Here is a 57,671-nt window from a genome sequence, read left to right on the forward strand (position 1 = left end):
TAACGGGAGGTAGTATTTTAATAGTAACTTGTTGTATTCCACTTTTAAGTATTCCATAATTAATAGGTGCATAACCTCCATTAATCACAGAACCTATTTTATTTTTTCTAACAGAAAAAACTTTTTTGTCATTGATCAATATCTCAAAATTACAATTTGCAGATTTGATTCTTATCCCATAGTGCGTTTCTTCTTCATAGTGCTTTACGGTTTTATATAATTCTAAGATGTCTTGCTGGGTGTATTGTGTTGCTGTCATTTCTTTATTTTGTTGTGTTTGACCACAAGATGCTATTGTAATCAATACTATACTATAAACTATCTTTTTGATATTCATTTTTTGCAATTTTATTGCTAATTTACAAGAGGAATTTTAAAATCCAAAGCTGCTTCATAGGGATCCATTACAACAAATTCGCTACTAACTTCTTTTTCGATTTCGGCAATAGCTTCTTCACTATCTTCTTTTTTAAATTCTCCTTTACCTTTTGCTGCAACAGTAACTGTTAATCCATGAAATGTAAGTTTAGGATTAAGATATACACCATCAGGATATTTAGGGTCATCTTTTACCCATTCAACAAATCCAGATAAGGTAATCCCAGTAACTACAGTAGCGTATGCATTTAGTTCTATAGCAGCTTCATAGCTCCATACATCATATTTAGTTTCATATTTAATTCCTGCATATACTTCCATTTCAATTCTTCCTCCTACTTCAAGAGGAGAGTCATCTTCCGGATCTTTTAAGTCTTTAATATCTCCTGGAGTAATATTGCTTTTTCCAGAAGTAGTATTGTATTGTAAAAAACCTTTAGCAAAGACAGATCCTGTAACAGTAAGGTCTAATCGAATTTCAAAACCTCCCATTTCCATCATTCCTAGCGCGAAATATACTACTGGATGAGATTTTTGAACTAATGCCATAAAATTAAGTACGATTTCAGCTCCTATGATAGGATCAAGAATAGCAGTAAATTCTATATTGGTACCTATTTCATTTTGCTGCTGACTTTTAGGGTTTTCTGCATACCAACTACCCGCCAATGCTACGGAAGGAGGGATAATATTTACTGAAGCTAAAGGTTTGGGAGCAAAAGCTTTTTTTATAGCTGCCAATTTATCAGCAATTTCGGCCTTTGTACTATTAGGTTTCTTTTTCTTTCCTTTAGTCTTTCCTTTAATGTTTCCTTTCTTTTTTCCCGCAAAAATGTCATCAACTATTTTTTTAAAACGTAAAATAGTCTTAAGCATTTCTACATATTTTTGATAACCAACTGTTACCTCAAATCGTTCAGCAGGACGATCCCAATCTGCCCATAAGGATAACACAATGTCAGATAATCCATCTTCTAAATTATCCTCGAAATCATATAAATCAGGTCTGGACTTGCTTAATTCAGGATCCTTATTGGCTTTTTTTACTCCTTTCTTTTTGTATTTCTTTCTTTTTTCATCTAGTTTTTCTACTTTTTCCTCGTATTTCTCCTTCTTTTTCTTATATTTTTCTTGTTGCTTATTGAGGCTTTTTTGTCTTTTCTTTATTACATTTAATTTTGTTTTTGCTTTGGCTTTATCTTTTCCTTTTAGGTTTTCTATCTTTTTTTCCTGCTTCTTTATTTTTTTTTCGTTCTTTTTTTTATTTTCATTAGTCTCATCTATGAGACTTTCATATTTATTTGCCAAATCTTCATTCCTGTCAATCTTATCATCATATGTCTCTTTTGCATCTTTTTCAACTTCTTCTATTCGTACCTGATAATCTTTATATTTTTCGCGAACATCATTAAAAGATTCTGGATCAGTGTTATAGCAAAACTGTAATGTCCACTTGATGTCAGGATATACATCTATATTGATTAAAGTATCTGGTTGTCTACATGTGTGTATTTTGATAGGATATTGTTGTATATTAGATTTACTTGCAGGCCAAATATATTTAAGTACTTCTCCTAATGTTTCTTTGTCAGTAGTTGCTCCATATTGATATGGTACTTCTATAATTACCTCTGTATCTGATAAAGCTTTGTTACTGTACGATTTTTTAGGACGATTCCAAGCTTTGCCAGATTTTCGGTCGAATCCTCCTATAATAGAATTAATATTAAGACTTGATGAAGTATGATCTTCATTAAATTCACCATTATCGTTATTATCCATATGATCACCATCTTCTTGTCCGAATTCTAAACCGGCAACGGTAATATCTTTTTTATCAGTAATACGATATCCTTTATCTTTTTTAGAAGATTCTACAACAATATAATCATCTATTTCCTTAAGATCAATAACTTTATCTTTGTGATGTAAATTTTCATTTCCTTCAAAAAGACAATTCTCAATATCAGTATCTAATTTAATAGTTACTTCTTTTCTTCCATGTCTAGGACCGGCAACAGCGGCAAAGGACATTGTTTTTGGCTTTAATCCTTGACTAGAATCATAAATAATAGCGGTGGTATCCTCATCACCTTTACTATAAATGGCTTCTATTTTAGTATAAAAGCAAGGTTTAAACTCAGCTACATCTGTTACAATATCACCAATAATTACAGGTTTATTCCCTGATTTAGTAGCATTATTTACTGTTTTTGCTTCTTTTTCAGTAGGCTTTTCTACTGTGATTGCATTGTCTTCAAAAGCCGTTTTTTTCTTACCATCTATATTAAACTCTATAATTGGCATAATATTAAGTGTATCTCCTGCATATTCCCATCTTTTTTCTAAACGGACATCAATTACTACTTTTTGTACTTTACTTGTAGTATCATCAGCATCTTGCAATACTTTTACTTCTCTACTAAAATATTGAGCGAACGTATTATCTGGGTTATTTACATCTTCATCCAAATCTAGATTATAGTCATAGTATTTTGTATCTTTTAACCAGACTTTTATTTCATGACCATATAATCCAGTAGTATAAATATGCAATTGTACGGCTTCAGTAAAGAATTTAGAACCGCTAATTTCATTTCCATGAATGTCTGTCCATTCTATTCTGTCAATTTTGCGTTCTCCAATAGCATTGATAAAATATCCATTTCCAGGCTTAAACGTAGGTTCTTGTCCAGGCAATACTGGTTCTACCCAGCCCAATCCACCACCAGAATATACAGAAGGAACTTTAAAACTTGCTTTAGGACCTTTTAAACCACTATGAAACTTAGAGTTTTTAGGGCTGTTATGAAACATATTGGCAATCCATTGGATGTTTTTTATTTCTTCGTCTGTATGCCCTTCTGTATCCGTAAATTCTAAAGAAACGCTAACGCCCGGATCTAACGTTATTAAATGTTCTGAATCATTAACTACTGCTTCTGTAGCCGGAGTGAGTATTTTTATATTGTTTTTACTTGCCATAATTCATCTGCTATTTAATCTCTTTCTCTTTATTTACTATAAAACCACGCTAATAGGAGCATACCTAGTGAAATTATAAATGGTATTTTCCATAATAAACCAGTAGGCTTATAGATAAAATATAAAATGGTTGCTATTACCAATAATACTAATGCAATTCCTCCAAAAATTATCATCCTAATGAACCCTCCAGGAACATGGGCATGACTGACAGATGGTAATAGATACCATATACAGCTTATGATTTGTAATACTATGATTATTATAGGTGCAAATTTTTGAATCATCTTATATTTTTTAATTATTCGTAGTGCGTTTCTACAGAACCTGCTTTATGAGTTCCATAACTTTTACCATTCTCATCCTTTGCAAATTTATAAACAGTATTTCGTAAATAATTTTCTAAGCTCTTCTCTGTGTCATTTAGCTTGAAGAACATTAAAATTTTGTACGAGGCATTGATAGCATCTTTCGCTCCTTTTATTTTTACTACCTGGTTATCATTGGCATCATAAATAGATACTCCGTCCTTTTTGGGACCATATTTTTGAGCCTTTGTCCAATCTTTAGGATCTATAGCGTCAGATTCACCGTGCTTATGTGCGTCTTGATTGTTATAAGATTGTATGTTTTTTATAGCTTTGTTACTATCTCTTATAATATGTGCATCTGAAAAAGAATCCTGAACCATATGCAAAATTTTACCCATATGAAATAACCCGTGATAATTTTTTTCTTTAGCGTCTGGGTTTGCTTTCTTTACAGATATTGCCTTTTTGTACCACTTTGTTGCTTGTTCTACAATTTTATCTACAACTTGCTGATTTGTAAAATCTCCAGTCGGTGCCATAGAGTGCCAAAACTGGAGATCTCCATGATGCGTTCTGTAAGCCATGGTTCCTTCCTTATGCTCATCTCTAAAGGTCCTATAATAACAAGTCTCTACTGAGTTTTCGTCACCGCAAGGTACATCTGGCCAAGCGCAACCTTCATCTAATCGATAATCATACTTTAGTCCGGCTTTTTTTGCCGCTTGTTTTGTGATATTTTCGTGAACAGCTCCCTGTCCTCGGATTTTAAAAAACTCTACAGTTATTTTTTCTCCAGATTTAAGTGTAACGATTCCGTGGTCATCACTGTCATCTTCTACAAATAGTAAATCTTTTGCTTTTTCTTCTCTATTAGGTTGATTTTGTTTTACAGAGGCTTTAAATTCTCTAATACTACCATCTTCTCCTTTTATATTAAAAGATGCATATTCAAAATCTTTACTAAGTAACTGATTGTATCGTATGAAGTCTGCGGCAAATAGTGTTCCTTCATCTCCAGAAGCATCACCACCAATACTATCATATTCGTTTCTTATAAGATCCTCTATATAGTGACCTGTTTCTTCAATCATTGCTCGAAATAGCATCCAATTGGCAGCTGGTTCTTTTTCTGCTTTTAATACCCATTTTTCATTAAGGTGTATTGTTTTATCCTTATAATAAGCTACTTGAGTTTCAGAAAGAGATTTTTCAATTTGCCATTGGGGAGGTGGCACAGCACCTTTTGTGAGGTCATCTTTAAATTCTTTAATAGCAGTGTGTTTTATTCCTTTTCCAAAAATTCCTCTTAGTCCTGCTATAAATGGTTTAGAAGAATCATGTTCCATAGTTTCTGTACTATCCAGAAACGGAGTTTTTAAATCCCCCGTACTTTTTATGTATAAGTCTGTAGTTACAGATACTACTCTTTCTTCTTCTTTTCGTACCCAATCTTCTTTTTCTGTCTCCAAATCATTATCCTGAGACTCGACCATTTTTTTTACATTCACCAATGGATTTAATTGGCTCTGTACTTCTTCATCTGCTTGTTCTACACTGCTACTACCTGCGGCAGCCGTTTGTCCATGCCAAGTAAACTCTACACTTGGTGATCCAGAAATAGCACACATAGCCTTACTCTTTTCAGTAAGTATTTGTCCTTGATTAGATAATATCACTTTATCATAGAAATCCTGCCATTGGGTTATTGCAGGAACGCAAGGTAAGAAACCACTAGAACTAGGCTGTAATTTACACTGCCCAAATGTTTTGGCTTTAAGCGGCATACCAATATCCATAGTGTTGGCGATTAGCTTTTTACTACCTCCAGAATCATTTATATATTCCTTCTGTTGAGTTAGTACAACCAATGTGTCAGGTGTAGTACCAAATTGACACTTACACATTGCTCCATCTACTACCACATGTCCTGTACTCATATTTCTTAGTCTATATTAGTGATATTGTTGTTTTATTTTCCAAAGAAAAAGAAACGTTTTTTCTTCTTTTTTGATATGTTTTTTTCTTCTTCCTCGCTTATTTCAAAAAGAGCAGCTCTCTTAGATGAAGATAGTGGAGTTTTGTTTTTTAAATTATACATCTCCACAGTCATCTTTTTTACTTTTCCCGAAGGGAACTCCAAATTACAAACACCAGTAATAGCATCTGCAATTAATGAATCTTTATAGATTTGATACTTTAGATCCATTTTTCCTTTAACTGGTTTTTTAATTTTATCAATAGAAATGAGATTTCCTCTCAATATATCTCGTTCACTTCTTGGATCAATACACTTTCCTTTTTGTTTGATGACAACATCGTTTTTTTTATGTGAATGTGTACTTATTTTGTTTTTTGTTTCAAAGATTACTCCAGGAGAGTATGGGATAAACGGCAATGATATTTTATTCTTTTTTTTGTCGGTCAAATTGATGTTGTACAACGGAGAAAAAAACATGGTTATAAACCAGTCTCGTTGTAGTATAAGATCGGTTAATTGATTTGTATTATTAATCACAGTATCCATGTTTTTTAATAATAGTTCGATTTCTTTACCTTTATAAGATTGGTTAATACTAGCTTTTTCTGTTTCCCATCTTTTTCTAATATCTTTTTGATTCAGTATGGCAACTACTTGCCCTTGTCTGTTCACCTTAAGCAATAATGGATATAATACCTTGCCACATCGCTCCGATAATTCGTCTATGAGGATGTCCGGAGCTTTTTCGTTTATATAAACCTGATGTTTTAAAATCTCAAATTCGAAATGATTATCCTCTGTTTCATCTAAACACATTACGTCAATTTCATAATGAATCTGAAGTTTTTTTTGTTTCTCATCTTCTGAAATTAAAACTACTCCATAGGTATTTGCTACCCCTACAGGATTATAGGAAAAGTGATCAAGCTTATTATCCTCTGTTTCCTCTATAATACTAGTTCCAATATCCAGTCGAGCCATTATCCGTAATTACTACTATTAAAATAGTTTTATTTTATCGTCCGCCTGAATGTCAACTTGTTTGGAGCTAACCAGTTCCATGTTTTGCTTAGAGCTTTCTATTCTTACTTTTTCACCATTGTCCAGAATTTCCTTAGCAACCAGTGTTTTATTCTCTTCAATAGTTTCTGTAGAGTTCTTTGCTGATATTGCAGAGTCTTCAGTAACACGTGTAATCATGTTAGTACCTGCATTAACTTTAATCTCTTCGGTAGCGTTGATTTCAATATTTTTAGCATTAAAAGTCATTGTTTCTCCTGCGGAAATCGTGATATTATTATTAGCAGTATCTATATTTATTATATTTTGATTTTTATCTGTAATAGTGATGAATTCTGCACCATCGGCATCGTTTAGTTCTACTGTATGACCGCTTCTTGTTCGTAAAGCTTTTACGTCATTATTCTGCGTATTCCAGCCAGCAGGATTTGCTCCTCCAGTATACAGTGTGCCTAATACATATGGTCTTTCTGCGTTACCGCCTTCAAAACCAATTAATACTTCTTCATCCAGCTCTGGAATGAAATGAAAACCTTTATCTCCACCCGCATGAGGTGTTACGATTCTTAACCAAGGAGTTAATTCGCCAGTTACTCTTTGCCAAGGGAATTGGACACGAATTCTTCCAATTCCATCCGGGTCATTATTTTCTTTTACGATAGCTACCTGAGTTTCGCTTTTCGGAAAAGCCATCAGGTCTGTATTTGGATATACATCTAGATCGGCAGTTACTCCTTCAAATTTATTTTGGTATCTTCCGTTCTCCGTATTTGTATGAGTAACACGGGTAATTCTATAATTTCCATAATCCGCACCATCTCCCTTAATCCCTACAATTTGACCGATTTTGATACCTGGATTATCACTAGCTCCTTTAAATACCACTTGTTTCATTTCTTCAGCCTTTTTCTGCTGTTCCACATGCATGTCTAACCTTTGTTTCAGAGAAGGGTCATTATAGGAATTTAAATAGACATTAGTTTCATTAGGGAAGAGTTCATCGCCCTTATTGCTGGTGAAACCATTATATCCATTAACTCCAGAGCTCACTTCACCAGTGGTTTTTTCGTGGTGACTATCTGTTAAATAATCATTTGTAAAGTATTTATAGCTGTTTGAAGTAGGTTTTAAATCCAATGAGAACTCTTGTAAATCATGACCATAAGTCAGCGTAACTTCTTCTTGATCTTCCGGTTTTCCGAATATTAAAGCACTTCCGTCATAATAAAACCATTCGCTATATTGTGCTGCTAATCTACTAGCATATTGAAAGGCACTTTCTTTATTTTGTACGCTATAGTGAATGTTGTCACTACTAGAAGGACTGAAAATCGTTTCTAACTTGGATTGATCATATCCTTGGAAGGTGTTATCTAATATGGTTGTTAAATCTACATCATTAAAAGAGTTGTAATGTGGTCCATCATCCGCTATGATACTACAGCTGTGTGCTTTTATGGTAACAAGGTCACCATTTTGTTGATGGAATCCCATAGTGCTATTTACAGAGGTTACTACGCCTTTAAATTCAAACTCTTTATAACCAGATAAAGTTCCAATCGATGATATCTGAACTGTAATGATTTGTCCAAGGTAATTTTTAGTTTGGGATGCAATGTCTCCTGTGATGTCTTCCAGAACATCCATTCTGCAAACTAACTCTAATATATGGTGCGCATCAATTTCTTGATGTAGCATTAATCGTTTGTAAGCATTTATTGAAGCACCTCCAATAAATATTTGTGTTGTAGATTGTAATGCCATATGTTTTATTTTTTGTGATTTATCCACTTGCCATAAGCAGATAAATAATTTTCACTCAGTTTTTATAAAGTTACCATTTTTATATTGGTAACTAATACTACGACCTATTTTTTCATTTAGGTAGTAAACATTTTTTTTGTCTATATAGAGATAACGTATTAGTTATGGATTAAGTCTTAAAAAGAGAAAATGTTTTATCTGCAAAAGTATTTTGAATCTTACTTTTTAAAACAGGCTTTAGACACACCTCAGTTCTAGAAACCATAATACACCCCAAGAAAGAACTTAAAGTAATTCGAGATATTCTCTTATAACTAAAATCATATATCTATTTGTAACGATAAGTACTACAGTCCAAAAGTTGAATTGTCTACAGGTCATAACCATCCAAACTTTATGGATGCTGAAATTATTGTGAAGATTAAAGATGATCTTCACAATTGTTTATCTAAGCTTAATTACTGCGCTTAAGTTTTAGATGGCCAATTGTTGATAAATGTAGTTCCCTTAATTGAAATTTCTTTGGCGGAAAGTACTAAATGTATCTGCAAAGGCTTTGCGCTTTCGGCATTAAAATGTTCTGTGTATTCTATACAATAAGCGTCTTTAATTTCTACATTTTTTAGGCTTGACATATTGTCTCTTCTAAAAAAAGTAACTTTACAACTTTTAGTAATTGTGGGAGAAATAGTCCATTCAAGAAAATCTGTTTTTGATGTGGATTCTATTAATAAGCTAACTTGTCCTCCTTGAGGTTTTGCACAAGGTCTCCCTGTATAATCGGTATCTTGTCTGAAGGTGAAAGAGCAATCCAAAATATTAATCTCTTCCCCATCAAGATCTAGTTTTGCTAAAAATGACATAAGTAATAATTTTAGTATTAATAACTACTTTATCAGTTCCATTATTGTTTACAAGAATGTAAATAGAGGAAATGATGACTTAAGATAGAAAAGGGAGTGAAAAAAAAACACTCCCTTTATCTAAATCTTATATAAAACGATTAGGATTATACCCAGTCATTTACATGTTCACCGTTTCCGATACCTATTTCTCTAGCAGAAATATTAATTGTTTCTGTCATAGGATTTTTTCCTGTAGCATCAAAATTCTCTCTATATTTTACAGCGTATGCATCGGTAAAATTTAATTCTTTAGAAGTTGCTTCAGTATCTCTTTTTAGAAATACAATAGAACCAGTTCTCATTTCGAAGTTGTTAAACATCCAATCCGATAAGCTAGTGTCAGAAGTAGACTCTACTTCAATAGTAATCAAACCTCCACGTGTAATTGAAGAAGGACGACCAGTTGCGTCTGTTTCTTGGTGTAAGCCATAACTGCAATTTAATACGTTATACTCTTTTCCACCTACTTTTAATTTTGCTTTAAAAGACATAATAAATAATTTTTAAATTAATAATAATAAATAAATAAGTATATAATAAATGTAACTTGTACATCGTAAAGATACTGAAATATATCTAAGTGCTACTGTTGTGTTATCGTTAAGTATTGTTAAATCAATATGTTAAGAAAGAAAAGGACTACACTGTTTTCAGGGAATTTGCACTTTATCGTGAAGTTTGTCCAATAAAAAAAAGATCTCAACGAACAATTTGAGATCTTTTTTTAACAATATTTTAACAGAATTCTTTTATGCTCTTTTACAGATAATTATGTCATTTTCTTTGATATTGTTTCCTTCAATCGTTCTTGTAAAGTCTATATGACTTTGTGTTCCTATCCAGTTAGGTTTGGTGTAAAAGATCCATCCGTAAGGATTGTTTTTGTCATCAAGAAATTCAATTTCTCCTTCAGGATGCCTATCATTATAATCATTAATAAAGAAGTAGAAAAGTTTGCCAAATTCCATTTTTTCCGGAGCTTTTAACCTGAAATTACTTAGTTCATTTATATTTTCACCTTTATTAAATTCAAAAGAAATAACAAGTGGATTTATTAATTCATCATCTTTAGGGTCTTTCATCTTTTTGTCAATAGGGTAGAACCATTTCTTATATATGGGTACTGGAACAGAAACTGCAAATTCATATAATTTGACAACCATAATAGGGATAAGAAAGCATATGGAAGATGCAGCGAATATGTATTTATATTCTGGTTTGTAAATGCCTACTACAAAAAGAAATGTTATTAAACCTACAAATATAGTTACTATAGTGTATAAGAACTCTGGCCAAAATTTAGTAGGATTGTCATCGAGTAAATTTGGAAAAAATTTACGCATTGCAAAAACATGCAAAGATCCAAGACATAGAAATATAATCTGAAATCCTATGAAGCTATTCAAAGGAATATCGTTAAGAACTTTTTCATTACTTAACAGGGCGGTACCAGCAAATAGCAGCAGCACTACTAGCATATATAGAAAGAATTTTTTTTTGTTTTTTACAAAAAGTTTCTTTAGTCCAGCAACGACTCCCATTAGTATAACACTAACGGCCAATAATAAAATTCCTACTTTAAAAAAATCAGCGTTTAATGCTGTAGATTGTAATATCAAATTCATATCATAGTTGTTAGCCCCATTCTAGGACTGTTAGTCTCATGTAATACAAATGTTTCCTGTTTACTCGAATATGTTACGTTTATTTTTGTGTCTATTTCCATAGGGATAAAATAGTCACAAAAGATAGTAATAAATTTTTTAGTAGCACCACTCACTATATATTTATCAATATTTTTTTCATTCACGGGTCCTATAGTAATTTCCCAACAAGGGTAAGAGATAATCGTTTCTTTTAACTCTAAAACAAGATCCACGCCAAGTTGATGCTCCGTAGATATATCATTTATATTTTCATCAACGGTTTTGTATTTTTTTTCAATAGATACCTTTTCTCCGATAATTTTTTCGAGACTTAAAGCGGTTAGTTCAATTTCTCCAGATATTTTATGTACATATGGTAGTAATTGTAATAATTTAATGCTGTAATTTACAGGGATATCAGGATCTAAATTCCAAAACTTTAAAAGAAAATCAGTCTTTAGATTAGCAAATTCATTGATTAGTTTTCTTTCGTTTCTTTCTATATTCACTTTTTGAGTAAAAAACTCGTTTTCAAGTGGAGAGAAAAAAGATCGAGCATCTTTTTCTTGTTTTTTCTGCTTCTGATGTAATTCGGTAAATGAAAGGTTACTTTTTGAGGTAACAGGTTCGTGAAATACGCCTTCAGGAAGTGTGTCATAAAGACCATTTCTTGCTAAATTGAATTGTAGTTTATCAGTATCTGCTGAATAAGAATCTACCTTGAAATCAATCACATCTCTTCTGTATGATCTGGAGAATGTACTTTGATTGAATACATCAATATCCGTGAGATCTAGATCAGAATTCTCTAAAATCTCAGTTACGAAAATTTCTGCTTTTAGATTTTGATAAGTACTTATTAACTCTGTATAAACTTCTTGTACCTCTTTTTCGTTCATTCGTTTAGTTGGTGTAAAGAATGCTACTTTGTTTAGTTTTCTATTGGTTCGTTATTTTCGAGTTTAGGTTTTTTTCCTCCGGCAACGAACATCCTCTTCCAAGGTTGCTTCGTTAAGTTGCTGATTTGCACGCCATTTCCTCCTGAGTTTCCTTTTCTTGAGGTAGAGTGAACAAATTTGTTATTTCCTAAGTAAAATCCTACGTGGGTAATTTCTCGAAATTCAGAACCTTTGTTATTGAAAAATATTAAATCCCCTTGTTTTAGGTTATGCAGTCCTTTAAATTTATTTGTATCTGGTGCGTCAAATTGTTTTTGAGCCGTTCGTTCAATTAAATTACCATAAACATCATGGAAAATATATTGAGTAAAATAAGAGCAATCAATTCCTTCTTTAGTGTTCCCACCAAGTTTGTATGGAGCATTCATCCAGTCGTCAATAAACTCAAATAGGGGAACATTGCTTATTTCTTTTGGAGAAACACCCAATATGGCTCCATATTTTTTTTGAATTGGTAATACTGCATTTTTTTGAGCTAATGCAATGGAATCCCTCCTTGCTTGAGCTAAGGCTTCCTGCTCTGCTTTTTTAGATCCTCCGCAACTCATTGCCCCAACAATAATGATAAATAAAAATAGCGTTTTATAAAGTGTATTCATGTGAAAAATAAAAATTTACACAAATATAAAAAACTTATAGTTATTTTCTATAGTCTATGTATTGATAACGCTAAAATAAAATAAGAAAATTATAGATTGTTGTTTTTTTAGTTAGATTATTGAATTATGAAGTGCTGATAAATAAAATCTTTATTAAATTGCATTTGCTTACAAAGTAAATTAAGGCACACAAATTATCATTTATGATTACTTCGTATTATAAGTTACCATTGGACACTTTTGGGATTGTAAAAAATAAGGAAATTGAGAATTGTGATCTCAAACAATCTATAGTGGGGTATATTCATCTAATTACAACCTCATATTTCGGGGAATGTACTTTTGATGAAACTTTTGGGTGTTCTATCTGGAATGTTGATTTTGATAACTTAACAAGTACTAATAAATTACGAAACACGATTTCCGAATCTTTGGTAGAAAGTATTGTTTCTCAAGAAAAAAGACTTAAAAAAGTTACAATAGAAGTAACAATTAAGCAAGAGGAGTTTAAAAACAGGGGGAGTTTGAATAGGATTAAGAAACGTGTAGAAATAAAGGTAAATGGTGTTGTTAGTAGGACTAATGAGCAATTCTCTTGTTTGGAAAGATTTTATATCGCTCCACTTTCATTTTAAAAGGGTTTATGAGTACAGAAAATAAAGTTCAGATAAAAAATAGAATGATCAAAAAGGCAGCTTCACTTTGGGGAGTTTCCCCAAATGAAATTGAAAGCTCTTTTGATCCTGTGGTATCGTTGTTAATAGGTGCATGTGCGTCGGAAATAGAAAAAATTTCTAGCGAAATTGATAATTCTCAAACCCGAATAACGGAGCGTTTGATACAATTGATGACACCGGAAACCTTGTATGGATCACGTCCAGCTCATGGTATTGTTTATGCTGAACCAATTGAAAAAAGAACGACCATTACTCCAGAACATTTGTTGTATTTCAAAAAAAAGATAAAAACAAAGAATGCTAGTACAGAATTAAAAAATATATACTTTTCTCCAATCCAAAAAAATGAACTTATTGATGCTTCTATAAGTCGGATGATATGCGGAAATAAAATTTTTGAACTAGAGGGTAAGAGAAAAAACACAAGTGCCTTATCATTAAACAAAGGTGGTTCACTGCCTCCTTCTACATTGTACTTAGGGGTTAAGACTGATCAAGATGAAATTTCCCTGAAAAATGTTTCGTTTTATTTCGAATTATTAGATGTTCAAGAAAATGAACTTTTTTATCACCACTTAAAAAATGCAAGCTTTTATTTTGATGGTAAAGAGTTTGAGTGTTTTCCAGGGTACTATAATAGTGACATTTCAAGACGTATTAGTTTAGAATCTATATTTAATTATAAGCCCAATAAAACAAAAAATATAGAAGATCAGGTAAAGAAGTTGTACAGAAAACACTTTATTTCTATAAAATCAGACATTTCATTAAACTCCAAGGCTAAAATACCAGAAGAATTTTCTAACTTTATAAATCAGAAAGATCATGATGATCTAGATGATTTTAATTGGATTAAAATAGAATTTCCGAGGATTATTGATGATGTAATTTTGGAGAGTGTTTATAGTACTTTTAATGCTTTTCCTGCGTTGAATAGAAAATGGGAGAGTATTTCTTATCAATTAAAGGATTATATAGATATTGTACCTATTAGTACTCAGGAATTATTTTTGGATATAAAATCTATTTCTAATACTTCAGGAAAGGAGTATAGATTAAGAGAAAATGATTCTGCTCTTGACGATAAAGGTACTTACGTAATCAGAAGAGATAATGTAAGTAAACTAGATTATAGAAAGGCACGAGAGTATTTGATACATTTAATAGAATTATTAAAAGATGAAAGTGCTTCTTTTTCGTTTTTTGGAAATGACTTTCTGCAGTCTAATATCAATGAACTGAATCAGAATATATCGTTATTAGAAAAGAAGGTGTCCGATATGAAGAAGACTTCAGAAGAGACCAATTACATTTCGGTTAAGCCTTATAAGAAGAAGGATACACTTTTAGTAGAGTACTGGGTTACTAATGGAGAAGATGCTAATTATATTAAATCCGGTAATAGTTTAAGTATTTATCAAGGAAGTGATCTGAAACAAAAGGGTAGTATGTTTTTGACTTCTACGTTCCAAGGAAAGAATAACTTAGGAATGGAGGAGAGACTAAATGCATATAGGAGAGCATTGTTATCTAGAAATAGAATTGTTACTAGAGAAGATGTGAAGGCACTTTGTTACGAGTTATGTAGTAGCAAGGTTGAAGAAGTTAAAGTGTCTAAGGGTTTTAAGACTGATATTCATATATCCAAAGGTCTTATCCCTTGTATAGAAGTTACGCTTATAGAAAACAAAAAAGAAACTACTTCTTCTGTGGAGTGGGATTCTTTAAAAAGTAATATTTTATCTATTTTGGAGCAACAATCTTTAAATGTTTTTCCATACAAGATAACAGTAGTAAGTTAATTATATATTGAAAACAATTAATAATGAAAACATCCAATAACACAACAAATTATCATTTAGATAAAAGTGTCATATTGTTTTTTGTAATAACAATATTAGTCACAGCGACGGTTTTTGCTTTTAAGTACGTTAATTATACTCCATGTGAGATCATAGATTTTTCGTTTAAAGAAACAGAGATTAGGGTTGATGAATCCATTGAGTTTGAGGATAAAACGTTAGGGGCTTTGGAGTGGAAATGGGATTTTGGTGATAGTACTGCAATAGATACCAGAAGAAAACCATATCATACATATAAAAAATCAGGAGATTATACGATTTCTTTGATTGTTAATGGTAAATGTCCTAAACTTAAAACAATTACTATCCTGGATAAAAAAGAAGTCCTGGATCCATTAAAGAAAGCTAAGTTTGAGATTCTTACACCGAAAATTAGAGTAGGAGATAAGCTGAAAGTGAAAGATAATACCTTGGAAGCAAAATCTTGGGAGTGGAATTTTGAAGATGCCATTGGAGCAACCTCTAAAGAGCAAAATCCGGAATATACCTATAGTACCTCTGGAAAGAAAACAATTACTTTGATTGTAAATGGAGAGATTAAGTATGCTACAACACAGACGATTGAAGTGTTGCCAAAAAAGGCGGAAAGAATTCAAAGAGATGAAACAGTGGTTCGTGATGTGTCAATAATTCCTATTGATCCTATTGGAGATGACCCTATTTCTGAAGATCCGAAAGACGAGTTTAAGGCACCTTTTATTAACGAAGAATCATTTAAATCAAAGATTATTTTGGTTTCAACAAAGAAATTAACTGCAAATGATTTTAAAGCTTATTTATGTGGAAATCTTGATCTTTCGATTATTGTAAGGAAAAAACGAACCACTTTTATTGAATTTTGCGAAAAAATAAAAGGGAAAAATATTATAGTTAAGGAATTGAGATTAACTCATGAAGAGAACAATTGTATAAAGAACATTGTGATTGATTATAAGAAAGGAAGCTTATTTTGATTAGATGTTTCTAACACAAGTATATTTTAAACAAGATGGAATTAAAAAATAAAAATCATCATCGAGTCAACTGGATTGACGGTATGAAGATCAATAAGAATCACTTTATTGAGGCTGATAATGCGTTTACTAATTTTTCGCAACTTATTGGTTCTAAGGATATCAATGCAATAAATTATGGATTGTTACCCGATTTAGCAGGTGATGATGCTGTAGATATGGTGTTTTCTATAGATGGTCAGGATACAGTGAAAGTAAAGCTTAATAGGTGTAGGGCTATTACTAAAGGAGGATATATAATTAATATTACTCCAGAGATATCCTCTTCTTTAGAACAAAAAGGAAGTATCATTAATACAGAATATAAGATTAATCGAACTGAGGAAGAATGTTATATTGTTCTCAGTGTGGATCCTTATGGTAGAGTTCCTGTAGGAGATGCTGATCCTGAAGAAGAGCCACCAAGACATCCTCATGTATTACCGGAGTATAGCTTGAATGTGATTAATATGGCTGAAGCAAATGAAGAAGAATTCGGGAAACATCACATTACTATTGGTAAAATAGAATTTAATGATGGAGTAGCATCTCTAGCAGAAGATTTTATCCCTCCTTGTGTGTCCATACAAAGCCATCAGGATCTTAGGTATATCTATACAGAGATACATACTTTTTTTAATGCCATAGAGAAATATTCTATGAATATTATACAAAAGATTTATCAAAAAAAGCAATCTAATGAACTTGCTACTATGGTGTTGACATTGACTCAGAATACATTACAGTATCTGGGAGGGATGTTGCCAGAGTTTAGATTGTATGATAGACATCTGGCACCAGTTACAATGATTACTAAGTTGATGTCTCTTGCTAGGGTAATCAAGAATAGTATGGATGTTTATGTAGGAACGGGTAAAGAAGAATTGTTGAATTATTTGTCTGATTGGTGTGATCTTAATCAAGGTGCATTTGAGAATGTGTTAGTAGAAATGATGGATTTAGAATATCAGCATACGGATATTAATAAAGCTTTACATAATGTGTCTAGCTTTACTAAACTAATGCTTTCTTTGTTTAAGAAATTAAATGAGCTTGATTATATTGGAAAAAAATCAGATTCTAATATCTTTGTAAAGGAAGAAGTTATTGCAAAACCGGATGTTAAAAACAGACGTAGTTTCTTATTAGATTAATGCGTGTATAAATTATAATTTACAGAAATGAAACCAAAAAACAGTAAAGAAAGAAGGAATAGTGTTTTAAAATTTGCCTTACTATTTTTATTTACAGTCGCTTTAATTGTAACGGCATTCTTTTTTGATTTTGATAGAGTTCCTCTTAAGGAAAATGAGGTTCTTAGAGAACGTTCTGCTTCAGTGGAAAAGGATGTTAAATTTCAAAAAGATTTTTCTAAAGGAATGTTTAAAATTGAGAAATTAATTGATTCACTTAATAGACCCGATAAAAAAGAGGATTTGTATTATATAAACAGATCATTAGAGTCGGAAATCGGTGATCTAAGCGAAACTATTGATCCAAATGATACTACATATAGGTATAAGATGTATGTTAATATTGTTAGCTCTTATAGACAGATTAAAGAGATGAAAGATTTATTGTCTAAGCAAGAAGAAGAATTTAAAGAGTTAGAAGAATATAAAATAGCATTAGAAAAGACTAGAGAGCAATTAGAAAGATCTAAAAGTGATTTAGATTTATGCAGAGCATCTAGATCAAGATAAGATTTGTTTGTAATCTTTTTTTTAAGGGAGTTTTTTTTTAAAAAAGTACTGTTGTAAAGCGAATAGCGAGTCAATCTAATAAAAAAAGTGTATGATTTTGAAACCATACACTTTTTTGTTTTCTATTTAGATTGAAGCTTTTATTATTTAGCTTTTAACCAATTTTCTCTTTTTAATAAAGCCTTCTTACTAGGTTTGGAAAACTGTGTTATAGTTACTTCTGGATCAACTCCAAATCGAATCAGTACCTTTTTCTCAACTCCCATTCTTCTATAAATAACAGTTGCTTTTTTACCTGGTTTATATTTGCTAATCACAGCGTTAAACTGATCAATATCAGAGAATGATTGATTGTCAATTGCCATAATGACATCTCCTTTTTCCAAGCCAACGGCATAAGCCGGAGTTCCTTTCTTTACGTATCTAGATATCAAAGCATTGTCGTCGTCGTTGAATTTTATGCTTGCTCCTAGAAAAGCTTTTTTACTGTTTGTTTTTGGATAGATAGCAACAGATCCTAATAGTTTTTTAAAGTCAGGAGTTTGACTGTCAAAAATATATTTCTCAAAAAAGTCATCAGCAAATGACTCCCCTGCATATTCTCTAAGAGTAAAGAATAAGTTTTCAATGGTATAAGGTATTTCTGTTTTTCCGTATTTGGTCCAAACTAATTTAAGGAAGTCATCTAAATTTAAATCATCCTTGTCTCTTAAAGATAAGTCTAAAGCAAGTCCTAGCATGCTCCCATAAGAATAATAGGATACAAATGTATTTCCCCTATTTGTAGGATCTACAGAGGTAGCTGCGTCAACAAAAGGTGCCTGGTAACTCATTTCGATAGGATTAAAATATGCTAAAGCCGGAGAGTTCCATACATAATTATATGTATTACTAAGTCCTTCGATATACTGATCTTGTGTAATAATACCTGCTCGACAAAGAATTAGGTTGGTATAGTAGCTAGTAAAACCTTCAGCAAACCATAATTCACCCGACATGTTTGTGTTTTCAAAATCAAAAGGTTCTAGTGAAATAGGGCGGATGCGTTCTACGTTCCAAGCATGAAAGAACTCATGAGATACAGTACTAATATTTTTTTCCATTCCTCCATCGGCAAGACTTCTTGTGCTTGTCAGAATAGTTGAGTTTCGATGTTCCATTCCATCTCCCGATACGTTGGGCATATAACAGGCTAGAAAAGTATATTCTCCATAGTCGAAATTCGGGTAATCCCCAAAAACTGCTTTTTCTTGTTCTACAATTCTTGTTATTTGTTCGAAATATTGATCAGCTTCTTCTTCTGTCCCTTGATGATGTAATGCTAACTTTATGGTATATTCTGTTCCTCCGGAGGCTACTTTAAATTCCTTTACTGTATGGTCACTAATTTCTGCGGGACTATCCATGAAATACTGCAGATTAGGTGCTAAAAACCCATTTCCGCCTAATGGTATCAATTGTGTAGCAACTTTCCAGTTGAGATCCTCTCTGATGAGATATGTAACCTGGACTGGGCGATCTTTTAATGTAGGAATATACATGAAAGTCGCTGGCATATTAAGATGTGCGTGTGTTTCGTCAATTTGAGAGTAAGTTCCGTCACCTCGATCTGCAAATAGTGTATAAGAAACATTAAGAGTGCCATCATGACCAGAAACATCCCATTGATATGGATTGGGTCTGGTAACAGTTACCTCTTTTTCTTTGCTATCAGTAATCTTTACATCATAAACATTTTTCGCGAATTCGTGCAATGCGTATCGACCAGGAGAGGTTCTGCTCATTCTAAGAGAAATAGTACCGCTCTCTAAGTTGGTAAACACCGCTTTAATTTGGGCTTCGTGATGTACAGCATTTTTAAAAGAAATTTGGTATTCATTTCTTATCTGAGCATATCCTAGTTGGATAATCAATAGAAAGAAAATAAAAAAGAAAAATCGAAAAGATTTCATTAAAACGGTTTTTGGTTAAAAGATTCGTGCTTTTATACTCGGTAAAAATAATTTATTACCAAAGAGTAATTAGGGAAGTTCGAAATATTTTAGGGCTCTGTTGTAATTTAATCCTTAGTTTAAAGTACAACAGAAGTCAAAAATACAACAAACTCTTAATTGGGCAAATTATAGAAAGGGAATTTGGGTATTATGTTTGAAGCTGGAGAGACTTTTTATTGAAATTGAAAATAGAAAGGGGTTAATTGTTAATTTGTTTAATTATTTTTATTTTTTGTTAAACAGATTTGTAACTTTGTTTTAGACGCTATTGCTGAAAATAAAGTGTATTGGTTGTTATTATTGATGAAAAAGAATAATTCAAGACTACTTGAGTGATTATATTAAGAATACATTAATCTTGGTTAATTAGAAGTCTTAAACTTTTATTATGCATTATACAAAGGAACAGATTCAAGGAATGGAGCGTGTAAAGCGTTTGAAAATCATAAATGCCGTTTCTGGCATCAAACCAGCGAATCTTATAGGGACAATTGATGATGACGGAAAAACTAATTTAGCAATATTTAGTTCTGTGGTTCATTTAGGAAGTGATCCAGCTCTTATGGGTTTTATAATGAGGCCAATAGGTGATGTCCCTAGACATACATATGAAAATATCATACAAAATCGCCAATATACCATTAATCACATACATCAGTCTTTCGTAAAAAACGCACACTATACTTCTGCTAAGTTAGATAGAAATGATTCTGAATTTACTCGTTGCGGATTGTCAGAAGAGTATCTAAACGGATTTAGTGCGCCTTTTGTAAAAGAAAGCCAGCTAAAAATAGGTTTGCAATTTTTGGAAGCTATAGATATTTCTCTTAATGGTACAATCTTAATGATCGGAGAAATAAAACACTTAATTATTCCTGAAGAGATCATTGGGGATCATTTAGATTTTGATCTAAGTTTAGTTGATACTGTTGGTATTTCAGGGTTGAATACGTATTATGCTTTAGAAAAAATTGCAGAATACCCTTATGCTAGAGCAAATGAAACCCCTAATTTTAAAGTTTAATGGATATTGCGATAGTACGCTTGCTTTTAGACTTCGGATTGTTAATTTTAATCTGGATAGTACAACTTGTAATTTATCCTAGTTTTAGTTATTTCGAAAAAGATAATCTAATAAAATGGCATCATGTTTATACATTGCGAATTGGAGTTCTAGTGATGCCTATGATGATTGGTCAAATAACAATAAGTTTAATTCAAATTTTCACAACTTATACTTTTTATAATCTGATAGATTTAACTCTAATAGTTGGAGTATGGTTATCTACTTTTTTACATTTTGTTCCAATGCATATGAATATTTCGAAAGGAATAATAGATGATAAATTGAAATATAAATTGGTTTTTTATAATTGGATACGTGTTTTTTTATGGGCAACTATATTTTTATTAAATCTATATGTTTGTCTACAATAGTTTTCCGCTTGAATTGGCTATTAACCTTCTTTGTTAATTGTTAAAACTTTAATGTCATGATAGTTTTGTTTATGTAATTTTATTAAACAAAAAATGAAGAGCAAAAAATCTAATTTACCGGCTGAGGTTTGTAAAGTTTGTGAATGTTCATTTTTTTGAGAAAAAAAATATAAAAAGAATTAACGATAAGAGATATAGATAGAATTATTGAAATGGCTAGGGGAGACCGAACACCTTTTTTGATGCTATCTTAATGTAATTTGAATTAAAAGAACGAGATGTAATTAGTTTAATGCGCGAAAAAGTGAAACCTTCTAGTTTTAGAATTTGGCGTAAAAGAGTACAAGGTCGAAAAACAAAACACCTTAAAAAGCGAATTTTTGAAGATGGAAGATTTAAATGTTCTCAACAACGACATATTACGCATAACAAAATTTCAAAAAGATAAAAAATGAGTGACAAAAAACCAGATCAGGTAGTTTATAACGAGGAAGAAGGACGATATGATGCAGCATTAAAGCCATATGCTACAAATGTTGGGGCTCCAATGATTACTACGTCTGATACTATAGCTTGGAAAAACACCAGTATTCATAAGGTTAATAAGCAGGTCAAAGCTAAATATGATGAACTCAAAGCGCAGTATGATCTTTTGATGGAGCAATATGAATATAATAACCTTGTTTATAATGCTAAATTAAGTTTTGAGCCTATCGTTGGTGAGATGTATCATTTATATAGGAATAAAAAAGAAGAGCCATTTCTGTCTATTATAGCTCCTAATGAGTGTAATTTTGATCACTTGGGGACCTTTAGATTAAATGCAGATAAAATGTGGGAGCGTTTATGATAGTATTGATTAAAGAGTAGTGATCTTTGTCTATAATGTTGGTTTCTGAAAAATAAAAGCCTTGTAACTTTTGTTACAAGGCTTTTGCGGAGAATGAGGGATTCGAACCCCCGGAGGTGTGACCCTCAACAGTTTTCAAGACTGCCGCATTCGACCACTCTGCCAATTCTCCAGTGTTTAGTCTCATCAGGTATTTCCTGAATGCGGGTGCAAATATAATAACCTTTTTTAATTCTAAGAAAGTTTTTACGATTAATTTTTAGTATTTTTTTTAAGAAAATATTCGGAAAATGATCTCCCTCTAAATCTGTATATTGCATAGTGTTATAAAAAGAAATTAAATGAGAAATATTTTAGTCATATTTATTGGTTTGTTGTTTTTGTATTCTTGTGGTAGTTCCCAGAATTCTTCAAATACTGGAAGTTCTAGTTCTAACAAGGCAAAAGAGGATGGATTAGATGTTGAATCTTATGCAAAAACGATTACCTCAAAGGAGCTTAAAGATTATTTGTTCACGTTTGCAGGAGATGAATTTGAAGGTAGGGATACTGGAGAACCAGGTCAAAAAAAAGCAGCTGAATTCTTAAAACAGCAATATAAAAAAATGAATATTCCTTCTCCAATGGGAGGAGATGATTATTTTCAGGAAATACCAGAGAGTTATTTTAGAGGAGGTATTAAATCTTCAGAAAATGTGTTGGCTTATGTAAAGGGAACAGAGAAGCCTGATGAAATTGTTGTAATATCGGCTCATTATGATCATGTCGGGGTGGATGGTAATGGGAATATATATAATGGAGCAGATGATGATGGATCTGGGACAGTTAGTCTCTTAGAGATAGCTGAAGCTTTTGCGAAGGCGGCTAAGGATGGACAAGGTCCTAAACGATCTATATTGTTTTTGCACGTAACAGGAGAAGAGAAAGGATTATATGGATCAAAATATTATACGGAAAATCCTGTTTTCTCATTAGAAAATACGGTTGCAAATCTTAATATTGATATGATTGGCCGGATTGATAAAGATCATGAGCAAGAAGATAAAAGGAATTATATTTATTTAATTGGGAGTGATAGATTAAGTACGGAATTACATAATATAAGTGAAGAAGCAAATACAAAGTTTACTAAGTTAAATTTAGATTATACATATAATGCGAAGGATGATCCAAATAGATTTTATTTCCGAAGTGATCATTATAATTTTGCAAAGCATAATATTCCGATAATATTTTATTTTAATGGGGTTCATGAAGATTATCATCAGCCATCGGATACTCCTGATAAAATAGAATATGATCTTATGACTGAACGGGCTAAATTGGTTTTTTATACAGCATGGGAAGTGGCAAATCGAGAAAAAAGATTGATAGTGGATGGGGTTGGTAAGGAGTAATCTAATCTTTCATTAAAAAAGTTTAAAACAAAAAAAGACTCTGTGTTAACAGAGTCTTTTTGTTAAAAGGGTGGAAGACGGGATTCGAACCCGCGACCCTTGGTACCACAAACCAATGCTCTAACCAACTGAGCTACAACCACCATTTAATTTCGGCTGCAAAAATAAAACATTTTTATGTTTCTGCAAAGTAAAAAATGAAATTATATTAGGTCAAAAATAGAATCCACTGCTACATAGCGTTCTACAGTATATCCTTCAGCGTATTCAACTCCAATAATCCTTCCTAAATCAGCAGCTCTATATCGAATGCTGTCTTTAAAATTTTTACTAGATATAGGTGTAGATGGGGCTTTGCTGTCAGTGTCATAAAATTGAGTTTTATAAGCCATGACACTTTCCATCTTTTTATCCATATATCCACTTATATCTACAACAAAATCAGGTTCAAGAATTTCCCATTGGATATAATGATATACCATTTTGGGTCTCCAGACATCTTGTAAATTATTGTCAAAAGATGTTTCTATCTTACGTAAACCAGATAGGAAACACGCGTCGCTTACTAATTTACTTCCTTTACCGTGATCTATATGACGATCCTTAATAGCATTACAAAGAACAATTTCTGGTTGATACTTTCTTATTATTTTAATAATAGCAAGCTGGTGTTCTTCGTCATTTTTAAAGAAACCATCTCTAAACCCTACATTTTCCCTAACTGATACTCCTATAATATCTGCAGCATCTTTTGCCTCTTGATCTCTTGTTTCTGGAGTGCCTCTAGTACCTAGTTCTCCGCGGGTAAGATCTAGTATTCCTACTTTTTTACCGTTATCTATTTCTTTTGCCAGTGTGCCAGAACAACTTAATTCTACGTCATCTGGATGTGCGCCAATAGCTAGGATATCTAATTTCATATTAGTGTTCAAGTTCTAGTATCTTAATTTTTTTTAATGCTTGATCTATGTCGTTCATTAGGTCTTCTTTTTCCTCAATACCAATGCTAAGTCTTAGTAGTCCATCTTTAATTCCTTGATGTTCTCTTTCTTCTTCTGTCAATAAGGCATGAGAAGTAAGTGTAGGAGAAAGGATAGTGCTTTCTACTCCAGCAAGACTCATAGAACTTTTTATCAATTTTAATTCTTTTTGAAACTTACTAGCGTCTAGAGTTTCTTTTAATTCAAATGATAACATTCCTCCAAATCCTTTCATTTGTTTTTTTGCTATTTCATAATCAGGATGAGATTTTAATCCTGGATAGTAGACAGCTTGAATGTCAGAATGTTTTTCAAGCCATTTAGCTATTTTTTTAGCAGTTTTATTTTGTTGTTTTACTCTTAATCCTAAAGTCTTTATACTTCGTTCTAACATCCATACAGTGAAATCACTTAGACTGCCTCCTAGGTTTTTTGCTAAATGAAATATTTGTTCAATATTCTTTTCTGAAGAAATAACAGCTCCAGCAAGTATATCACTATGGCCTCCTAAATATTTAGTTGCAGAGTGTAGCACAATATCAATGCCTAATTCTATAGGGTTTTGATTTACAGGGGATGCAAAGGTGTTATCAATCATTGTGATGATTCCTTTTTTCTTTGCTAACTCTGAAATTGCTGCAATATCTGTTATTGTTAATAAGGGATTAGAAGGTGTTTCTATATAGATTACTTTAGTGTTTTCTTTGATTTTTTCTTCAAATCCATTGATGTCCTGAGTATCTACAAAAGAATATTCAATGCCATATTTACTGAATTCTTCATTTACTAAATTCACAGTTCCTCCATATAAAGTTCTCTGTAGAACAATATGATCACCTTTACTGAGAAATGCCAATAAAGTAGTGCTTATAGCAGCCATACCACTACCAAAAATTAAGGATGCTTCTCCTTTCTCTAATCGTGCGATTTTTTTGCATAATGCCTCTTGATTTGGAGTATTAAAATAACGAGGGTATCTTTTGATATCTACATCTTCAAAAGCATATGAAGTAGATAGGTATATAGGTGATACAGCTCCTTTAAATTGTTTGTCTTCGATTTCCCCTACATGGGTGCAAATGGTATTGAAACCTGTTTTTTTTGAGTTCATGTTCGTGTAATAAGCTAAAATTTCTGCTCTAAAATAATATATTCAAGAACAAATAGAATAGGCTTTAACAGAATAAATTATGTAATAGAATAATGAAAAGGAATCTAATTAATATATTTCACTTTCGAAATATTCTTCATAATGGTTTGGAAGAATTGTTGCGTGTCATATGGTTTAATGATTACATCATTCATGCCTACCGATAATGCTTGATCTCTGATTTCTCCTTCTTCTACTGCGGTAAGTGCAATAATAGGGATATGAGAGTTAAAAGTTCGGATCACAGTAGTAGCATCCAGTCCGTTCATCTCGGGCATATTGATGTCCATAAGGATTAGGTCAAAACTTTCTTGTTTTACCATATCTATTGCATCCATACCGTTACTGGCTAGATTACAGGTGTATCCTTTTTTCTTTAAGATGTTTTGAGTAACAATCTGATTAATTTTATTATCATCAACGATAAGGATATTGAAATTAGTAGTGCCAATACTAATGCTTTCCCTCATTTGAGAAGAAATATCTTGTTCTTTAACGGCTTTTTCATAGCTGAGGTCAAACTTAAATTCTGATCCAACTCCTTCTTCACTATTTATATAAATTTCACTATTATGAAGATGAATTAATTTTTTTACAATAGCAAGTCCAAGCCCAGTACCTTCGTATTCCTGATTTTGATTTTTAACCTGAGCAAAATTATCAAAAATAGTTTCTTGCTTGCTTTTAGGGATTCCGATACCATCATCCTTTATTATGAAACGTAATTTGTAATTATCATCTTCATACTCTTGGCATTTTACCCTTATCCAAATATTTCCGTTATTAGTAAATTTAAGAGCATTACCTATAAGGTTTATCAATATTTGGGATAATCTAACAGAGTCTCCAAGTAAAGTAGTTTTTATGTTTTGGTCAATATCAATATGTACTGTATTGTTGTTGTGTTTTTGTTTAGAATGAAGCGAGTTTACAATTCCTTCGATAAGCGATCTTAGATCAAAAGAAACTTTCTCCAATTTCACTTCATTAGTTTCAATTTTACTTAATTGTAATACGTCATTAATCAGTGCAAGTAAATAATCTCCTGAGAATTTAAGGGATTCAAGGTATTCGTTTTTCTTCTTTTCTTCAGGGTTTTCCATTAGAAGAGAGGTAAGACCAATTACTCCATAAAGCGGAGTTCTTAATTCATGACTTACTGTGGATATAAATTGTGATTTGAGAGTAGAGACTTGTTCAGCTGTTTCTTTGGCATTGACAAGTTCTTTATTTTTTCCTATAAGGTCATTGTTCAATTTTTTCTTCTGTAAATTGTTTTTATATGCACTTATTAAGAAAGCAAGAGAAATAAGAATAAGAACAATTCCTAAAATAAAAATTATCTGCCATTTAATCTCTCTGGAAAAATTTTCATCCATGACTTCATCAGCTTGCTCTGCTTTGTCTTTGTATTGATGGACCTCATGTTCTACAATTGTTTTTTGTAATTCTATTTCTTTTATAAGGTCTTCTGATTTAGCAATGCTTATGTAGTGTTTGTCAAGATAGGGGATAGCCGATTCGAATTCCTTTTGTGCTTTGAGGATTTTATGTTTTGTGTGATAGGAAATTGATAATTCTTTGTGATATACTGTAGTTTTCTCTTTACTATTATTAGATTGGTTAGTGATTTCTTCATTTATAATAAAAATCGCATCTTCTATATGTTCATTTGCTCTGTCGTAATTTCTTACTCTAAGGAAGTATTTACCTAATAAGTTACTTAATTTTGCTTTCTCCGTATTTGCTATATTCTTTTCATCGCCTATAATAGCTCTTGTTTTAGTAAGGTATTCGTAACTAGTGTTATAATCATTATTACTGATATAGTAATCCGCAAGGTTTAACAATGGTATGACCATTTTTGTTGTATCCTTTATTTCTTTAGCAAAAGCAAATGCATCTTTATAATTTTCAATTCCCTCTAATACTGTAGATTCTTTTTTTATATAAAGGTTACCTAGATTATTGCACAGTTTGGATTTGAGATCAATAGTTTTTGATCTGGATGCAAGGATAAGTGCTGTTCGATATTTTGTTATAGCTTGATCTTCTTGATTGCTTAATTCATAAACTTGAGCGTAAATATCAAATATCTTTGCTAAGTTTTTATCATCATCATTGAACTGAGCAGTTTTAAATGCGGTTCTGGCTTTTTCCAAAGCTTCATCATACTTATATACTTCTAATAATTTTCTCGATTCATTTATAAGAGACTCAAGACTTTCTTCTTTATGAGAAGATTGAGCCTTAATAGGTAGCCAGATGGATACTGCTAATAATATGACGATATGTGTTATAAAGTATTTCAACTCATACATTTTTTTTGGTAAACCATAAGAGCGAAAATACAAAAATAGATCTAACAAAGTGTAAATCATCGTGTAAAAAGGACAATTTATCCGTAGTTTATGTAAGGTATTTTGTCTTTTTGTAGGATAAATTTGAAAACAATGAAGGAATTATAATGTATTGGAAAAAACTATCAATACATAGAAAATTAAAATTAACCAGTTATAAATGTTAAATAATGAAGTGTATATTTGCGACTTCAAAAAAATAATTAATTACATTTTAAATAAGTAAAAAATGGCATTTGTAGGTAAAAAATTTCCAAATCTAGACGTTGACGCAATGAATGATATGGGGGATACTTTCAAACTTAATGTATTGGAAGAAGCAAAAAATAATAACAAAAAAGTATTACTGTTCTGGTATCCAAAAGACTTTACTTTTGTATGTCCGACAGAATTGCATGCTTTTCAAGAAGCTGTAGCTGAATTCGAAAAAAGAAATACAATCGTTATTGGAGCCTCTTGTGATACTCCTGAAGTTCATTTTGCGTGGTTAAATACTTCTAAAGAAAATGGAGGTATCGAAGGTGTTACGTATCCTATATTGGCAGATTCTAATCGTAATCTTTCTAGTACATTAGGTATTTTAGATATCACTAATGAAACATATAATGAAGAAACAGGTATTGTGACAGTAGAAGGAGATAATGTTACATACAGAGCTACTTACTTAATTGATGAAGAAGGTACTGTTTTTCACGAAGGAATAAATCATATGCCAGTAGGAAGAAACGTAGCAGAATTTATGAGGTTAATTGACGCTTATGCACACGTTCAGAAAAACGGAGAAGTATGTCCTGCCAACTGGGAAGAAGGTAAAGATGCTATGTCTGCAAACAGAGATGGAGTAGCTTCTTATTTAGCTTCTCATTAATAAACACAGTTTTAATTATAAAGTTTCTCCAGACAATTGTCTGGAGAAACTTATTCTTCATTTTATAATGATATAAATTATGATCCAAGAGTTAATTACAGATAATCTTTCTGAGGTTGTAAAGGATAATCCTACCGTAGTAGTTCAGTATTCTGCTACGTGGTGTGGTAATTGTAGAATAATGAAACCTAAGTTTAAGAAACTGGCTTCAGAAAAAAATGATACTACTTTTATCATTGTAGATGCAGAAAAAAATCCTGAGTCTAGAAAAATGGCCACGGTGGATAACCTTCCTACTTTTGCTACCTTTAAAAATGGAGCTTTTGTAAATCAGGTGCAGACTAATAAATTTGATATTTTAAAAGAATTAGTAGATGAAGTTACCAGTAATTAAACATCTTACTTCTTTTATAGAAGAGAACGATGAGGATTTTCTTGTAGAGACTATTGAAACTTTAGAATCATTAACTGAAGTCCCTTCGCTGAAAGATGATGAGTTAGACGTAATAGGGGAATTAATTTCTAATATGTATGGGGCTATAGAAGTAAATAAAATGATTAAAGAGGGTACTTCTAAAAAAGATGCTCTAAATAGTTTCATGCAACGCGTAATGGGGTCTATAGATTCCTAATAAAGATCATACAAGAGTAAAAAAAACCTTCTATAATAGAAGGTTTTTTTATTTTCATAAAACTTTATGTAAAATACCATATAATCTTACTAATTTTATAGCTCTAAAAAACACAAATAATATTATTATGGCTACAATAACACTAAGTGGAAACTCAATACATACAAATGGTGATTTACCTAAAGTAGGAGATAAGGCTCCGGATTTCGAATTGGTAAATACAGATTTGTCCGTGGCAAAACTATCTGATTATAAAGGATCAAGAGTGGTGCTGAATATATTCCCATCCATCGATACAGGAATATGTGCTGCGTCTGTTAGACAATTTAATAAGGAAGCGAGTACTCTTTCTAATACTAAAGTTCTTTGTGTATCCAGAGATTTACCATTTGCGCAAGCTAGATTTTGTGGAGCGGAAGGTTTAGAGAATGTAGTGAATCATTCAGATTTTAGAGATGGGAAATTTGGCAAAGATTACGGTTTGGAAATTATTGACGGTCCTATGAAAGGGCTTCACTCTAGAGCAGTTATCGTAGTTAATGAAGAAGGCACCATTGTACATACTGAACAAGTGCCAGAAATTGTACAGGAGCCTAATTATGCTGAAGCAATAAAAACATTGGCATAATTCTTATATGAGTAAAGTCTCTAGTTTTTTTATTGGTAGATTAAAAGGTTGCGGATATGCATTAAAAGGTGCATTAATGCTTCTTAAAACAGAACCAAGCATACAAGTTCAGGCTGTCATAGCAATTATTATGACAGCCTTAGGGTTTTGTCTAGATATAAATGCTACAGAGTGGATTTTACAAACTTTTGCAATTGGCCTTGTGATGAGTATTGAAGGATTAAATACTTCAGTAGAAGCAATAGCAGATTTTGTTCATCCAGATTTTCATGATAAAATTGGTTTTATTAAGGATATTGCGGCTGGAGCAGTATTTATCGCTGCAATAACAGCTATTGTTGTTGGCTGTATTATTTATGTTCCATATTTATTCTAGAAAATTTTTTTTCCATTTTTACGTTCCAATATAGATATTCGTATTTTTGCGATAACACATCCAAAAAATGGCAAAAAAAAAGGCAACAACAAAAAGGAAAACTACAAAAAAACCTAAAATTCCTTTAAAAGAAAGACTTACTTTATCAAGACAACAAAAAGTTGTTTTGGGCAGTTTCTTATTTTTTTTAGGAATTGCATTATTCTTTGCATTTGTATCTTTTTTCTTTAACTGGAAAATAGATCAAAGTGAAATCTCGGAATTTCCAAATAGGACATCTTCTGCAAAAAATTGGCTTAGTATTTCAGGAGCTAAAGTAAGTGACTTTTTTATTTTCAGAGGTTTTGGTATTTCAGCTCTAATTCTCCCAGTTTTAATTTCTCTGACCGGAGTTTATCTCTTTTTTGATTTAAATAGAAAGAAACTAGCTGGATTTTGGTTTTGGGGAACGTTAGTAATGTTGTGGATTTCAGTGATTTTTGGTTTTGTACAAAAAGAAAGCGGATTGCTTGCAGGAGTTATTGGGTATGAGGTTAATGATTTTATGCAAGATTATATTGGTTTTATAGGTACGGTACTAGTATTAGCATTTTTAGCTATTGTATATATAGTAGTTCGTTTGCGATATACCCCAGAAAAGATATCTGCTTCTTTAAAAAAGACACAGACAGAAATTACTAAGGATTATCAATCTGCGAAAAAGATCAATGGCACAACCAGCATAAAAAAAGAAGAGAAGAAAGAAATTATAGAGGAAGAAAGCTTATCTCTTGGTGATACAAAGGATTTGTCTGTAAAAACCGTTACAGAGAAAATTAAGGAAAAGATACCACTATTTGACAATAAATCGACTAAATCTACAAAGACAACAGTAAATGAATTTTATGGTAACCCCGAAAATCAATCTGATGAGGTTCCTGAAAAATTAATAATAAAATCTGAAGACAATCCAGAGGATATTGCGATGGAGGTAGAGACCGTTGTAGAAGAAGAAGAGGTAGAAAACCTTAGTGCTAAGTTGGTGAAGGATTTTGGAGAATTTGATCCAAAATTGGAGTTAGGAAATTTCAAATTCCCAACAATTGATTTATTAAAAGATTATTCAATCCAAAACGGTGGAATTACCATTGATCAGGGAGAACTCGAAGAGAATAAAAATAAGATTGTAGAAACACTTAAAAACTATAAGATAGAGATTGCTCAGATTAAGGCAACCGTTGGTCCTACAGTTACTTTGTATGAAATTGTGCCGGAAGCAGGTATTCGTATTTCTAAAATTAAAAATCTGGAGGATGATATTGCTTTATCATTAGCTGCTTTAGGAATTAGAATTATAGCACCAATTCCTGGTAAAGGAACTATCGGTATCGAAGTTCCAAATAAAAAATCAACAATCGTTTCCATGCGATCTGCAATTGCTTCATCCAAGTTTCAAGGAGCAGAAATGGAGTTGCCCTTATCACTAGGTAAGACTATTTCGAATGAGACCTTTGTGGTTGATTTAGCTAAAATGCCTCATTTATTAATGGCGGGAGCTACAGGACAAGGTAAATCTGTGGGGTTAAATGCAATCTTAACTTCATTATTGTATAAAAAACACCCTGCAGAGGTAAAATTTGTGTTAGTAGATCCTAAGAAAGTAGAACTAACATTGTTCAATAAAATAGAGCGTCATTATCTCGCTAAATTACCTGATACGGATGAAGCTATCATAACGGACAATAATAAAGTCATTAATACACTGAACTCTCTTTGTATAGAGATGGATGCTCGATATGATTTGTTGAAAAATGCAATGGTTCGTAATATAAAAGAGTATAATACGAAATTTAGAGCTAGAAAATTGAACCCAGAAAATGGACATAAGTTTTTACCATATATCGTGCTTGTTGTAGATGAATTCGCGGATCTTATTATGACCGCAGGTAAGGAAGTAGAGACACCTATTGCTAGATTAGCACAATTAGCGCGAGCAATAGGGATACATCTTATTATTGCTACTCAGAGACCATCTGTTAATGTGATAACAGGTATGATCAAAGCCAATTTCCCAGCTAGAATAGCTTTTAGAGTAACTTCTAAAATTGATTCTCGTACTATTTTAGATACAGGAGGAGCAGATCAATTAATTGGCCGTGGAGATATGTTGTATACACAAGGTAATGATCTTGTTAGGATTCAATGTGCTTTTGTGGATACGCCAGAAGTAGAGAGGATTACTGATTATATAGGTAGTCAAAAAGCTTATCCTGATGCACACTTATTACCAGAATATTCTGGAGAGGAAAGTGGCACAAGTCTTGATATAGATAAGAAAGATAGAGATAAGCTCTTTAATGAAGCTGCAGAAGTTATTGTCACAGCACAGCAAGGTTCAGCGTCTTTATTACAGAGAAAACTCAAATTAGGTTATAATAGAGCAGGAAGATTGATTGATCAATTAGAAGCTGCAGGTATTGTAGGCCCATTTGAAGGCAGTAAAGCCAGACAAGTTTTAGTTACCGATTTAATTGCATTGAAACAGTTATTGGATGCAGAATAATATTAGGTTTTAAGAAAGAAAAGAGAATTTTATAAATATTATATAGAAATAAATAGATGATTAAGAGAATATTTTTTTTAGTAATTACACTTTTTATAACAACAACTCAAGCGCAGGATGCAAAGCAACTTTTAGATGAAGTGTCTTCTAAGGTTAGAAGTTATGAAAATATTGTGATAGGGTTTAAATATGCACTTAACAATCCTGCCGAAAATGTTTCTCAGGAGACTAGAGGTGATGTTACCTTGTTCGGTGACAAGTATTTACTAAACCTAATGGGTACTGAACAAATGTATGATGGAAAGAAACTACATGTGATCATTCCTGAAGATGAAGAGATTAATATTTCTGCTCAAAATGCTGAGGATGATGCAAGTGTAACACCTTCTAAAATGCTTACTTTTTATGAAGAAGGGTATACTTCTAAATTGGATATAGTACAAGACGTACAAGGAAGAAAAATTCAATTTATAAAATTGATTCCTATTGACTCTAATAGTGAATTAAAAGAAATTTTATTAGGAATTGATAAGCAAACAAAGCATATTTATAGATTGATTTTGATGCAAAATAATGGAACAAATATTACCATTACAGTAAATAGTTTTAAGACCAATCAACCATTATCTAAAACATTGTTTGTTTTTGATGAATCAAAGTATGCTAATTATTATATCAATCGTTTAGATTAGTGATATATTTAAGCATTAATTTTAAAATCAATATACTCCCGATGATTTCGGGATTTATTTTATAGGCGAATAGGTGAAAATACTTGACAGATATATTCTAACGACTTTTTTAAAGACTTTTTTTCCACTCTTTATCATTATAATGTTTATTCTTTTGTTGCAAACTATCTGGTTGTTTATATCGGAATTAGCAGGAAAAGATCTAGATTTTTCAGTAATTATAAAGTTTTTGACATATGCGACTCCTAGGTTAATTCCAATGGTATTGCCGCTAACAATTCTGCTTACCTCGATCATGATCTTTGGTAATTTTGCTGAGAACTATGAGTTTGCGGCAATGAAATCTTCAGGGATATCGTTACAGAGAGCAATGAGAACGTTATCGGTTTTTATGTTTTTTGTAGGGATTGGAGCATTTTTATTCTCTAATACGGTAATTCCTAATTCAGAACGGAAGTTTGTTAACCTCAGGAAAAATATAGTAAAGGTCAAACCGGCTATGGTGATTACTGCTAATCAATTTAATGATCTGGGAGATATAAATATAAGGGTTGCGGAAAAATTTGGAGATAATGATCAATTTCTAAGAGATGTAATAATTCACAAGAAAGAAGCTAGAGCTGGTAATTTCACAGTTATTAAGGCTACCGATGGCGAATTGCAAGGTAGTATTGATTCTGATTTGATTACACTATCGCTTAATGATGGATATCATTACACAGAAGTTCAACAGAAATCTCCCAAAAGGAGAAAAAAATTACCGTTTGCGAAAACACATTTTAAGCAGTATATATTAAATATTGATTTATCCTCTCTGGACAATGTCGACATGGATGCACAACAATATAGTAAAGGGTATAACATGTTAAATGTAAGTGGGTTAAGAGAGCAAATAGATACGTTGTCAATCCAGGTAAATGATGAAATAAAGTCCACAGAAGATGATGTGAATCGACGAAACGGATTTGTAGAATTAAATAGAAACCTAAAAATAGATACACTTCAAACGGCAACTAGCGATACGTTAGATTTGATAAATGATCGATTTAATATAAGACAGAAATCGCAGATATACAATCTTGCATTTTCTAATGTAGATGGAGTGATTAGGAGGATTCAGGGGTCAAAGAGAACATTAGAGGTTAGAAAGCGACATCTTAATAAATATGAAATGTCATTACATGATAAGTATGCCTTAGGAATTGCTTGTGTTTTGTTGTTTTTTGTAGGAGCCCCTTTGGGTGCGATTATTCGTAAAGGTGGTTTAGGATTACCGATTGTTATAGGGGTTGTGTTGTTTCTTGCATATCATTTTATAGGGATTTTTGCTAAAAATGGCGCAGAAGAAGGAGGAGTTCCTCCGTTCGTTGGATCTTGGCTTTCAACTTTTATTATATTTCCGCTTAGTATATTTTTGACCTATAGAGCAACAAGAGATCGCGGATTCGTTAGTTTTGATATTCTAATACAGCCGATACGAGACTTTTTTGAAAAGAGATCAAATAAAACAAAGAAAAAGGAAGATAAGAAATAGCTCTTATCTTTAAGATGTAGATATGGTTATTTACGAATACACTATAGGAAAAGCCGAAATGATATTTTCATAAATATTCTACTCTAATCACTCATTATTTTTTATTTGATGATTTAGGGATTGTATAATATCTTCTATGTTAAGCCTTGGTTTTATCCATTTATTTATGTTTTTAAAAAAGAATATAGAAAAACTTGAATAGAATCAGATAATTATAGGATACTGTTCCATTTAAGAATTATATAAATTACCTTTGCTACCAAATTAAGAATCGCATAGTTATGTCACAGGTTACGGAGACCCAAAACAAATTAAAATTGAATACTATACAAGAAGCTATTGAAGATATTCGTCAAGGTAAGGTGATTATCGTTGTCGATGATGAAGATAGAGAAAATGAAGGAGATTTTTTAGCTGCAGCTGAGAAGGTAACTCCGGAAATGATCAACTTTATGGCGACACATGGACGAGGATTAATTTGTACTCCGATTACAGAGCAACGTTGTGAAGACCTGAAATTAAATATGATGGTGGATAACAATACTGATCCTATGGAAACCGCTTTTACAATTTCTGTAGATCTAAAAGGAGATGGTGTGACAACTGGTATCTCTGCAAGTGATCGTGCTAAGACAGTTTTGGCATTAACCAATCCTGATACTAAATCACATGAACTAGCTAGACCTGGTCATATTTTTCCATTGAAAGCTAAACAAGGAGGAGTTCTAAGAAGAACTGGGCATACAGAAGCAGCAATTGATTTTGCTAGATTGGCAGGATTAAAACCGGCAGGGGTCATTGTAGAGATAATGAATGAAGATGGCACAATGGCACGGCTCCCTCAATTATTGGAGGTTGCTAAAAAATATGATCTTAAGTTAGTATCTATTGAAGATTTGGTAGCGTATCGAATGCAACATGATTCGCTTATCGAGAAGAAAGAAGATTTCGATTTGGTGACTCGTTTTGGAACTTATAGACTAAGAGCATATCAGCAAACCACCAATAACCAAATTCATATAGCATTAACTAAGGGAAGTTGGTCAGATAATGAACCTGTTTTAACACGTATTAATTCTACATTGTTTAATAATGACATCTTAGGTACATTGACAAATAATGCCGATAAGCGATTAGATGCTATGTTTACCCGTATTAATAAAGAAGGTAAAGGAGCTGTTGTTTTTATCAATCAGGAAAGCCAGTCATTTAATCTTCTTAATCGTTTAAAAGGTTTAAAAGAAGTACAAACCGGAGAAGAAGTAGTTAAAGCACCAAAAATAGTTATGGATACCAAAGATTTTGGTATAGGAGCTCAGATTCTTCATGATCTTAATATTCATAAACTACGATTGGTATCCAATACCGTGCAACAAAAACGTGTTGGTATGATAGGATACGGATTAGAAATAGTAGAATATGTAAACTATTAGTAAATAGTTTTATAAAATACTCTGAAGAGCTTCAATCATTTTTGAGGCTCTTTCTTTTACTTCTATTTCTGACCAACCTACTTTTATCAAACACGAGATAGTTTTTCCCATCCAGGCGTCACTGGAATCAAAAGATTGATTGTTTTTTTGAAGTCCTGTTTTTTGTTCTTGAGAAAGCCTATTTAATGATTTTGGTTCTAATAAATGATCCCATTTCTTATAGTAATGCCAGTTATTATCAAACCAATAAAAACAAGCGTCTACTCCATGTTCGCCAAGAGCTTTATGTCCTTTTCTGGCTAAATCTTCATTAGGAAGAAATATGCTTAAAAAAGCATAGCTTTCTACTCCAGTTTCAGGAACTCTTCTAAAAGAAATCTGAGGTATTGAGGATAGAGCATTCCTTAGGACAGTGTAGTTTTTTTCCTGGATTGTTAGCGTTTGATCTAACTTTCTTAATTGAGCAATTCCTACGGCGGCATTTAATTCAGAAAGTCTATAGTTATACCCTAAAAAAGGATGTGTTTCGGCTCCTCGATCATTACCGATATGATCATGTCCGTGATCTTGATACTTATCAGCATTCTCTGCGTATATTTTAGAATTGGTAATCAATCCACCGCCTTCACCACAGGTAACTGTTTTTACATAATCAAATGAAAAACACCCTAGATCTCCATAACTACCAAGAGGTTTACCATCATAAGTTCCTCCAATTGCTTGGCATGCATCTTCTAGTAGAACTAGATTATGTTCATTACAGATTGCTTTTAAAGCTTTAAGATCTGCCATAGAACCGCACATATGTACAGGCATAACTGCTTTAGTTTTCGTGGTAATTGCAGCCTTTACAGCTTTCGGATCCAGAGTCAGCGTATCATCTATATCACACAATATAGGAGTAGCCCCAACAGATAATATTGCTTCAAAACTCGCCACAAAGGTAAAAGTAGGCATGATTACTTCATCACCGGATCCAATACCAGCAGAAGCTAATGCAACAGTTAATGCTGCAGTTCCACTTGATACAACTTGTGCATATTCTGTTTGCATTCTTGCGGCTAAATCTCTTTCTAGTTCCAAGGCCTTATGATGTCCATTTCGATTACCATCAAAACCATAGCGCATTAAAACTCCATTATCTAATACGTCTTGAACTTCTTTTTTTTCTTCAGCTCCAAATAGCTCGAATCCTGGCATAGGTACAGTGTTAAATTAAAAACTCTTTCCGGCAAAAATACCGAAAAGAGTTTTGATTATATATGGTGTTACTTATCTTTTTACTTAGTAATTATCAATAATCATTGTAACAAAACTAAAATATCTAGAAGGATCTCTAAGAGAAGAACTATAAGAACCTTGGTTACCAAGCACTTTACCTTTATGGTTTAAAGCAATTATATTAGGGAAACCACCTTTCTTGTTATATTTACTTAATAATTTTTTATTCGCTTTTAATTGTTCCTCAGAAATTATATCCATTCTTCTGGGAATATCTACTTTTAATAAAATTAACCTTTGCGATAGCTTCTTAAATCTTTCAGTAGCAAAAAAATCTTCTTGAAGCATAATACAAGGAGCACACCAGTCACTACCTGTAAAATACATAAGAATTGGTTTTTCTGCCTCTTTTGAAATTTCTTTAGCAGTTTCAAAATCTGTTAACCAGTATAATTCACGCTTTTGAGAAAATACAACTGTGGTAACTATTAATGATAAAAACAGAACTATTTTTTTCATTTTAATTAAGTTTGGGTATTACAAAAATATAATATTTTTTATATACCAAATATCTTGCCAAGTGTTTGATTATAAAATGATAACCGATTCGTTAATGGAGCGTCTTACTTTTTTGAAATCAGCAAACATATCATCATCTGCACGATATCCTATTGGTAGTACTAATACAGAAGTAAGTCCACGTTGTGTAAGATTAAGAACTTCATCATACTTTTCGGGGATAAAACCTTCCATTGGGCAAGCATCTATTTTTTCAGTAGCGCATACTGTTAATAAATTCCCCATAGCTAAATAGGCTTGCTTGGCTGCCCAATTGGAAATCTCATTTGCAGGCTTATTTTTAAAAGAATCTATAAGTTGTTCTTTAAAGGGTTTAAGCACTTCTTCAGAGGTATTTCTAATCGCTTTTACATTATCAAAATACTTGGTAATATATTCTTCGCCAACAGTATTTTCAATACAAAAAACTAGTACATGAGATGCATCTGCTACTTGTTGTTGGTTCCATGAATGTTGAGTAAGTTCTTTTTGAACTTCCTTGTTATGTAGTACAACTAATTTGAGCGGTTGTAATCCATAAGAAGTAGCGGTGAGGTTAAATGCCTCTGTAAGTATATTTATTTTCTCTTCAGGGAGTGTACGAGTATTATCAAATTTTTTTGTCGCATATCGCCATTGTAGACTTTCAATAATTTCCATTCCAATTTTTTAAAAATATGCCACAAAGATACAGGTATAACAGGTATCTTTATTCATTAAACTGATAAGAAAAAACTATATCACTATTGTATGAATATTATAGATGAATTAATCAAAAAATCAGAAACTAGAATCTTTAAAGCAGTTTTTCCTAATACAACTAATCATTATGAAACATTATTCGGAGGAACGGCATTACAGCTTATGGACGAGGTTTCTTTTATATGCGCTACTCGTTTTAGTAGAAAAAAGGTAGTAACGATTTCTACCGGTAAAATAGATTTTGAAAAACCCATTCCAGAAGGAACTATTATAGAACTTGTAGCTAAAGTCCAAGAAGTAGGTAGAACCAGTTGTATGGTAAAAGTGGATATTTATAAAGAAGAAATGTATAATTATGATCGTGAGATAGCTGTTTCTGGAATGTTCAAGTTTGTTGCTATTGATAATGATAAAAAACCTATTCCGATTATAGATAATAAAGTATAAAAAGAGAGAGCTAAAAAATATTATTATTATTATGAATATGTCACATTGAGCGGAGTCGAAATGTATTAAGTATCGGTATGCGTTATTTCTCGACTCCGCTCGAAAATGACGGAGAAATCAATTTTTTATACCGTCTTGTGTAATTTTAAAAAGAAGGTTTTATTTATCTCCTAACTGTTTAATCTTTATTCTGAAAGCTGCGAAAAGTAATGTAGTAAAAGGGCTTAGCCAATTGAAGATTGCAAAAAAGAAATAATCTACAACCGGAACGCCTAAAACACCACTTTGATAAGCTCCACAGGTATTCCAAGGAACTAAAACTGAAGTTACAGTTCCAGAATCTTCTAATGTTCTACTTAAGTTTTCAGGAGCAAGACCCTTGTCTTTAAATGCTTTTGCGTACATTCTTCCTGGTACTACAATAGCCAAATATTGATCAGAAGCTGTTAAGTTTAAAGCAAGACAACTGGCAACAGTACTAGCAAATAACCCAAATACAGAATCAAACATGCTTAATAAAGCTTTGCTAATTCTGGCAAGTGCTCCAATAGCATCCATAACGCCACCAAAGACCATAGCGCAAACGATTAGCCAAATAGTGCCTAACATTCCAGACATTCCACCAGCTGTGAATAAGTCATTCAATTCTTTACTAGAAGTTTCTACAGCTGTGTCCACGGTCATTGCTTTCATAACTCCTTTATAGGCAGAGTTGAAATTCAGTGTTTCACTACCTGCGATATTCATTACAATTTCTGGTTGTGCTATTATTGCAGCAATAGCGCCCAGCAATGTACCAGCTAGTAAGGCAATTAAAGGTGGTGTTTTTTTTATGATAAGGCCAATCACGATTATTGGTACTATAAACAACCAAGGTGATATTGTAAATGCACTTTTTATAGCTTCTAGTTGCTCACCAATTTCTGGAGTACCAGAAGTATCAAGTGTAAATCCTATGATGATAAATATAATAAGTGTAACAACTATTGTAGGTACCGTAGTGTATGTCATATACTTTATATGAGAAAACAACTCTCCTCCAGCCATGGCAGGCGCTAGGTTAGTGGTATCTGATAAAGGGGACATTTTATCACCAAAATATGCTCCTGAAATAACCGCACCTGCAGTCATACCAAGAGAAATACCAAGTGTATCTCCAATTCCAATCAATGCGATACCTACGGTAGCGGACGTAGTCCAAGAACTACCAGTAGCTATAGATATGATAGCACAGATAATTACGCAAGCCGGTAAAAAAATCGTAGGATTAAGAATTTGTAATCCGTAATAAATCATTGTGGGTATAATACCACTAATAAGCCAGGTTCCTGCTAATGATCCTACCATTAATAATATCAATAAAGCTCCCGTTGTAGATTTTACGTTGCGAGCAACTTCTTCCATCATTTGTTTGTAGGATACCTTATTGAAGAAACCTACTATTGCAGCCACTGCAGCACCAAGAAGCAATATAAATTGATTACTACCACTCAATGCATCATCTCCAAAAGCATAGTATACATTATAGAATAACATCCCTACTAAGGCAAAAATCGGAATTAATGCTTCCCAAATGTTTAGTTCTTTGTTTTCAATAATTTCTTCGTTTTGGGGATCAGTAGGAGTGATGTTTTGGCTTTCCATATATAGTATTCGAAATTTTATTGGTGTAATGTTACGATATTAATAAAATTTATGCAACGTATTCTCCTCGTTTAATTATAAAATTAATTCGTTGATTTTATAATAAATAGTATAGATGTGTTTTTTATCGTTGTTTATTGCTTTTTGTCGATTGTGTAATGTATATTTGTTTATGGATTTTTGTGAAAGCACTAAGTTGAAATATCTTTGAACCATCAAAAGAAAGATATTAAGAAATTGAATATATATTGAAAGAGGAAAATTGGAATTGATTGTTTACGTTTTTTTGCCCCAACAAATTTAATTTCCCCCAAAGTTAAATTTGACAAATTATGAAGCCTCAGAAATGAGGCTTTTTTTGTACACTGCATTGTATATTCTATTCAATAGGTTTATAAGAATCTTATTTTTTGTTAAAAATGATTAAAATTTAATAATTAAAGTATTTTGTCGGTTAAAATTGTATTTAATCGATTATTAAGAGATTTTTGACTCCTCAATTTCTATTAAAATATAGTGTATAGCTTACTTTTGAAGTGTGAAAAATAAGAGTTACTAATTAAATTAGTTTTAATGTTTCGCCCCCAAATAATTAGATAACTCCAAAATTTAGAGAACTAAACTTTTTTTGCCCAAATTAAATTTACCTACTAATAAGCCTCATACCCCAAGAGGCTTTTTTTATGGAGTAGGTTTTCTCGATTCACTATATACTAACTAATAATCTCTCCTTAATTCGATTAGGAAAATTCTTATTCTAATATAGGTTTTAAACATCAAAAATATTATTTTGTTTGTTAAAATGTACTTTATCGATTAAATATGTTTTTTATCGATATTTCAAGTTTTTTGTGTGATCATTTTAGAGATGTTCTTAAGATGTCGGCGTACTTTTGAAGTGTTGTTAATGATTGATATAAGTTGAATTAGTTTTTATGGTATTACCCAATACCAACATTAATTACCCCAAAATTGTAAATCGAATATTCCCCAAAATTTGATTTCCCTAAATAAAAAGCCTCTTGCCCAGAGGCTTTTTTATTTGTTAAAAAATAAATTGTTTCATTTTTTATGCGGAAATTAGTTCAAAATTATGATCATGCAACCTACTTTCGCTCGTGGATTAGAGTTATTTTTTTTATTTGTATTACTACCTGTCAGTTTTTTATTTTCCTACCCTAATTCGATAAAAGCAGGTTTAACAATTGCAGGTTTCCTTTATATATTAGTTCATCTTAGGAGATCAGGGTTTTTAAAAATAAAATTTCCGGATAAGTTATACTGGAAACCATTTTGGAAAGAGACAATAATTAAGCTAGCAATTATTATTGTTATTACAAGTTTATATGTTTTTTGGATAGCTCCTGATAAGTTATTTTCAGTCCTTTTAAAGAAACCTATCTTGTGGGTGGTTATCTTATTTATTTACTCATTCTTATCCGTATGGCCACAAGAAATTATCTATAGAACTTTCTTTTACAATAGATACGAAAGCCTCATTAAAAATAAGTGGTTGTTTATTTTTATAAACGCAGTTCTTTTTTCATTAGCCCATATATTTTTAAGAAGTTTTTTGGTTCAATTGCTCACTTTTTTGGGAGGACTGTTATTTGCATTTACGTATCAGAGAACAAAATCTACAACTTTGGTATCTATAGAACATGCAATTTACGGAAATTGGCTTTTCACGGTTGGAATGGGAGAGATGCTTGCGTTCCCATCAGTAGATTAATCATTTAGAAATTCTACTAGTTTTTTTACTGCTCGAGCGCGATGGCTGATACGATTTTTTTCATCTAATTGCAGTTCTGCAAAAGTTTCTTGATATCCTTTAGGTGAAAAAATAGGATCATATCCAAAACCTAGCGCTCCTTTTTTCTGGTGTACTATACTGCCTTCGCAAATACCTATAAACGTTTCTATTTTCTCATTAATATAAAGCGCAATGACTGTTTTGAATTGTGCATCTCGATTTTCTTTTCCTTTAAGTTTATCTAAAAGCTTATCCATATTTGCATTAGCGTCTTTAGCTTCTCCGGCGTAACGAGCAGAGTATACTCCAGGTTCACCATCAAGGACTTGAACTTCTAACCCAGTATCATCGGCAAAGCAATCGTATCCATAATGTTCTTTTATATATTGGGCCTTTTGTATTGCATTACCTTCTATAGTAGGAGATGTTTCTGGAATGTCTTCAGTACAATTTATATCTGCTAAACTTAATAATTGAATATGAGAAGGAACAATGGCTTGTACTTCTTTTAACTTATTAAGGTTATTTGTGGCGAATACTAATTTCATTTATAAAGTGTTGTTTTTTTGAGGTGTTACCTATTAAATATTTAGGCTTTAGCATCGTAATTCTCAATCCACTTACCTTGCACTTTAAGAACTTGTTCTATAACATCTCTTACACAACCTTTTCCACCTTTTTTGAAAGAAACATATGTAGATACTTCTTTTATTTCTGCTACAGCATCTTGTGGACAGGTTGGTAATCCTACCATTTTCATAACTGGTAAATCAGGAATATCATCCCCCATATACAAAACGTTTTCGATTTTGATATTCTTATTACTCATATACTCGTGTAACTGATCTACTTTATGATGTGCACCCAGATAAATATCCTTAATTTCCAGTCCCTCTAATCTTTTTCTGACTCCTTCATTTTTTCCTCCAGATATGATACATACATTAAAACCTTGCTGAACAGCAGTTTTTAAGGCATATCCATCTTTGATGTTCATAGTTCTTAATAGTTCCCCGTTAGTATTAATAATTACCATTCCATCTGTCAAAACACCATCAAAATCAAAAATAAAAGTAGTAATGTGCTGTAAATATTCTTTATAACTCTTTTCCATATTTAGATTGTATTGCTTCAGTAAGCATTTTATATAGTTCTTTTTGTGAATTGTCTTTTAAAATCTCCAGGTGTCTTTCGATAGTTTGTATATCATTTCGAATAGCTGGTCCGGTTTGAGCTTTATCCGGTTGAATTTTTACTATTTTTTTGGCAGTTTCTTGTATTAACGGATGTAAAATTTCAAATGGCACCTTGTTTTCTGAGCATATTTCATTCCCTACGGAAAACATATAATTTGTAAAGTTGTTTACAAATACAGCAGCAACATGCAATACTTTTCTTTGATCAGAAGAAATGTCATATATTTTTTTAGATAATAAAGAAGCTATTTTTTTTAATAGTTTAACATCTTGTTCTTGATCGGCTTCTATGCAAAAAGGAATGTTAGAAAAATTCACATCCTTACCAATGCTAAAAGTTTGTAAAGGGTAGAAAACTCCACGATAATTTTTATTATTTATATCGGTCATTAACACACTACCAGACGTGTGTACAACTAATCTATCCTGAAAAGGTAATGAATTAGATACATCTTCTATAGCATCATCACTAACTGCTAAGATGTATACATCTGCCTTTATCAAAGCACCGAGATCGCTTGTAATTGTATCTCTTTTCTGATCTTTATGTAATCTGACACCTTTTCGATTATAGCATTGCAAGACTGTTACTGATTTCTGATTTAAAAAAGCAGTATACAAATGTTGCGCTACATTTCCAGCACCAAGGATAACAATTGTAATCATTTGGCTAAAATAAGGAAGTTACTTTAAAAATTAGATAAGTTTTATAGTTCTGTTAAAACCAATAAATAGGATAATTAGAATGTCTGATTATCCTCTTAAAAACATTAAATTTGCCGAGCTAAAAAAATTACAATGCAAAAGAAATTGGCGAGTATTTTATTTTCTACAAGATTGATGGCAATGTTATTCTTGATTTTTGCCGTATCGATGGCAGTAGGTACTTTTCTTGAAGATGGTTATGGTACTCCTGCGGCAAGGATCTGGGTATATAATACTTGGTGGTTCGAAGCGATTATGGTTTTTTTTATGATCAATTTCTGCGGAAATATAGTACGATTTAGATTATATAAAAGAGAAAAATGGGCAACATTATTGCTACACCTTTCTTTTATTCTCATCATTTTAGGAGCTTTTGTAACTAGATATATTAGTTATGAAGGAGTAATGCCGATTAGAGAAGGCGAAACAACTTCAGAATTTTTATCCGAACGAACGTATTTAACTGCTTTTCTTGATGGAGAGATCGATGGTGAACCGAGAAGAAGAGTAATTTCTAAGCAGTTGGAATTGACACAAGCGACAGATAATGACTTTACTATAAACACGGATTATAATCAACAACCCGTTACAATACGATATAAAAACTATATCACCGGAGCAGAAATGGGACTTGTTGAAACTGAGGATGGAGAGAATTATCTAAAGATAGTAGAAGCGGGAGATGGAAATAGGCATGATCACTATTTAAAAGAAGGAGAAGTTTCTAATATCCATAATATTTTGGTAGCCTTTAATATTCCAACAAAAGGAGCTATTAATATTACTTATAAAAATGATGAGTATTATATAGAATCTCCATTTGATGGTTCTTATATGAGAATGGCGGATCAACAACAGGGCTTGGTTATTAAAGATAGTATCCAACCGCTTATGTTACGATCATTGTATCAAACTGCTGGGATGCAATTTGTTATTCCGGATCCGGTAATTACTGGTATGTACGATGTTGTTCCTATTGAGGTCAAAGAAAAAGGTCAGCAGGATGCACTTATTTTTGAGGTGTCTACTAAAGAGGAAACTAAAGAAGTAAAATTATTAGGGGGTAAAGGATATTCTAATGATATGCAAAAGATTTCTTTAGGAGGTCTTGATATGTATTTCAATTATGGATCTAAGCGATTAGAGCTTCCTTTTTCATTAAAGTTGAATGATTTTATAGCAGAGAAACAACCTGGAACAGAAAAAGTATATAAGTCATTTATGAGCAAAGTAGATATTATTGAAGAAAATTCTACTCCACGCCCTTACGATATTTATATGAATCATGTTTTAGATCATAAAGGGTATCGCTTCTTTCAAGCTTCTTTTGATCCAGATGAAAAAGGAACAGTATTGTCTGTAAATCATGATTATTGGGGTACTATGATTACCTATGCTGGTTATATGTTACTGTATCTTGGGTTAATGCTTATTTTATTTACGAAAGGATCTAGGTTTAAGGATCTTGAACAAATGCTTAATAAAGTGAAGTTAAAAAAGAAAGAAATGACCGTATTGTTAGCACTGTTTGTTGCTACGTTTTCTTTTGCACAAGAACAGGCGGATCACGTAAACCATCTTCAAACTTTACCAGGAAAAGCTAAATTAGATTCTATAATTAAAGCGAATGCTGTTAGTAAAGAACATGCTTCGAAATTTGGTAGCATAATAATCCAGGATGAGCGTGGTAGAATGAAACCTGTTAATACTTTTTCTTCGGAATTATTAAGGAAGTTAAGTAAAAAAGATACATACGAAGGATTGACAGCAGATCAAGTTTTTGTATCGATGCTTGAGAATCCATTCATATGGTATAGTATTCCTATTATTGAAATACAAAAAGAAAACGATAGTATCCGTAGAATATTAGGGGTTTCAAAATCAGAAAGAAGGGTATCTCTTATAGATCTTGTAGAACAGGATGGTTCTTATAAATTAGATCCGTACTTAGAAAAAGCAAGTAGTACAAATACACCTAGCAGTTTTGAAAAAGATTTCTTGAAAACTCATGAAAAGTTTTACCTTTTAAACCAAGCATTAGGCGGAGGGATTCTTAAGGTTTTTCCGGTTCCAGACAATGAAAATAATAAATGGGTTTCTGTACCAGAATTGAATGAGTATAAATTCACCGGAATGGATTCTGTATATACAAGACAAATTATTCCTATTTATATACAGTCATTGCAGGAAGCAAGGAAAACAGGGGATTATAGTAAACCTGATCAGTATATAGAAAGTATCAAAGCGTTTCAGACAAAATTTGGAAGTGAAGTGATGCCAGCTGATGATAAAATTAAAGCCGAAATCGCATTAAATAAGTATGATATTTTCAGAACATTATATAAATATTATAGTATTACAAGTGTATTATTTATTCTAATCATCATTTTCGGGATATTCTATTACAAGAATAAGTTTGTAAAAGTGTTGATAAACATCTTTATGGGGATTACCGTATTGATTTTTATGGTACATACATCAGGATTAATAATTAGATGGTATGTATCGGGTCACGCGCCTTGGAGTGACGCATATGAATCCATGATTTATGTGGCTTGGGCAACAATGGCTTTAGGATTAGCTTTTGGTAAAAAGAGTAACCTTACAGTTGCAGCAACAGCGTTTGTAGCTGCAATAATTCTATTTTTTGCGCATCAAAACTGGACAGATCCTGCTATTGCAAATCTGCAACCTGTTTTGGATTCTTATTGGGTATTGATACATGTGTCGATTATTGTGGCAAGTTATGGTCCTTTCTTTGTAGGAGCTATTTTGGGAGTACTTTCATTATTATTAATGATACTAACCACTAAGTCTAATAAAAAGAGAATGGATCTCAATATCAAAGAGATTACGATTATTAATGAAATGGCATTAACTATCGGTCTTGTGATGTTAACGATCGGTAACTTTTTAGGAGGAATGTGGGCCAATGAAAGTTGGGGACGTTATTGGGGTTGGGACCCTAAAGAAACATGGGCATTGGTTAGTATTATGGTATATGCTTTTGTGATTCATATGCGATTAGTTCCTGGCCTTAGAAGTAGATGGTTCTTTAATTTAATGTCTGTACTAGCTGTTGGATCCATATTAATGACATATTTCGGAGTAAATTTTTACTTAAAAGGACTACATTCTTATGCAAGCGGTGATCAGGTAGTAACACCATCAGCAGTGTACTACAGCTTTGTTGTTTGGGCAATATTAGGAGCTTTCTCCTATTGGAGGTATACTGTACACTATAAGAAGTGATTTTTGTAATTAATTGTTTATCATTGCTTTATTCTTAAAGGAAACTATACAAAAACTATACAGTGTTAATTTTTCAGCATTATTGTTAACACTACTTCAATAATATCTGATATTTTTATGATTCTTAATAAATCATTAAAACTTCAATATGGGTATTATTTCTTTTGTAGGATTCACACTTTTAGTTGCCATCATATCTTATCTGGCTACAAGGAAAACCGACGAAACATCTTCTGATGGTTATTTTCTAGGTGGTCGTAGTTTAACTGCAGTGGTAATTGCAGGTTCCTTATTGCTGACTAATTTATCTACAGAACAAATTGTTGGACTAAATGGAGCTGCATATTCAGAAGGTATTCTGGTGATGGCTTGGGAAACCCTAGCAGCTATCGCAATGGTGATTACCGCGATTTTTTTATTGCCAAGATATCTTAAAGGAGGAATAACAACAGTACCTCAGTTCTTAGAAAGGCGTTATGATACTACAACAAAAGCAATAACATCTGGATTATTCTTAACAGGTTATGTTGTGGTGTTCTTACCTATAGTATTATACTCTGGATCTTTGGCGATTAGTACGATGTTTGATGTTCCTGAATTATTGGGGGTCTCTAAAGGAGCTTCGATATGGATTTGTGTTATTGGTATTGGGGTTATCGGATCTATTTATGCAATTTTCGGTGGATTAAAGGCAGTAGCTGTATCTGATACAATCAATGCTGTTGGATTATTGATAGGAGGAATTATGATTCCAGTTTTTGGTTTGATAGAGATAGGAGATGGCAGTATTTCTGAAGGAATTAATACATTGATGACTTCGAATCCTGAAAAATTTAAAGTGATTGGAGATAGTGATTCTTCCATTCCTTTTGCGACCATATTTACAGGAATGATGTTGGTGCAATTATTTTATTGGGGAACAAATCAAGCAATTATCCAAAGAGCTTTAGGTGCTAAAAACCTTAAAGAAGGTCAAAAGGGATTATTATTAGGATCATTTTTAAAAATATTAGGCCCGATTATAGTAGTATTACCAGGAATAATAGCTTTTCATCTTTTTAATGGAGAGTTAGAAGTTGCAGATGAGGCATATCCTACTTTGGTAAGTAAAGTGTTACCTGTTTCATTGGTTGGTTTTTTTGCAGCAGTATTATTTGGAGCGATATTAAGCTCGTTTAATAGTGCTTTAAATAGCTCTGTTACGTTATTTGGATTGGATATTTACAAAGAGTATATAAATAAAGAGGCTAGTGAAAAGCAAGTGGTAAAAGCAGGAAAAAGCTTTGGTGTTTTATTAGCAATATTAGCCATGGCTGTAGCTCCTTTTATTGCTAATGCAGGGAGTCTTTTTGATTATCTACAAGAGGTAAATGGAATATATAGTATTCCTATATTGACAATTATAGTAGTAGGGTATCTTACTAAGAAAGTTCCGGCGATTGCGGGTAAAATAGGTATTATATCTGGATCCGTACTATATATAATTAGTCAGTTTATTATAAAACCTATTCTTCAAGGTAATGCTGTTGAAGCTGCTAAAGCTAATGGAATAACTGATCTTGTAGAATTAGGAAGGATAGAAACATCTGCATACCCTCATTTCCTGCACGTAATGGCTATTCTTTTTGTGGTCAACATCATTATAATGTTAATTATTGGTAAATTGTATCCAAGAGAAGAAGCATACGAGCAGCATTATACAAAAGAAGTAGATATTACACCATGGAAGTATACTAAGATCGTAGGAGCTATTGTGTGTTTAATAGTGATATCTACCTATATCTATTTTAACTAATTGAAATATATTAAAAAGACATTTTTATTTCTATTTTTTCTATTTACGACGATAGTTACCGCACAGGAATTACCGCCGATAGAAGTCTATTTGCCAGATGAGTACAAAGGAGCAACCCAAAATTGGGCCATTTCTCAAGCGGATAATAAATACATTTATGTAGCTAATAACAAAGGACTTTTAGAGTTCAATGGAGCAAACTGGGAACTTTATCCAACTCCTAATGAGACGGTTATAAGATCAGTCAAAGTTATTGGAGAACGTATTTATACGGGATTCTATATGAATTTTGGGTACTGGAAAAAAAATGGTTTTGGAAAACTTGAGTACACTTCACTGACCGAAAATATAACGGAAAATCTTATCGAGGATGAACAGTTTTGGCACATTGTCAGCCAAGACGATTGGATATTATTTCAGTCTCTTGATAGAATTTATCTTTATAACGTTAAGAATGAGGAGATCTCAATTATAGAATCTAAAATAGCCATTACTAATATATTCAATGTTCATGGGACGATATATTATCAGGATATTAATAATGGAATCTATAAAATTGAAAAAGGTAGCCCGACATTAGTCATAGATGATGATCAAGTGGTTAATGATAAAATAGTAAATATTTCGAAGTCTCAAAACGGAATTCTATTACTAACAAGTACCAAAGGTTTTTTTGAATTTTCGAAAGGAGAAGTTAGTGAATGGGGTACGCCGTCTGATTACTTATTAAGCAATTCTACTATTTATAGTAGTATCACACTTAAGGACGGAAGCTTTGTTTTAGGAACTATTTCCCAAGGACTAATATATCTTTCAGAAAAAGGTGAGGTTACGTATCAAATTAATCAAAATAAAGGATTAAGTAATAATACGGTTTTATCTTCCTTTGAAGATATAGATGGCAATATATGGTTAGCATTAGATAAAGGCATTAATTGTATAAATATAAAATCGCCGGTTCAAAGTTTTAATGATGATAAAGGTACTATCGGTACTGTTTATACCTCAATTGTTTTTGAAGGTTTTTTATATCTGGGAACAAATCAAGGAGTGTTTTACAAAAGTATTGATAAGGATGAGTCATTCAGTTTTGTTGAAGGTACCAAAGGACAAGTTTGGAATCTTTTTTCTTATGATAACAAATTGTTTTGTGGACATAATGATGGTACTTTTTTAATAGAAAAGAATACATCCGAACTTATAAGTTGGATTCAGGGAACTTGGATTTTTCGTACGATTGAAGATCATCCTGACTGGTTGTTGCAAGGCAATTATGAAGGATTGAGTGTGCTGGCAAAAAAAAATGGAAAATGGAGATTAAAACAAAAAGTTAAAGGATTTGATTATTCTGCTCGATATTTGGAAATATATGATAGTAAATTGTGGGTCAATCATGAATACAAAGGACTTTTTAGCATTATCGTAGATGATGAATTTTCCAAAGTATTAGAAGTAGTTAAAGACTCACTAACTATAAAAGGTAAACAATCAAGCATAACAAAATACAAAAACGATTTTTTTTATGCACATCAAGAAGGGGTGTCTTTTTATAACAAGGAAAATAAAGCTTTTGATCAAGATAATGGTGTGAATCACGTTTTTGAGACTAAAGAGAAAAATGTTGGAAGACTAATAAAAGATAATATAGGAGGACTCTGGAGTTTTACTGATGAAGAATTAGACTATATTTCCCAAAGCCAATTTTCGGATAATTTAGAAGTAACTAAAGTATCTATCCCTTACTTGCTAAGAAAAGAGATGAATGGTTTTGAAAATATAATGCACCTTGAAGAGGAGAAGTATTTATTAGGAACTACATTTGGATATATGATTTTGGACTTATCTAGGGTAAATTCAAAAGAACATACTATTATTCTTGAAAAGGTTTCAGCAAAACAAAAAACTACAGAATTTAAACCGGTTGAAGTTTCTGATTCACCTCCAGTATTCAAATCTAATTTAAATACTATTTCTTTTGTCTATACAATTCCCGAATACGATAAATTCCTTATTTCAAAGTTTCAGTATAAGCTAGAAGGTTTTTATGAAGATTGGAGTGGTTGGACTTCAAAGACCAATAAAGTGTTTGAAAATTTGCCATTCGGAGAATATACGTTTAAAGTTAGAGCAAAAACAGGTAATGTTTTAAGTAAAAATGTTGTAGAGTATAAGTTTATTATCGATAGGCCCTGGTATTTTTCTGTAGTGGCCATTATAATTTATTCTGTTTTGTTATTAATTCTATTGTTAGTTACGCATAGAGCTTATAAACGTTATTATACCAAACAAAGAGAAAAGTTAGTAGAAGAGAATAAAAAGCAATTGGAACTCAAAGAACTGGAAAGTGAAGGAGAAATAATGAAACTTACGAATGAAAAATTGACTCAGGATATAGAGAGTAAAAATCGTGAACTTGCTTCGTCTACAATGAATATTATTAAGAAAAATGAAATACTTAACACGATCAAAAAAGAACTTCAAAAATCTGAATTTGAAAGCAGTGGGGTGAAGAATGTAGAACGAATTATTGATAGAAACTTAAACAATAAGGATGATTGGAAACATTTCGAAGAAGCTTTCAATAGTGTAGATAAAGACTTTATAAAGAAACTAAAAGAGAAACATAATAATTTAACTCCTCACGACTTACGATTTTGTACGTACTTAAGACTAAATTTATCATCCAAAGAAATTGCTTCATTGGTTAATATTTCGGTTAAAAGCGTAGAAATAAAACGTTATCGTCTAAGAAAAAAGCTGCAATTAGAACATTCAGACAGTTTAGTAAACTACATTCTCGAAATTTAAAACCATACATTACCTTAAAACACCACTACATTACCTATACTCTAACGTTGTAGTGAGGCTACAATATCATTTTCTTTACTTTTTTTTAACGGTTAGGAAATCTCTAGTACTTCCTGTTTTTATTAGGGGTATACGTAAAGAATTTATTAATTTTTTCATTTTTATGCAATGTTGTAGGATTTTTGTTGTGGTTGTTTATTAACGATTTCTTAATGTTCGTAGCTAGATTTGAGTAAATCAAACTAGAACATTTATGAAAATAGCTTATTTCTTAATGGCGGTATTTTTAACCACAGTTATTAATGCTCAAGAAATTCAGATTAGGGGTAATGTAAAAGATGTTAACGGATTAGAACTTCCAGGAGTTAATGTCATTGTGAAAAACACTTCAAATGGAGCAGTAACAGATTTTAATGGAAACTATACTTTAGATAATGTATCAGTAGGAAGTACAATTGTTTTCTCTTATGTTGGTTTCACTTCACAAGAAGTGACAATAAGACAAAATTTTGTCATTAACATTACGATGCAAGAAGACAGCGAATCTCTGGAACAGGTTATCGTAATCGGTTATGGAACACAAACTAAAAAAGAAATTACGGGTGCAGTTTCTGTAATTGGTGCAGAAACTATTGAAGAGCTTAACGTAGTAAGAGTAGAGCAAGCACTTCAGGGACAAGTAGCAGGTGTAAATATTACATCACAATCTGGTGCTCCTGGAAGTAGTTCTACTATATCGATTCGTGGAATATCTACCAATGGGGATAGTAGACCTCTAATTCTGGTGGATGGAAACGTAATAGAGGACTTGAGTGTACTCAATCCTAATGATATAGAAAGTATCAATGTATTAAAAGATGCTACAGCTGGTATTTATGGAGTACGAGCGGCAAATGGAGTTATTCTTATTACTACCAAATCTGGATATAGAAATCAAGAACTAAAATTTGAGCTAGATTCTTATGCGGGTTTTCAAGAAACAACAAGGAGACTTCCTGTGCTTAATGCAACTGAATATGGTATAATAATAAATGAATCTTTCGCCGCTGGAGGAGGTACTCCGCCCTTTGCCAATTTATCCGAATTAGGAGAAGGTACAGATTGGCAAGATGAAATTTTTAGAACAGCCTCAATTTCTAATATTAATTTTAGTGCTACTGGTGGTGGTAAGAATTCTACATATTCTGCAGGAGTTTCTTATTTAACGCAGGATGGTATTGTTGGAGGAAGTGATGCTAATTTCGAACGTTTTACAGGAAGACTAAATTATAGCTTAGATATTGTTAAAAATTTGAAGTTTACTACCTCAGGTATTTTTACACAAACTAATAGGCAAACTTTGTTAGAAAATACATTAGGGTCTGTATTGTTTAATGCTTTAAATATGGCTCCTAATTTATCAGTTAGAGATGAGAATGGTGATTTTACATTAGCGGAAGGATTGGGTAATGAAGTAATTAACCCAGTTGCACAGATCGCTAATACATTTAACAATACCGAGGTTAACAGAATAGGTGCTACATTTGGGTTGAAATATAATTTTCTAAGCAATTTCACAGCAGAGTCTAGGTATCAATTTAACTATTCTGAAGTAGATGGTAAAGGTTTCTCGCCAGAGGTCTTCTATGGATCCGGAAAAGTATTCAATGTTGATAGAAGTAGTGTTACGGAGTCCAAAAACTTCTTTAGAGATTATACTTGGGATAATTTCTTAAAATACGAAAAGGTATTTGCAGATGATCATGATGTAAAAGTGCTTTTAGGGATGTCGGTATTCAAGACAACGGGAACATTTACCGGTTTTACGGGATTTGATATTATAGATAACTCATATGCTAATGCTAATATTTCTCAGGCGTCAGATGTAGTCAATAATTTTCAAAATGGAGGAAATACTTTTGATTCTAGACTGTTGTCCTATTTTTCTAGATTACAATATGGATATAAAGGCAAATATTTATTATCAGCAGTAATCAGAAGAGATGGTTCAACAAAATTTGGACCGAAAAACAAGTTTGGATATTTTCCATCAGCTTCTGTTGGTTGGGTAATATCTGATGAATCTTTTCTCAGTAATAGTAGTTGGTTAAACTTCTTAAAATTTAGAGCTAGTTATGGTGTAATTGGGAATGATAGAATAAAAGATTTTCAATTTATATCCTTGTTAAATGGAGAAGGATCTTATGTTATTAATGATGAACTGATAATTGGGGAAGCTATTGGAGCACTTTCTAATCCGGAAATTAAATGGGAAAAACAAAAAACACTGGATATAGGACTGGATACAAAATTATTAAACAACAAAATTGATATTACATTTGACTATTTTAAAAAACGAACAGAAGACTTATTAGTGGTAGCACCTGTTTCGGGTATTCTTGGCGTTGCAGCACCAGGATCATCACCACCTACAATCAATGCAGGTATTGTAGAAAATGAAGGTTATGAATTTAAAATAGCTTATCAAGATCAGTTATCAGAAAATTTAAAATTTAATATTAGTTATAATATTACACTGTTAGAGAATGAAGTAATATCAGTTAACAGTGATAGTGATTTTATCGCAGGTGGTTCGTTTGGTGTAGGCCAAGACCCTCCATCAAGAATGGAGGCAGGTAAGCCAATTGGATACTTCTACGGATTACAAACAGATGGAATTTTTCAGAATCAGGCAGAGGTAGATACACATGCTACTCAGGCCAACGCAGCTCCAGGAGATATTAGATATGTAGATATGAATGGAGATGGACAAATAGATTCTGATGACAGAACAGATATTGGTAATCCCATTCCAGACGCTACAATGGGATTAAATATTGGTTTAGATTATAAAAACTTTGATTTCACCACTTATGCATTCGCCTCAGTGGGAAATGATATGGTAAGAAACTATGAACGAAATCAACCCTTAGTAAATAGAAGAAATGCATTTTTAGGACGTTGGACAGGCGAAGGTTCCACGGATTCTTTTCATAGGGTGACAACGGCTGCTAATTCTAATAGTTTGTTTTCTAGTTTCTATGTAGAGGATGGTTCATACTTAAGAATCCAGAATGTACAAGTAGGCTATACGTTCCCTAATCAATATATGAATCCCATTGGTATAGATAAATTTAGAATTTATGCTTCAGTAAATAACTTATATACATTCACTGAGTATAGTGGATATGACCCTTCTGCGTATCAATCTAATCCAGATCCTAATACAGCAAGCCCAATTGGGGCAGGTATCGATCAAGGATTTTATCCTGTGCCAAGAACATATTTATTAGGTGTAAATCTTAAATTTTAATCAAAATGAAAAAGATAAAATATAATATCAAATCAACAGTAGTCTTTTTTGTACTGTTAGGAGTATTCACCTCTTGTAGTGATGATTTTGTTGATGTAGCCTCAGAGGATGAAAATTCAGAAGATTTTTTTAATAGTGAAGAAGATTATCAGAGTGCTTTGATAGGAGCCTATGATTTATTACAATCCACTTATCTAAATGTAATGTTAGGAGAAATAGCTTCAGACAATACATTGGCAGGAGGAGAAAGTGCAACTGATGTACCTGGTATTCAGGAAATAGATGATATGGTTCATACACCTGTTAACGCACAACTCAGAGATATATGGAGTTGGATGTATGCGGGAGTTAACAGAGCTAATTATATAATGGAATTTCAGGATAAAACTGATTTTGCAGGTAAAGAAGAAGTAATTGGACAAACTCGTTTTCTAAGAGCCTATTATTATTTTGAGCTAGTAAAATGGTTTGGAGATGTACCATTAGCAATTGATAAAAGAATTCTTTTTGGAGAAGAAACCAATTTTGATAGATCTCCAAAAGAAGATGTGTATGTACTCATAGAGGAAGATTTACAGTTTGCAGCTAATAACTTACCTATAACTCAAGCTGAAACCGGTAGAATAACACAAGGGGCTGCAAGAGCTTTACTTGGTAAGGTATATCTGTATCAGGATAAATTTACAGAAGCGGCTAATGTATTAGATCAAGTTGTAAGCGGGCCTTATGATTTAGTAACAGACTATGAATCTATCTTCGAACAAGAAGGAGAAAATAATATAGAATCTGTTTTCGAAGTACAATATACCGATGAAGAAGGAGCAGGTTTCGGATGTTTACAATGTAGTGAAGGTAATGTAGCAGTAGGTTTTAATGGAATTAGAAATTACTCAGGACCACAATTTGAATCAGGTTTTAGTTTTAATGTTCCTACACAAGAAGTTGTGGATACATTCGAAGCTGGTGATATTAGGCTTGATGTTGCTATTTTAGATATAGAAGCTTGGGCTGCTTCTCAAGGAGCTACTTTCTCTACCGGTTTTGAGCATACTGGATATTTTAACAGAAAATATATTGCTCGTCAGGGCGACCTTAATACGGGAGATGCTAATCTAACAAATCCTAATAATTATAGAGCAATCAGATTTGCTGATGTTCTGTTAATGGCAGCAGAAGCACATAATAGAAAATCAGCAAGTAATGATGGACAAGCATTAATCTATCTCAATAGAGTGAGAACTAGAGCCGAATTACCGGATGTAACAGTTACAGGAACTGCTTTGCTAGATGCAATTTATCAGGAACGAAGAGTAGAACTGGTTGGAGAAGGTCATCATTTTTTCGATTTAGTAAGAACAGGAAGAGCCGCAACAGAAATAGATGGTTTTGTAGTAGGAAAACACGAACTGTTTCCTATACCATTGATAGAGATTCAATTAGCAGGAGATAGATGGGAACAAAACCCAGGGTACTAAAAAACAAAAACGAAAAAAGATGAAATTTTTAAAATACATATTCGGTTTATGTCTTTCTATACTATTCATTTTGAGCTGTAATGAAGATGATAATCAGGACTATTTAAATAATGTTGTTGCCCCGTCAAATATATCAGCGCTTTTGCAGATTACTCAGGACAATACAGGATT

At 32.3% G+C, this 57,671-nt stretch carries 46 protein-coding genes, 2 tRNA genes and 2 pseudogenes (1 of these 50 running past the window's edge); 26 read left to right on the top strand and 24 right to left on the bottom strand.

Going from position 1 to position 57,671, the window contains the following annotated elements; genetic code table 11:
* The 11 genes and pseudogenes from Q0975_RS17260 to Q0975_RS17310 all read right to left on the bottom strand — a co-directional run.
* Positions 1-337 (bottom strand): annotated as a pseudogene (locus Q0975_RS17260) (hypothetical protein); the annotation flags it as partial.
* Between the two features lie 17 nt (positions 338-354).
* The gene (locus Q0975_RS17265) at positions 355-3,363 is read right to left on the bottom strand and encodes a hypothetical protein (RefSeq protein ID WP_299438938.1); all 3,009 of its coding nucleotides are present in this window, start codon (positions 3,361-3,363) and stop codon (positions 355-357) included.
* Between the two features lie 29 nt (positions 3,364-3,392).
* Positions 3,393-3,650, bottom strand: coding sequence for a hypothetical protein (locus tag Q0975_RS17270; RefSeq protein ID WP_299438940.1), 258 nt, complete (start codon positions 3,648-3,650; stop codon positions 3,393-3,395).
* Between the two features lie 14 nt (positions 3,651-3,664).
* On the bottom strand, positions 3,665-5,611 hold the full coding sequence (locus tag Q0975_RS28520; RefSeq protein ID WP_366889041.1) for a DUF4280 domain-containing protein: 1,947 nt from the start codon (positions 5,609-5,611) through the stop codon (positions 3,665-3,667).
* A gap of 32 nt (positions 5,612-5,643) precedes the next feature.
* Positions 5,644-6,633: a hypothetical protein gene (locus tag Q0975_RS17280; RefSeq protein ID WP_299438942.1), complete on the bottom strand. Its 990-nt coding sequence runs from the start codon at positions 6,631-6,633 to the stop codon at positions 5,644-5,646.
* Between the two features lie 18 nt (positions 6,634-6,651).
* Entirely contained in the window at positions 6,652-8,436 is a 1,785-nt protein-coding gene (locus Q0975_RS17285) for a phage baseplate assembly protein V (protein ID WP_299438944.1), read from the bottom strand.
* A gap of 467 nt (positions 8,437-8,903) precedes the next feature.
* Positions 8,904-9,299 carry a type VI secretion system tube protein TssD gene (tssD, locus tag Q0975_RS17290; protein WP_299438946.1) on the bottom strand — a complete coding sequence of 132 codons (396 nt, stop codon included), beginning with the start codon at positions 9,297-9,299 and terminating at the stop codon, positions 8,904-8,906.
* A gap of 146 nt (positions 9,300-9,445) precedes the next feature.
* Positions 9,446-9,832, bottom strand: a complete 387-nt coding sequence (gene tssD / locus Q0975_RS17295; RefSeq protein ID WP_299438948.1) for a type VI secretion system tube protein TssD — start codon at positions 9,830-9,832, stop codon at positions 9,446-9,448.
* Between the two features lie 258 nt (positions 9,833-10,090).
* Positions 10,091-10,966, bottom strand: coding sequence for a TssN family type VI secretion system protein (locus Q0975_RS17300; protein ID WP_299438950.1), 876 nt, complete (start codon positions 10,964-10,966; stop codon positions 10,091-10,093).
* On the bottom strand, positions 10,963-11,886 hold the full coding sequence (locus Q0975_RS17305) for a hypothetical protein (protein WP_299438952.1): 924 nt from the start codon (positions 11,884-11,886) through the stop codon (positions 10,963-10,965). The genes Q0975_RS17300 and Q0975_RS17305 overlap by 4 nt, the downstream gene beginning before the upstream one ends.
* 32 nt (positions 11,887-11,918) lie before the next feature.
* Positions 11,919-12,545, bottom strand: coding sequence for a C40 family peptidase (locus Q0975_RS17310; protein WP_299438954.1), 627 nt, complete (start codon positions 12,543-12,545; stop codon positions 11,919-11,921).
* A 203-nt stretch (positions 12,546-12,748) separates the two neighbouring features.
* On the opposite strand from Q0975_RS17310, the gene Q0975_RS17315 reads away from it, so the two are divergent.
* The 5 genes from Q0975_RS17315 to tssO are packed head-to-tail and all read left to right on the top strand — an operon-like array spanning position 12,749 to position 17,779.
* Positions 12,749-13,180, top strand: coding sequence for a GPW/gp25 family protein (locus Q0975_RS17315; RefSeq protein WP_299438956.1), 432 nt, complete (start codon positions 12,749-12,751; stop codon positions 13,178-13,180).
* 8 nt (positions 13,181-13,188) lie between these two features.
* Positions 13,189-15,024, top strand: coding sequence for a type VI secretion system baseplate subunit TssF (locus tag Q0975_RS17320; protein ID WP_299438957.1), 1,836 nt, complete (start codon positions 13,189-13,191; stop codon positions 15,022-15,024).
* A gap of 23 nt (positions 15,025-15,047) precedes the next feature.
* Positions 15,048-16,037: a PKD domain-containing protein gene (locus Q0975_RS17325; protein WP_299438959.1), complete on the top strand. Its 990-nt coding sequence runs from the start codon at positions 15,048-15,050 to the stop codon at positions 16,035-16,037.
* Between the two features lie 35 nt (positions 16,038-16,072).
* On the top strand, positions 16,073-17,230 hold the full coding sequence (locus Q0975_RS17330; protein WP_299438961.1) for a hypothetical protein: 1,158 nt from the start codon (positions 16,073-16,075) through the stop codon (positions 17,228-17,230).
* Positions 17,231-17,257: 27 nt separating this feature from the next.
* A complete protein-coding gene (gene tssO / locus Q0975_RS17335; protein ID WP_299438963.1) occupies positions 17,258-17,779 on the top strand; it encodes a type VI secretion system TssO in 522 nt (173 codons plus the stop codon).
* 143 nt (positions 17,780-17,922) lie between these two features.
* On the opposite strand, the gene Q0975_RS17340 is transcribed toward tssO, so the two are convergent.
* On the bottom strand, positions 17,923-19,731 hold the full coding sequence (locus Q0975_RS17340) for a PDZ domain-containing protein (RefSeq protein WP_299438965.1): 1,809 nt from the start codon (positions 19,729-19,731) through the stop codon (positions 17,923-17,925).
* A 430-nt stretch (positions 19,732-20,161) separates the two neighbouring features.
* Between Q0975_RS17340 and Q0975_RS17345 the strand changes: the two genes are divergently transcribed.
* The 3 genes and pseudogenes from Q0975_RS17345 (at position 20,162) to Q0975_RS17355 (ending at position 22,060) form a co-directional block, all read left to right on the top strand.
* The gene (locus tag Q0975_RS17345; RefSeq protein ID WP_299438967.1) at positions 20,162-20,797 is read left to right on the top strand and encodes a flavin reductase; all 636 of its coding nucleotides are present in this window, start codon (positions 20,162-20,164) and stop codon (positions 20,795-20,797) included.
* Between the two features lie 625 nt (positions 20,798-21,422).
* A pseudogene (locus Q0975_RS17350) lies at positions 21,423-21,658 on the top strand (TIGR03643 family protein).
* Positions 21,659-21,661: 3 nt separating this feature from the next.
* The gene (locus Q0975_RS17355) at positions 21,662-22,060 is read left to right on the top strand and encodes a DUF2452 domain-containing protein (protein WP_299438969.1); all 399 of its coding nucleotides are present in this window, start codon (positions 21,662-21,664) and stop codon (positions 22,058-22,060) included.
* A gap of 87 nt (positions 22,061-22,147) precedes the next feature.
* Here the strand turns inward: Q0975_RS17355 and Q0975_RS17360 are convergent.
* Positions 22,148-22,232: transfer RNA gene (locus Q0975_RS17360), tRNA-Ser, on the bottom strand.
* A 169-nt stretch (positions 22,233-22,401) separates the two neighbouring features.
* Between Q0975_RS17360 and Q0975_RS17365 the strand changes: the two genes are divergently transcribed.
* On the top strand, positions 22,402-23,457 hold the full coding sequence (locus tag Q0975_RS17365) for a M28 family metallopeptidase (protein ID WP_299438971.1): 1,056 nt from the start codon (positions 22,402-22,404) through the stop codon (positions 23,455-23,457).
* Positions 23,458-23,525: 68 nt separating this feature from the next.
* Here Q0975_RS17365 and Q0975_RS17370 read toward each other — a convergent pair.
* The 4 genes from Q0975_RS17370 to Q0975_RS17385 all read right to left on the bottom strand — a co-directional run bounded on the left by Q0975_RS17370 (position 23,526) and on the right by Q0975_RS17385 (position 27,899).
* A tRNA-His gene (locus tag Q0975_RS17370) sits at positions 23,526-23,601 on the bottom strand.
* A gap of 59 nt (positions 23,602-23,660) precedes the next feature.
* Complete coding sequence (gene bshB1 / locus Q0975_RS17375; protein WP_299438973.1) at positions 23,661-24,377, bottom strand: bacillithiol biosynthesis deacetylase BshB1; 717 nt, start codon at positions 24,375-24,377, stop codon at positions 23,661-23,663.
* A gap of 1 nt (position 24,378) precedes the next feature.
* A complete protein-coding gene (locus Q0975_RS17380; protein WP_299438975.1) occupies positions 24,379-25,548 on the bottom strand; it encodes a PLP-dependent aspartate aminotransferase family protein in 1,170 nt (389 codons plus the stop codon).
* A gap of 104 nt (positions 25,549-25,652) precedes the next feature.
* The gene (locus tag Q0975_RS17385; RefSeq protein WP_299438976.1) at positions 25,653-27,899 is read right to left on the bottom strand and encodes a response regulator; all 2,247 of its coding nucleotides are present in this window, start codon (positions 27,897-27,899) and stop codon (positions 25,653-25,655) included.
* Positions 27,900-28,176: 277 nt separating this feature from the next.
* On the opposite strand from Q0975_RS17385, the gene Q0975_RS17390 reads away from it, so the two are divergent.
* From Q0975_RS17390 to ribB, 9 genes are all read left to right on the top strand, one after another.
* Positions 28,177-28,815 (top strand): peroxiredoxin, encoded by a 639-nt coding sequence (locus Q0975_RS17390; protein ID WP_299438978.1) that lies wholly within the window; start codon positions 28,177-28,179, stop codon positions 28,813-28,815.
* A gap of 79 nt (positions 28,816-28,894) precedes the next feature.
* A complete protein-coding gene (locus Q0975_RS17395) occupies positions 28,895-29,209 on the top strand; it encodes a thioredoxin family protein (RefSeq protein WP_299438980.1) in 315 nt (104 codons plus the stop codon).
* Complete coding sequence (locus tag Q0975_RS17400; protein WP_299438982.1) at positions 29,190-29,447, top strand: hypothetical protein; 258 nt, start codon at positions 29,190-29,192, stop codon at positions 29,445-29,447. The genes Q0975_RS17395 and Q0975_RS17400 overlap by 20 nt, the downstream gene beginning before the upstream one ends.
* A 127-nt stretch (positions 29,448-29,574) precedes the next feature.
* Positions 29,575-30,075, top strand: coding sequence for a thiol peroxidase (gene tpx, locus Q0975_RS17405; protein WP_299438984.1), 501 nt, complete (start codon positions 29,575-29,577; stop codon positions 30,073-30,075).
* A 7-nt stretch (positions 30,076-30,082) separates the two neighbouring features.
* On the top strand, positions 30,083-30,451 hold the full coding sequence (locus tag Q0975_RS17410; protein WP_299438986.1) for a diacylglycerol kinase family protein: 369 nt from the start codon (positions 30,083-30,085) through the stop codon (positions 30,449-30,451).
* Positions 30,452-30,518: 67 nt separating this feature from the next.
* On the top strand, positions 30,519-32,993 hold the full coding sequence (locus Q0975_RS17415) for a DNA translocase FtsK (protein ID WP_299438988.1): 2,475 nt from the start codon (positions 30,519-30,521) through the stop codon (positions 32,991-32,993).
* 56 nt (positions 32,994-33,049) lie between these two features.
* Positions 33,050-33,685: an outer membrane lipoprotein carrier protein LolA gene (locus Q0975_RS17420; protein ID WP_299438990.1), complete on the top strand. Its 636-nt coding sequence runs from the start codon at positions 33,050-33,052 to the stop codon at positions 33,683-33,685.
* 73 nt (positions 33,686-33,758) lie between these two features.
* Positions 33,759-35,219 carry an LptF/LptG family permease gene (locus Q0975_RS17425; protein WP_299438992.1) on the top strand — a complete coding sequence of 487 codons (1,461 nt, stop codon included), beginning with the start codon at positions 33,759-33,761 and terminating at the stop codon, positions 35,217-35,219.
* 281 nt (positions 35,220-35,500) lie between these two features.
* A complete protein-coding gene (ribB, locus tag Q0975_RS17430) occupies positions 35,501-36,652 on the top strand; it encodes a 3,4-dihydroxy-2-butanone-4-phosphate synthase (RefSeq protein WP_299438994.1) in 1,152 nt (383 codons plus the stop codon).
* Between the two features lie 9 nt (positions 36,653-36,661).
* Here the strand turns inward: ribB and Q0975_RS17435 are convergent, their stop codons facing one another.
* The 3 genes from Q0975_RS17435 to Q0975_RS17445 form a co-directional block, all read right to left on the bottom strand.
* Entirely contained in the window at positions 36,662-37,852 is a 1,191-nt protein-coding gene (locus Q0975_RS17435) for a DegT/DnrJ/EryC1/StrS family aminotransferase (RefSeq protein ID WP_299438996.1), read from the bottom strand.
* 84 nt (positions 37,853-37,936) lie between these two features.
* On the bottom strand, positions 37,937-38,392 hold the full coding sequence (locus Q0975_RS17440) for a thioredoxin family protein (RefSeq protein WP_299438998.1): 456 nt from the start codon (positions 38,390-38,392) through the stop codon (positions 37,937-37,939).
* A gap of 69 nt (positions 38,393-38,461) precedes the next feature.
* Positions 38,462-39,091 carry an NAD(P)H-dependent oxidoreductase gene (locus Q0975_RS17445; RefSeq protein WP_299439000.1) on the bottom strand — a complete coding sequence of 210 codons (630 nt, stop codon included), beginning with the start codon at positions 39,089-39,091 and terminating at the stop codon, positions 38,462-38,464.
* Between the two features lie 90 nt (positions 39,092-39,181).
* On the opposite strand from Q0975_RS17445, the gene Q0975_RS17450 reads away from it, so the two are divergent.
* Positions 39,182-39,580, top strand: coding sequence for an acyl-CoA thioesterase (locus Q0975_RS17450; protein ID WP_299439002.1), 399 nt, complete (start codon positions 39,182-39,184; stop codon positions 39,578-39,580).
* Between the two features lie 159 nt (positions 39,581-39,739).
* On the opposite strand, the gene nhaC is transcribed toward Q0975_RS17450, so the two are convergent.
* Positions 39,740-41,224, bottom strand: coding sequence for a Na+/H+ antiporter NhaC (nhaC, locus tag Q0975_RS17455; protein WP_299439004.1), 1,485 nt, complete (start codon positions 41,222-41,224; stop codon positions 39,740-39,742).
* Positions 41,225-42,323: 1,099 nt separating this feature from the next.
* Between nhaC and Q0975_RS17460 the strand changes: the two genes are divergently transcribed.
* Positions 42,324-42,956 carry a CPBP family glutamic-type intramembrane protease gene (locus Q0975_RS17460; protein WP_299439006.1) on the top strand — a complete coding sequence of 211 codons (633 nt, stop codon included), beginning with the start codon at positions 42,324-42,326 and terminating at the stop codon, positions 42,954-42,956.
* Here Q0975_RS17460 and Q0975_RS17465 read toward each other — a convergent pair.
* Genes Q0975_RS17465 through Q0975_RS17475 form a run of 3 tightly spaced genes read right to left on the bottom strand, consistent with a single transcriptional unit; the run spans position 42,953 to position 44,839 of the window.
* Positions 42,953-43,525 carry a non-canonical purine NTP diphosphatase gene (locus Q0975_RS17465; RefSeq protein ID WP_299439008.1) on the bottom strand — a complete coding sequence of 191 codons (573 nt, stop codon included), beginning with the start codon at positions 43,523-43,525 and terminating at the stop codon, positions 42,953-42,955. The two genes, Q0975_RS17460 and Q0975_RS17465, sit on opposite strands and share 4 nt — an antisense overlap.
* Before the next feature lie 41 nt (positions 43,526-43,566).
* Positions 43,567-44,091: an HAD hydrolase family protein gene (locus tag Q0975_RS17470; RefSeq protein WP_299439010.1), complete on the bottom strand. Its 525-nt coding sequence runs from the start codon at positions 44,089-44,091 to the stop codon at positions 43,567-43,569.
* Positions 44,075-44,839: a DUF2520 domain-containing protein gene (locus tag Q0975_RS17475; RefSeq protein WP_299439012.1), complete on the bottom strand. Its 765-nt coding sequence runs from the start codon at positions 44,837-44,839 to the stop codon at positions 44,075-44,077. The genes Q0975_RS17470 and Q0975_RS17475 overlap by 17 nt, the downstream gene beginning before the upstream one ends.
* Before the next feature lie 132 nt (positions 44,840-44,971).
* On the opposite strand from Q0975_RS17475, the gene ccsA reads away from it, so the two are divergent.
* The 6 genes from ccsA to Q0975_RS17505 all read left to right on the top strand — a co-directional run.
* Positions 44,972-48,130, top strand: coding sequence for a cytochrome c biogenesis protein CcsA (gene ccsA / locus Q0975_RS17480; protein ID WP_299439014.1), 3,159 nt, complete (start codon positions 44,972-44,974; stop codon positions 48,128-48,130).
* A 148-nt stretch (positions 48,131-48,278) separates the two neighbouring features.
* Positions 48,279-49,925: a solute:sodium symporter family transporter gene (locus tag Q0975_RS17485; RefSeq protein ID WP_299439016.1), complete on the top strand. Its 1,647-nt coding sequence runs from the start codon at positions 48,279-48,281 to the stop codon at positions 49,923-49,925.
* Positions 49,926-52,733, top strand: coding sequence for a triple tyrosine motif-containing protein (locus tag Q0975_RS17490; RefSeq protein WP_299439017.1), 2,808 nt, complete (start codon positions 49,926-49,928; stop codon positions 52,731-52,733).
* 253 nt (positions 52,734-52,986) lie between these two features.
* Positions 52,987-56,025: a TonB-dependent receptor gene (locus tag Q0975_RS17495; protein ID WP_299439019.1), complete on the top strand. Its 3,039-nt coding sequence runs from the start codon at positions 52,987-52,989 to the stop codon at positions 56,023-56,025.
* Positions 56,026-56,030: 5 nt separating this feature from the next.
* On the top strand, positions 56,031-57,500 hold the full coding sequence (locus tag Q0975_RS17500; RefSeq protein ID WP_299439021.1) for a RagB/SusD family nutrient uptake outer membrane protein: 1,470 nt from the start codon (positions 56,031-56,033) through the stop codon (positions 57,498-57,500).
* 19 nt (positions 57,501-57,519) lie between these two features.
* Positions 57,520-57,671: the 5' end (the start) of a PKD domain-containing protein gene (locus tag Q0975_RS17505; protein ID WP_299439024.1), read on the top strand. It continues 1,942 nt past the right edge of the window; the window shows 152 of its 2,094 coding nt (coding positions 1-152); its start codon is at positions 57,520-57,522; its stop codon lies beyond the right edge, outside the window.

This window comes from uncultured Aquimarina sp. (assembly GCF_947500065.1).
Lineage (GTDB): Bacteria > Bacteroidota > Bacteroidia > Flavobacteriales > Flavobacteriaceae > Aquimarina.

Coding starts and splice junctions, on each gene's coding strand:
- Q0975_RS17270 (WP_299438940.1), bottom strand. CDS start 3,650: ATGATTCAAAAATTTGCACCTATAATAATCATAGTATTACAAATCATA.
- Q0975_RS17440 (WP_299438998.1), bottom strand. CDS start 38,392: ATGAAAAAAATAGTTCTGTTTTTATCATTAATAGTTACCACAGTTGTA.
- Q0975_RS17340 (WP_299438965.1), bottom strand. CDS start 19,731: ATGAAATCTTTTCGATTTTTCTTTTTTATTTTCTTTCTATTGATTATC.
- Q0975_RS17500 (WP_299439021.1), top strand. CDS start 56,031: ATGAAAAAGATAAAATATAATATCAAATCAACAGTAGTCTTTTTTGTA.
- Q0975_RS17330 (WP_299438961.1), top strand. CDS start 16,073: ATGGAATTAAAAAATAAAAATCATCATCGAGTCAACTGGATTGACGGT.
- Q0975_RS17300 (WP_299438950.1), bottom strand. CDS start 10,966: ATGAATTTGATATTACAATCTACAGCATTAAACGCTGATTTTTTTAAA.
- nhaC (WP_299439004.1), bottom strand. CDS start 41,224: ATGGAAAGCCAAAACATCACTCCTACTGATCCCCAAAACGAAGAAATT.
- Q0975_RS17325 (WP_299438959.1), top strand. CDS start 15,048: ATGAAAACATCCAATAACACAACAAATTATCATTTAGATAAAAGTGTC.
- Q0975_RS17420 (WP_299438990.1), top strand. CDS start 33,050: ATGATTAAGAGAATATTTTTTTTAGTAATTACACTTTTTATAACAACA.
- Q0975_RS17450 (WP_299439002.1), top strand. CDS start 39,182: ATGAATATTATAGATGAATTAATCAAAAAATCAGAAACTAGAATCTTT.
- Q0975_RS17395 (WP_299438980.1), top strand. CDS start 28,895: ATGATCCAAGAGTTAATTACAGATAATCTTTCTGAGGTTGTAAAGGAT.
- Q0975_RS17315 (WP_299438956.1), top strand. CDS start 12,749: ATGATTACTTCGTATTATAAGTTACCATTGGACACTTTTGGGATTGTA.
- Q0975_RS17380 (WP_299438975.1), bottom strand. CDS start 25,548: ATGAACTCAAAAAAAACAGGTTTCAATACCATTTGCACCCATGTAGGG.
- ccsA (WP_299439014.1), top strand. CDS start 44,972: ATGCAAAAGAAATTGGCGAGTATTTTATTTTCTACAAGATTGATGGCA.
- ribB (WP_299438994.1), top strand. CDS start 35,501: ATGTCACAGGTTACGGAGACCCAAAACAAATTAAAATTGAATACTATA.
- Q0975_RS17410 (WP_299438986.1), top strand. CDS start 30,083: ATGAGTAAAGTCTCTAGTTTTTTTATTGGTAGATTAAAAGGTTGCGGA.
- Q0975_RS17285 (WP_299438944.1), bottom strand. CDS start 8,436: ATGGCATTACAATCTACAACACAAATATTTATTGGAGGTGCTTCAATA.
- tssD (WP_299438946.1), bottom strand. CDS start 9,299: ATGTCATTTTTAGCAAAACTAGATCTTGATGGGGAAGAGATTAATATT.
- Q0975_RS17390 (WP_299438978.1), top strand. CDS start 28,177: ATGGCATTTGTAGGTAAAAAATTTCCAAATCTAGACGTTGACGCAATG.
- Q0975_RS17320 (WP_299438957.1), top strand. CDS start 13,189: ATGAGTACAGAAAATAAAGTTCAGATAAAAAATAGAATGATCAAAAAG.
- Q0975_RS17485 (WP_299439016.1), top strand. CDS start 48,279: ATGGGTATTATTTCTTTTGTAGGATTCACACTTTTAGTTGCCATCATA.
- Q0975_RS17280 (WP_299438942.1), bottom strand. CDS start 6,633: ATGGCTCGACTGGATATTGGAACTAGTATTATAGAGGAAACAGAGGAT.
- Q0975_RS28520 (WP_366889041.1), bottom strand. CDS start 5,611: ATGAGTACAGGACATGTGGTAGTAGATGGAGCAATGTGTAAGTGTCAA.
- tpx (WP_299438984.1), top strand. CDS start 29,575: ATGGCTACAATAACACTAAGTGGAAACTCAATACATACAAATGGTGAT.
- Q0975_RS17470 (WP_299439010.1), bottom strand. CDS start 44,091: ATGGAAAAGAGTTATAAAGAATATTTACAGCACATTACTACTTTTATT.
- Q0975_RS17305 (WP_299438952.1), bottom strand. CDS start 11,886: ATGAACGAAAAAGAGGTACAAGAAGTTTATACAGAGTTAATAAGTACT.
- tssD (WP_299438948.1), bottom strand. CDS start 9,832: ATGTCTTTTAAAGCAAAATTAAAAGTAGGTGGAAAAGAGTATAACGTA.
- Q0975_RS17465 (WP_299439008.1), bottom strand. CDS start 43,525: ATGAAATTAGTATTCGCCACAAATAACCTTAATAAGTTAAAAGAAGTA.
- Q0975_RS17345 (WP_299438967.1), top strand. CDS start 20,162: ATGCATTATACAAAGGAACAGATTCAAGGAATGGAGCGTGTAAAGCGT.
- bshB1 (WP_299438973.1), bottom strand. CDS start 24,377: ATGAAATTAGATATCCTAGCTATTGGCGCACATCCAGATGACGTAGAA.
- Q0975_RS17265 (WP_299438938.1), bottom strand. CDS start 3,363: ATGGCAAGTAAAAACAATATAAAAATACTCACTCCGGCTACAGAAGCA.
- Q0975_RS17475 (WP_299439012.1), bottom strand. CDS start 44,839: ATGATTACAATTGTTATCCTTGGTGCTGGAAATGTAGCGCAACATTTG.
- Q0975_RS17415 (WP_299438988.1), top strand. CDS start 30,519: ATGGCAAAAAAAAAGGCAACAACAAAAAGGAAAACTACAAAAAAACCT.
- Q0975_RS17310 (WP_299438954.1), bottom strand. CDS start 12,545: ATGAATACACTTTATAAAACGCTATTTTTATTTATCATTATTGTTGGG.
- Q0975_RS17355 (WP_299438969.1), top strand. CDS start 21,662: ATGAGTGACAAAAAACCAGATCAGGTAGTTTATAACGAGGAAGAAGGA.
- Q0975_RS17460 (WP_299439006.1), top strand. CDS start 42,324: ATGCAACCTACTTTCGCTCGTGGATTAGAGTTATTTTTTTTATTTGTA.
- Q0975_RS17435 (WP_299438996.1), bottom strand. CDS start 37,852: ATGCCAGGATTCGAGCTATTTGGAGCTGAAGAAAAAAAAGAAGTTCAA.
- Q0975_RS17400 (WP_299438982.1), top strand. CDS start 29,190: ATGAAGTTACCAGTAATTAAACATCTTACTTCTTTTATAGAAGAGAAC.
- Q0975_RS17445 (WP_299439000.1), bottom strand. CDS start 39,091: ATGGAAATTATTGAAAGTCTACAATGGCGATATGCGACAAAAAAATTT.
- Q0975_RS17365 (WP_299438971.1), top strand. CDS start 22,402: ATGAGAAATATTTTAGTCATATTTATTGGTTTGTTGTTTTTGTATTCT.
- Q0975_RS17495 (WP_299439019.1), top strand. CDS start 52,987: ATGAAAATAGCTTATTTCTTAATGGCGGTATTTTTAACCACAGTTATT.
- tssO (WP_299438963.1), top strand. CDS start 17,258: ATGAAACCAAAAAACAGTAAAGAAAGAAGGAATAGTGTTTTAAAATTT.